At 42.0% G+C, this 57,671-nt stretch carries 50 protein-coding genes (1 of these 50 running past the window's edge); 20 read left to right on the top strand and 30 right to left on the bottom strand.

Annotation, left to right across the window (positions count from 1 at the left end):
* The first annotated feature begins 2 nt into the window (after positions 1–2).
* From AC570H_RS16070 to AC570H_RS16060, 3 genes are read left to right on the top strand one after another with little or no spacing between them, the layout of a single operon-like run.
* On the top strand, positions 3–581 hold the full coding sequence (locus AC570H_RS16070) for an RNA polymerase sigma factor (RefSeq protein ID WP_497356621.1): 579 nt from the start codon (positions 3–5) through the stop codon (positions 579–581).
* The gene (locus tag AC570H_RS16065) at positions 571–1,860 is read left to right on the top strand and encodes a carboxypeptidase-like regulatory domain-containing protein (protein ID WP_497356619.1); all 1,290 of its coding nucleotides are present in this window, start codon (positions 571–573) and stop codon (positions 1,858–1,860) included. Before AC570H_RS16070 ends, AC570H_RS16065 begins: the two co-directional genes overlap by 11 nt.
* A 49-nt stretch (positions 1,861–1,909) precedes the next feature.
* Positions 1,910–2,524 carry an FMN-binding negative transcriptional regulator gene (locus AC570H_RS16060; RefSeq protein WP_497356617.1) on the top strand — a complete coding sequence of 205 codons (615 nt, stop codon included), beginning with the start codon at positions 1,910–1,912 and terminating at the stop codon, positions 2,522–2,524.
* A 24-nt stretch (positions 2,525–2,548) separates the two neighbouring features.
* Here the strand turns inward: AC570H_RS16060 and AC570H_RS16055 are convergent, their stop codons facing one another.
* The 8 genes from AC570H_RS16055 to AC570H_RS16020 form a co-directional block, all read right to left on the bottom strand.
* Positions 2,549–3,850 carry an inorganic phosphate transporter gene (locus tag AC570H_RS16055; RefSeq protein WP_497356616.1) on the bottom strand — a complete coding sequence of 434 codons (1,302 nt, stop codon included), beginning with the start codon at positions 3,848–3,850 and terminating at the stop codon, positions 2,549–2,551.
* Between the two features lie 8 nt (positions 3,851–3,858).
* A complete protein-coding gene (locus AC570H_RS16050; protein ID WP_497356615.1) occupies positions 3,859–4,500 on the bottom strand; it encodes a DUF47 domain-containing protein in 642 nt (213 codons plus the stop codon).
* Positions 4,501–4,560: 60 nt separating this feature from the next.
* Positions 4,561–5,604 (bottom strand): sensor histidine kinase, encoded by a 1,044-nt coding sequence (locus AC570H_RS16045; protein ID WP_497356614.1) that lies wholly within the window; start codon positions 5,602–5,604, stop codon positions 4,561–4,563.
* A 65-nt stretch (positions 5,605–5,669) separates the two neighbouring features.
* On the bottom strand, positions 5,670–6,428 hold the full coding sequence (locus AC570H_RS16040) for a TIGR03915 family putative DNA repair protein (RefSeq protein WP_497356613.1): 759 nt from the start codon (positions 6,426–6,428) through the stop codon (positions 5,670–5,672).
* Between the two features lies 1 nt (position 6,429).
* Entirely contained in the window at positions 6,430–7,686 is a 1,257-nt protein-coding gene (locus tag AC570H_RS16035; protein ID WP_497356612.1) for a putative DNA modification/repair radical SAM protein, read from the bottom strand.
* Positions 7,687–7,906: 220 nt separating this feature from the next.
* Positions 7,907–8,554 carry an HD domain-containing protein gene (locus AC570H_RS16030; protein WP_497356610.1) on the bottom strand — a complete coding sequence of 216 codons (648 nt, stop codon included), beginning with the start codon at positions 8,552–8,554 and terminating at the stop codon, positions 7,907–7,909.
* A gap of 64 nt (positions 8,555–8,618) precedes the next feature.
* Positions 8,619–8,870 (bottom strand): helix-turn-helix domain-containing protein, encoded by a 252-nt coding sequence (locus AC570H_RS16025; RefSeq protein ID WP_497356608.1) that lies wholly within the window; start codon positions 8,868–8,870, stop codon positions 8,619–8,621.
* A gap of 78 nt (positions 8,871–8,948) precedes the next feature.
* On the bottom strand, positions 8,949–10,142 hold the full coding sequence (locus AC570H_RS16020; protein ID WP_497359162.1) for a THUMP domain-containing class I SAM-dependent RNA methyltransferase: 1,194 nt from the start codon (positions 10,140–10,142) through the stop codon (positions 8,949–8,951).
* Positions 10,143–10,212: 70 nt separating this feature from the next.
* Here AC570H_RS16020 and AC570H_RS16015 point away from each other — a divergent pair, with 70 nt between their 5' ends.
* The 4 genes from AC570H_RS16015 (at position 10,213) to AC570H_RS16000 (ending at position 13,899) form a co-directional block, all read left to right on the top strand.
* Complete coding sequence (locus tag AC570H_RS16015) at positions 10,213–10,587, top strand: DUF3127 domain-containing protein (protein WP_497356606.1); 375 nt, start codon at positions 10,213–10,215, stop codon at positions 10,585–10,587.
* 152 nt (positions 10,588–10,739) lie between these two features.
* Entirely contained in the window at positions 10,740–12,584 is a 1,845-nt protein-coding gene (locus AC570H_RS16010) for a sensor histidine kinase (RefSeq protein WP_497356605.1), read from the top strand.
* Positions 12,585–12,589: 5 nt separating this feature from the next.
* Positions 12,590–13,285 carry a response regulator transcription factor gene (locus AC570H_RS16005; protein ID WP_497356604.1) on the top strand — a complete coding sequence of 232 codons (696 nt, stop codon included), beginning with the start codon at positions 12,590–12,592 and terminating at the stop codon, positions 13,283–13,285.
* A gap of 92 nt (positions 13,286–13,377) precedes the next feature.
* Entirely contained in the window at positions 13,378–13,899 is a 522-nt protein-coding gene (locus AC570H_RS16000; RefSeq protein WP_497356602.1) for a hypothetical protein, read from the top strand.
* Between the two features lie 33 nt (positions 13,900–13,932).
* Here AC570H_RS16000 and AC570H_RS15995 read toward each other — a convergent pair whose 3' ends face one another.
* Entirely contained in the window at positions 13,933–14,709 is a 777-nt protein-coding gene (locus AC570H_RS15995) for a GLPGLI family protein (RefSeq protein WP_497356601.1), read from the bottom strand.
* 8 nt (positions 14,710–14,717) lie between these two features.
* Complete coding sequence (locus tag AC570H_RS15990) at positions 14,718–17,504, bottom strand: outer membrane beta-barrel protein (RefSeq protein WP_497356599.1); 2,787 nt, start codon at positions 17,502–17,504, stop codon at positions 14,718–14,720.
* 145 nt (positions 17,505–17,649) lie between these two features.
* Here AC570H_RS15990 and AC570H_RS15985 point away from each other — a divergent pair, with 145 nt between their 5' ends.
* Positions 17,650–19,473, top strand: coding sequence for a DUF4153 domain-containing protein (locus AC570H_RS15985; RefSeq protein WP_497356597.1), 1,824 nt, complete (start codon positions 17,650–17,652; stop codon positions 19,471–19,473).
* 29 nt (positions 19,474–19,502) lie between these two features.
* Positions 19,503–21,794 (top strand): helix-turn-helix domain-containing protein, encoded by a 2,292-nt coding sequence (locus AC570H_RS15980; protein ID WP_497356595.1) that lies wholly within the window; start codon positions 19,503–19,505, stop codon positions 21,792–21,794.
* A 334-nt stretch (positions 21,795–22,128) separates the two neighbouring features.
* On the opposite strand, the gene dapF is transcribed toward AC570H_RS15980, so the two are convergent.
* On the bottom strand, positions 22,129–22,914 hold the full coding sequence (gene dapF, locus AC570H_RS15975) for a diaminopimelate epimerase (RefSeq protein WP_497356593.1): 786 nt from the start codon (positions 22,912–22,914) through the stop codon (positions 22,129–22,131).
* A gap of 274 nt (positions 22,915–23,188) precedes the next feature.
* Here dapF and AC570H_RS15970 point away from each other — a divergent pair, with 274 nt between their 5' ends.
* From AC570H_RS15970 to AC570H_RS15955, 4 genes are all read left to right on the top strand, one after another.
* Entirely contained in the window at positions 23,189–24,745 is a 1,557-nt protein-coding gene (locus tag AC570H_RS15970) for a trypsin-like peptidase domain-containing protein (protein ID WP_497356591.1), read from the top strand.
* A 221-nt stretch (positions 24,746–24,966) separates the two neighbouring features.
* Positions 24,967–25,665 (top strand): succinate dehydrogenase cytochrome b subunit, encoded by a 699-nt coding sequence (locus AC570H_RS15965; protein WP_497356589.1) that lies wholly within the window; start codon positions 24,967–24,969, stop codon positions 25,663–25,665.
* 30 nt (positions 25,666–25,695) lie between these two features.
* Entirely contained in the window at positions 25,696–27,675 is a 1,980-nt protein-coding gene (locus AC570H_RS15960) for a fumarate reductase/succinate dehydrogenase flavoprotein subunit (RefSeq protein WP_497356587.1), read from the top strand.
* A gap of 83 nt (positions 27,676–27,758) precedes the next feature.
* Positions 27,759–28,529, top strand: coding sequence for a succinate dehydrogenase/fumarate reductase iron-sulfur subunit (locus AC570H_RS15955; RefSeq protein ID WP_497356585.1), 771 nt, complete (start codon positions 27,759–27,761; stop codon positions 28,527–28,529).
* A gap of 172 nt (positions 28,530–28,701) precedes the next feature.
* Here the strand turns inward: AC570H_RS15955 and AC570H_RS15950 are convergent, their stop codons facing one another.
* From AC570H_RS15950 to AC570H_RS15930, 5 genes are all read right to left on the bottom strand, one after another.
* Positions 28,702–29,193 carry a hypothetical protein gene (locus tag AC570H_RS15950; protein WP_497356583.1) on the bottom strand — a complete coding sequence of 164 codons (492 nt, stop codon included), beginning with the start codon at positions 29,191–29,193 and terminating at the stop codon, positions 28,702–28,704.
* Entirely contained in the window at positions 29,193–30,017 is an 825-nt protein-coding gene (locus AC570H_RS15945; RefSeq protein ID WP_497356581.1) for an energy transducer TonB, read from the bottom strand. The genes AC570H_RS15950 and AC570H_RS15945 overlap by 1 nt, the downstream gene beginning before the upstream one ends.
* A 15-nt stretch (positions 30,018–30,032) precedes the next feature.
* Positions 30,033–30,749 carry a TonB-dependent receptor plug domain-containing protein gene (locus tag AC570H_RS15940; RefSeq protein WP_497356579.1) on the bottom strand — a complete coding sequence of 239 codons (717 nt, stop codon included), beginning with the start codon at positions 30,747–30,749 and terminating at the stop codon, positions 30,033–30,035.
* Between the two features lie 89 nt (positions 30,750–30,838).
* A complete protein-coding gene (locus AC570H_RS15935) occupies positions 30,839–32,833 on the bottom strand; it encodes a TonB family protein (RefSeq protein ID WP_497356577.1) in 1,995 nt (664 codons plus the stop codon).
* Positions 32,830–33,207: a BlaI/MecI/CopY family transcriptional regulator gene (locus tag AC570H_RS15930; RefSeq protein ID WP_199136183.1), complete on the bottom strand. Its 378-nt coding sequence runs from the start codon at positions 33,205–33,207 to the stop codon at positions 32,830–32,832. Before AC570H_RS15930 ends, AC570H_RS15935 begins: the two co-directional genes overlap by 4 nt.
* Positions 33,208–33,450: 243 nt before the next feature.
* On the opposite strand from AC570H_RS15930, the gene AC570H_RS15925 reads away from it, so the two are divergent.
* The gene (locus AC570H_RS15925) at positions 33,451–34,854 is read left to right on the top strand and encodes an MBL fold metallo-hydrolase RNA specificity domain-containing protein (RefSeq protein WP_497356575.1); all 1,404 of its coding nucleotides are present in this window, start codon (positions 33,451–33,453) and stop codon (positions 34,852–34,854) included.
* A 104-nt stretch (positions 34,855–34,958) separates the two neighbouring features.
* On the opposite strand, the gene AC570H_RS15920 is transcribed toward AC570H_RS15925, so the two are convergent.
* The 3 genes from AC570H_RS15920 to AC570H_RS15910 form a co-directional block, all read right to left on the bottom strand.
* Positions 34,959–35,597, bottom strand: a complete 639-nt coding sequence (locus AC570H_RS15920; RefSeq protein WP_497356573.1) for a response regulator — start codon at positions 35,595–35,597, stop codon at positions 34,959–34,961.
* A gap of 3 nt (positions 35,598–35,600) precedes the next feature.
* Positions 35,601–36,254 (bottom strand): sensor histidine kinase, encoded by a 654-nt coding sequence (locus AC570H_RS15915; RefSeq protein WP_497356571.1) that lies wholly within the window; start codon positions 36,252–36,254, stop codon positions 35,601–35,603.
* A gap of 768 nt (positions 36,255–37,022) precedes the next feature.
* Positions 37,023–37,568: a hypothetical protein gene (locus AC570H_RS15910; RefSeq protein ID WP_497356569.1), complete on the bottom strand. Its 546-nt coding sequence runs from the start codon at positions 37,566–37,568 to the stop codon at positions 37,023–37,025.
* A gap of 155 nt (positions 37,569–37,723) precedes the next feature.
* Here AC570H_RS15910 and AC570H_RS15905 point away from each other — a divergent pair, with 155 nt between their 5' ends.
* Together AC570H_RS15905 and AC570H_RS15900 are read left to right on the top strand one after the other, a co-directional pair.
* On the top strand, positions 37,724–38,722 hold the full coding sequence (locus tag AC570H_RS15905; RefSeq protein ID WP_497356567.1) for a hypothetical protein: 999 nt from the start codon (positions 37,724–37,726) through the stop codon (positions 38,720–38,722).
* A 58-nt stretch (positions 38,723–38,780) separates the two neighbouring features.
* Positions 38,781–39,011, top strand: a complete 231-nt coding sequence (locus tag AC570H_RS15900; RefSeq protein ID WP_497356565.1) for a response regulator transcription factor — start codon at positions 38,781–38,783, stop codon at positions 39,009–39,011.
* 42 nt (positions 39,012–39,053) lie between these two features.
* On the opposite strand, the gene AC570H_RS15895 is transcribed toward AC570H_RS15900, so the two are convergent.
* The gene (locus AC570H_RS15895) at positions 39,054–40,640 is read right to left on the bottom strand and encodes a M28 family metallopeptidase (RefSeq protein WP_497356563.1); all 1,587 of its coding nucleotides are present in this window, start codon (positions 40,638–40,640) and stop codon (positions 39,054–39,056) included.
* Positions 40,641–41,150: 510 nt separating this feature from the next.
* Here AC570H_RS15895 and AC570H_RS15890 point away from each other — a divergent pair.
* Positions 41,151–42,509 (top strand): M20/M25/M40 family metallo-hydrolase, encoded by a 1,359-nt coding sequence (locus AC570H_RS15890; protein WP_497356561.1) that lies wholly within the window; start codon positions 41,151–41,153, stop codon positions 42,507–42,509.
* A 135-nt stretch (positions 42,510–42,644) separates the two neighbouring features.
* On the opposite strand, the gene AC570H_RS15885 is transcribed toward AC570H_RS15890, so the two are convergent.
* The 4 genes from AC570H_RS15885 to AC570H_RS15870 form a co-directional block, all read right to left on the bottom strand.
* Positions 42,645–44,879, bottom strand: coding sequence for a S41 family peptidase (locus AC570H_RS15885; RefSeq protein ID WP_497356559.1), 2,235 nt, complete (start codon positions 44,877–44,879; stop codon positions 42,645–42,647).
* Positions 44,880–45,075: 196 nt separating this feature from the next.
* Positions 45,076–45,864: an ABC transporter permease gene (locus AC570H_RS15880; RefSeq protein WP_497356557.1), complete on the bottom strand. Its 789-nt coding sequence runs from the start codon at positions 45,862–45,864 to the stop codon at positions 45,076–45,078.
* A gap of 4 nt (positions 45,865–45,868) precedes the next feature.
* Positions 45,869–46,777, bottom strand: a complete 909-nt coding sequence (locus AC570H_RS15875) for an ABC transporter ATP-binding protein (protein WP_497356555.1) — start codon at positions 46,775–46,777, stop codon at positions 45,869–45,871.
* A 1-nt stretch (position 46,778) separates the two neighbouring features.
* The gene (locus tag AC570H_RS15870) at positions 46,779–46,955 is read right to left on the bottom strand and encodes a hypothetical protein (protein ID WP_497356553.1); all 177 of its coding nucleotides are present in this window, start codon (positions 46,953–46,955) and stop codon (positions 46,779–46,781) included.
* Positions 46,956–47,264: 309 nt separating this feature from the next.
* On the opposite strand from AC570H_RS15870, the gene AC570H_RS15865 reads away from it, so the two are divergent.
* Together AC570H_RS15865 and AC570H_RS15860 are read left to right on the top strand one after the other, a co-directional pair.
* Entirely contained in the window at positions 47,265–48,299 is a 1,035-nt protein-coding gene (locus AC570H_RS15865; protein WP_497356551.1) for a sensor histidine kinase, read from the top strand.
* A complete protein-coding gene (locus AC570H_RS15860; RefSeq protein WP_497356549.1) occupies positions 48,296–49,045 on the top strand; it encodes a LytR/AlgR family response regulator transcription factor in 750 nt (249 codons plus the stop codon). The genes AC570H_RS15865 and AC570H_RS15860 overlap by 4 nt, the downstream gene beginning before the upstream one ends.
* Before the next feature lie 192 nt (positions 49,046–49,237).
* Here the strand turns inward: AC570H_RS15860 and AC570H_RS15855 are convergent, their stop codons facing one another.
* The 5 genes from AC570H_RS15855 to AC570H_RS15835 form a co-directional block, all read right to left on the bottom strand.
* Complete coding sequence (locus AC570H_RS15855) at positions 49,238–50,119, bottom strand: TraB/GumN family protein (RefSeq protein ID WP_497356547.1); 882 nt, start codon at positions 50,117–50,119, stop codon at positions 49,238–49,240.
* Complete coding sequence (locus AC570H_RS15850; protein ID WP_497356545.1) at positions 50,116–50,859, bottom strand: lysophospholipid acyltransferase family protein; 744 nt, start codon at positions 50,857–50,859, stop codon at positions 50,116–50,118. Before AC570H_RS15850 ends, AC570H_RS15855 begins: the two co-directional genes overlap by 4 nt.
* Before the next feature lie 2 nt (positions 50,860–50,861).
* Complete coding sequence (locus tag AC570H_RS15845) at positions 50,862–51,416, bottom strand: NUDIX domain-containing protein (protein WP_497356543.1); 555 nt, start codon at positions 51,414–51,416, stop codon at positions 50,862–50,864.
* Positions 51,417–51,683: 267 nt separating this feature from the next.
* The gene (locus tag AC570H_RS15840) at positions 51,684–54,098 is read right to left on the bottom strand and encodes a TonB-dependent receptor (protein WP_497356541.1); all 2,415 of its coding nucleotides are present in this window, start codon (positions 54,096–54,098) and stop codon (positions 51,684–51,686) included.
* A gap of 21 nt (positions 54,099–54,119) precedes the next feature.
* Positions 54,120–56,612: a TonB-dependent receptor gene (locus AC570H_RS15835; RefSeq protein ID WP_497356539.1), complete on the bottom strand. Its 2,493-nt coding sequence runs from the start codon at positions 56,610–56,612 to the stop codon at positions 54,120–54,122.
* Positions 56,613–56,712: 100 nt separating this feature from the next.
* On the opposite strand from AC570H_RS15835, the gene AC570H_RS15830 reads away from it, so the two are divergent.
* Entirely contained in the window at positions 56,713–57,315 is a 603-nt protein-coding gene (locus AC570H_RS15830; protein WP_497356537.1) for a thioredoxin family protein, read from the top strand.
* Between the two features lie 250 nt (positions 57,316–57,565).
* Here the strand turns inward: AC570H_RS15830 and AC570H_RS15825 are convergent, their stop codons facing one another.
* Positions 57,566–57,671, bottom strand: partial view of an ATP-dependent Clp protease adaptor ClpS gene (locus AC570H_RS15825; RefSeq protein WP_372816074.1) — the final stretch only. 176 nt of this gene lie beyond the right edge of the window; the window shows 106 of its 282 coding nt (coding positions 177–282); its start codon lies off the right edge, out of view — the gene reads right to left on this strand; its stop codon occupies positions 57,566–57,568.

Genomic DNA, 57,671 nt, shown 5'->3' with positions numbered 1-57,671 from the left:
CATTGAAGTTTATAAAAAATACCGCCAAAATTAATCAACAAGACGATTCTGAGCTGATTGCAGCTTATCAGAAAAATGGCGATTTGGAGGCCTTGGGTACGCTTTACAATAAATACATGCACTTGGTTTTTGGGGTTTGTTTCAACTACTTTAAAGACGAAGAGCAGAGCAAGGACGCCGTTATGCAGATTTTTGAAGAACTGGTACAGAAGCTGAAGCTGCATCAGGTACAGAACTTTAAAAGTTGGTTGCATGTGCTAACCCGAAACCATTGCCTAATGGCCTTGCGCAAGTCCGCAAAAAATCCTACCGTAACTTTGGAAGATAACTTTGTGGAAAATGACGACTTTGTGCATCTAGATATTGACGATGCAAAAGAGACGCAGCTAACCGTAATGGAAAAGTGCATGGAAACCTTGTCAGAAGAGCAGAGAAAGAGTGTTGAACTGTTTTACCTGCAGGAAAAATGCTATAAGGAAGTTGCCGATATCACCGGATACGATATGCTCAAAGTGAAGAGCTATATCCAAAACGGGAAAAGGAATTTGAAAATTTGCATAGAAAAGAACAGTGAGCTATAACGAGTGGATAGATATTGAAGTATTGGAAGATTACCTTGACGGTAAGCTCGATGCGAAAACGATGCATCAGGTGGAGAAACTTTCGCTTGAGGATCCTTTCGTGGCCGAAGCTTTGGCTGGTTTGAGCCAATCGCCAAGACGCAGCCAATCTTTGTCGCTGCTTCAAAAACAGCTGCAGGAGCGCATTGCCCAAAAGCCCGTTGAACAAAAAAGATGGCGCTTAACTTCGCAACGCCTAAGCATTGCTGCCGCTGCGGCGGTACTTTTTGTTGTGGCAAGCCTCTTGTTTTGGATGAGGGAAACCAATAACCGCGAGCAGTTGGCTAAACAAAGCAAAAAGATAGAAGTGAACGTAGCGCCACAGGTGGCCGAAAAGAAAACAGTCGAACCTGTCCCTGACAAGCCTGCTGCAGACGCCCTGGTAACAAGCGAGGTAGACAAGGCGCTGGCCAATGCCAAAACCAACAGCTACTCCAAGCTCAACAGAAAAGAAAAGCCAGTTCCTAGCGCAACTCCTGATGTTGTACCGGCAAATAAACAAGCAGCAGCAGTGAGCGATAATGCAGCGGTTGCCCCAGTTGTGGCTGCGGCGCCTGCACCAGTGGCCATGAGGGCAAAGGCACTTCAATACGATAGCCTGAGCGAAGTAACCGTTGCCAAAAGAGAAGCAAGGCCTTTAAATCAGGTCTTAAGCAGCAAAACATCAGGCATTACCTTTACACCGGATGTTTTTAGTGGCAAGGTCATTTCTAAAATTGATGGCTTGCCTATTCCGGGTGCCAATGTAAAGCTTTTAAACAGCGACATCAGAACCATTACCAACAGCAGGGGAGAATTTAGCCTGAAGTTGGATAGCGGCAACAGCCAAAGCTTAACGGTTAATTATTTGGGCTTCAATTCTAAAGAAGTAAGCATCAAAAACAACAAAGCTGTTATTGAGCTAGAGCCAAATAGCAAGGCCCTCAGTGAAGTGGTAGTAAGTGGTTATGGCAATGCCAAAAGAATAGTGAATGTAAATCCCCCTACGCCTGTAGAAAGCTGGGCCAAATACAGGGAATACCTCAACAGCAACAATAGGCTGTATAAAGGCGATGGAGCGAATAAAGCAGTATTGCTCAGCTTTGAAGTAAATGCCAAAGGCAAACCAGGCAATATTAAAGTAGTAAAGGGTTTAACCAAGGCCGAAAACGATGAGGCCATCCGTTTGGTTAAAGAAGGACCTAATTGGGTCCGGCACAGTCCTTCAAATTCCAAAGTAGAGTTGAGCGTTGAATTTTAGGTTCGCGCCACGCTAAGTTATTTGATTACTGTGTTTATAATCCCTTAAAATGTACAAAAGTTCTAAATTCGAAGAAAAAGATGCCGACAAAGTATTGGCATTTATGCAGGCACATTCCTTTATTACCTTGATCGGTTTTGATGGTGTTTATCCCGTAGCAACACAAGTTCCAGTTCATATTGAGCAGGATGAGCAAGGCATGCGCATTGTGGGGCATGTCATGAAAAAAACCGATCACTGCGAGGCTTATGCCAAAAACGAAAATGTTCTGGCCTTGTTTACAGGCGCCCATACCTATATCAGTGCTTCGGTATACGAAAACCCAGCCGTTGCCTCTACCTGGAACTACAGCTCGGTACAGGCCAAAGGCAAGCTGAGGCTAATGGACGAAGCCGAAACCAGGGAAGTGATCAGGCATTTGACCAATAGCTTTGAGAACCCGGCAACGAGCAAGGCAGCTTTTCACCACATGAGCGACGATTACATCGACAAAAACCTAAAGGCAATCAGTGGTTTCGAAATCAGGGTAGAAAGCTTGGCAAATGTATTCAAGCTGAGCCAGAACCATCCTGAAGCAAACCGTAGAAATATAATCGAAGACTTGGAGCAGCGAAAGGATGCAGATTCGCAAAATGTAGCCCAAGAAATGAAAAAAAGGCTTTAAGATTATCTTAAAGCCTTTGCTATGTTAGTGGATAAATAAACTCAGTAGGTAGTAAACCAAGGCAGCCAGTACTGCCGAAACAGGGATGGTGAGTATCCAAGCCCAGATCAGCTTTACGGTTACGCCCCATTTTACCGCAGATACGCCCTTGGTTAGCCCAGAACCAATAATAGATCCAGTGATGGTGTGGGTAGTACTTACCGGAATTTTTAAATGTTCTGTAAAATACAAGGTTAAGGCACCTGCAGTTTCAGAAGTTACGCCTTCAAATGGAGTTACCTTGGTGATTTTAGAACCCATGGTTTTTACAATTTTCCAGCCGCCGCTTAAAGTACCCGCTGCAATGGCACTGTAACAGGCCAATGGAATCCAGTCTGGCATGTGCCCGGCAATTTCATCGCCATTGGCTGCTTTTGATGGCAGGATTACGTGTAGCCAAGATGGCAAGCTTTCCATAGAAACACCGCTGGTGTGGATGTAAACGACTACCGCTGCCGCAATGATACCCATTACCTTTTGCGAGTCGTTACCACCATGGCCCAAGCTAAACGAAGCCGACGACAGCAATTGCATTTTACGTAGCCAAGCGGTAGATTGGGTTTGGTTCAGGCTGCTGAAAATAAGGCAGAAGAAACTCACCGACATGATGATGAAAGCTACCAATAACCACTTGATGTTATGCGATTCGAGTACGACGCTCCAAAAATGGGAATCGAACCTTGGATGTTTGATTTCGTTGTAAAACTTGATTTGGGTATAGATATAAATGCCCACAACCAACATTAAGGTGAGGGTAAATATTTTGGGCCAAATGCTCTTTTTGGAGGAGTGGAGAAACCAGATGGAAATAAAATAGGAAATAAAGGCGCCGATAACGGGAGCCAATACAATGAAGCCCAGAATAACCAAAACGCCTGTTGGCATTTCGCCTGCCTTGCCTTCTTTATACCAAAGTACTACGTTAAAGCCCGCATGTGCAATCGCTGCACCGGCAAAGCCCCCAATTAAAGTATGTGATGAACTGGAAGGAATGCCCAGCCACCAGGTTAATAAATTCCAGATAATGGCGGCTATTACACCGGCAAGGATCACCACGAGGTTAATCTCCATGGTGTTGGCGGTTTTGGCCACCGTATCGGCCACACCAAAACCAAATACCCAATAAGCCAAAAAGTTAAAAAAAGCGGCCCAAAGTACGGCTTGGAAAGGCGTTAATACCTTTGTAGCTACAATGGTGGCTATGGCATTGGCGGCATCATGAAAGCCATTGATATAGTCGAAAATTAAGGCTAATACAATGATGACAAAAAGTAGGGTTAAAGTCATATGTTTTTTTAGGCGTTTTTAACCAAAATAGATTCAAGCACGTTTGCTGCATCCTCACATTTGTCGGTTGCGATTTCAAGCGTTTGCAAGATCTCTTTCTGTTTAATCAATTCTATGGCGTTGGTCTCAAACTCAAATAAACGGGCAATGGCCAGGTTGCATACATAGTCTGCCTGGTTTTCGGCACTGTTGATCCTTACACAGGCATCAGCAATCACCCTGATGTTCTTAAAGCTCCTTAGCTCTTTGATCGCTTTTTCTAAATCGCCACACATTTCTACCAATAGCTCGGCCAGTTTTACCATGGCATCGCCGATGTTAGACATGTTGTAAAGTTCGATATTTCCAGCAGAAGCATGGATATAATCGGCAATATCATCAATGGCACTGGCCAAAGAGTGGATATCTTCGCGGTCGAAAGGGGTAATGAAATTCTTGCTTAGTTCGATAAAGATCGTGTGGGTAATGTCATCGCCCACGTGCTCAAGGCGTTCTACTTCCTTGATGGCTTCTTTTCTTTTCTCTAAGTCTGTAGTGGTTACTACGACCAATAATGCTTCTGCAATCTTTAAAACGTTGCTTCCGGCTTGTTCAAATAAAGGTTGGAATTTTTTATCCTTAGGGGTAAAGAAGCTAAAAATGCTATTCATACTCATTAAATATGGTGCAAAACTAAGCTTGCTATGTTAAGTTAATGTTAACTCTCGTAACTATTTTAATAAATCGTTCTGATTGGCCTTTTCAAGCGTAAATGCAAAAGTAGTTCCGATGTTAGGCGTGCTGCGTACAGAAATGGTCTGTTGGTGGGCTTCCAGGATATGCTTAACAATAGCCAAGCCCAAGCCGGTGCCTCCTTCTTTTCTCGAGCGGTGCGAATCGATTCGGTAAAAACGTTCAAACAATCGGGGTAGGTGCTTCTCCTCGATGCCGATGCCGTTGTCGGTTACTTCGATTAAAAACTGATCGTGCAATTCGAAAATCTTAATCGCCGTAGCTCCGTTTTCGTTGCCATATTTGATAGAATTCTGGATCAGGTTGATCATCACCTGCCTGATTTTCTCCTTATCGGCAAAAACCAGGGTTGGTCCAGTATATTTGTCTTTAAAGTGGAGCTTGATTTTATTGGTCATCGCCCTATCCTCCAAACTGTCCATCACCTCTTTGGCCAATGCCACAAAATCGAATTTTTGGAAATTGATCGGCACCTCTCCTGATTCCAGCTTAGAGATAGAATCCAAGTCATTTATGAGGTAACTTAACCGTTCTACGTTGTTTTCGGCCTTTTTCAAAAACTTCATGGCGGTTTCAGGATCGTCGGCCAAGCAGTCTTGCAGCGTTTCTATATAACCCTGAATGGCAAACAAGGGAGTTTTAAACTCATGCGATACATTGGAAAGAAATTCCCTTCTAAACTGCTCCTGTTTTTTTAAAAGCTCGATTTCGCGCTTTTTGGCGCCGGCCCATTCTTTTACTTCTTGTTCTACATCGTTAATCGGATCAGAACTTACATATTCGCCCAAGGCCTCTTTAAGGTCTTTGCCCAGTTTAAGGTTGTGGATGAGCTTATAAATTAATTTGATTTTGCCGTAAATGTATTTTTCTAAAAGATAGTAGAATACCAAAAAGCTGGTTACAAATGAAATTCCGAAAGAAATCAATAAATAATACCAGCTGCCTTGAAAGTGGAAATTGACCAAGCCAATAGAAAGGCCAACTGCCAGTGCTGTAATGAGAACAAGTACGCTTAACTTCATAAAGGCTAATTTACGACTAATAAGTTAAGCCAATGTTAAGTAAAGTGTTAAAAGCAGCAGGAGCTTTACTCGGGCTGTTTTTCGGTGAGGTATTTCCAGTAGCGTTTGGGCACGTGTTTAACGTGCAGCTTGGTGTTTTTGCGCGATTCGATATTGGTGCTCTTAAAATAGTCTTTCCACAGATTGGCGTACAGCTTTTCTTTTTGGTCTTGCGGTATTTTTTCTTTTTGGCTTAAAGCCTGCAAGCCATCTTCTAAAAATACCTCTTCTGTTTTCTGGAGATCGTAATACACCCCATAGTTTCGCTTGATATCGTTGATCATCCATCGCTGATCGGCATAGCGTTTGGTAAAATGCCCTACAATTAAAGGAATCACGTTAAAATCAGGATCGATGCCACAGTAAAACAAACCATCCTCAGCCTGCTCAAACCTGATAAAAGCTTCCATTCTATGCTTTTCGCGCTCTACTTTTCTAGCAACTTGAGCGACCATTAACACCGCTGGATGACCATAGTTTTGTTCGGCACCTTTCTGCTGAAAAATATAGCAGCAGAAATTAAAAATGGCTGTGAAAGCTTCGGGAAGTTCAGAAAGATAGCAACAATACACTTGGCGCTGCCAGGCTTTATCGAGGTTTTGCTGCAGGCCTTTCCAAACCCTATCGGCTTTGGTACGGTCGCTCACTACCATTAAGGCTTCGTTAAAAGCATCTGGTTGATACCTATCGGCACTGATGAGGTTTGCAGAGTTGGGTTTTCTTTCAAACCATTCAAATACTGCGGTTAACAGGCCCTCGTAGCTGCCATCAAAAACAAAATCCATATCAGAAAAGCATAATTTGGTTGCTGGCCGTTTTAAGGTATTTGCTTTGGCTTTCGGCCAAGATGAACGATTTGATCTGTGTAGCCTGATAGTCTTTGAGCTGAAAGGGACTATCTGCGCAGGTGATGAAATATTTGGCGCGGTTATAGGAAACGCCGATTTTCTGCAACTGATAAATATGCAATTGGCCAAACTGACGCGCCTTCACGATTTTTTGTGCCGAGCTCACACCAATGCCCGGAATGCGCAAAATCATTTTGTACGAAGCTTTATTGATATCAACCGGGAAGTGTTGCAGGTTGCGCAGGGCCCAGCTGAGTTTAGGATCGATGTCTACATCCAGGTTTGGATTGGCCTGGTTCAATATTTCGCGTACGTTGAAGCCGTAAAAACGCATTAGCCAATCGGTTTGGTAAAGCCTGTTCTCTCGTAGTAAAGGTGGCTGTGTACCTAAAACAGGCATTCTGGTGTCGTTGCTAATGGGCACATAGCCCGAGTAATACACCCGTTTTAAAGAGAAATTCTGGTAAAAGGTAGCTGCGGTATACATGATGTCCATGTCGGTTTCGGGCGTTGCGCCAACCACCATTTGCGTGCTTTGCCCAGCAGGTACAAACTGGGGCACATGTTTGATCAGTTTCTTTTCTTCGGTAAACTGAACGATCTGGTTTTTTACGAAATCTAAAGGCTTGATGACATCTTGATGGCTTTTTTCGGGGGCCAATAGCTTGAGTCCGCTTTCGGTAGGCATTTCTAGATTGATGCTCATCCTATCGGCATAAAGTCCGGCCTCCTTCACCAATTCGTCGCTGGCACCTGGAATGGTTTTAAGGTGGATATAGCCATTGTATTTTTCTTCAAGGCGAAGTTTTTTAACTACCCTCAAGAGACGTTCCATGGTGAAATCGGCATTTTTGAAGATGCCAGAACTCAGGAAAAGCCCTTCAATATAGTTGCGCCTGTAAAAGTTCATGGTCAGTTCAACCACTTCTTCTACTGTAAAGGCAGCGCGCTCTATGTCGTTGCTTTTACGGCTTACGCAATAGGCGCAATCGAATATGCAATGGTTGGTCAGCAAAATCTTTAGCAACGAAACGCAACGGCCGTCTTCGGTGTAGGTATGACAGATACCCGATATATGTCCATTGCCAACACCTTTGTTGTCATTTTTCCGATCGCTCCCGCTCGACGAGCAGGAAACGTCGTATTTTGCCGCATCCGCTAGGATACTTAGTTTTTTTCTCAAACGCTCAGACATTCCAACATTATTTAAACCAAAGTTACTAAATAATGCTAAAAATATTAGTAAAATGTTAGCGCTTTTAGGGGTAGACTTGACAGTCCTTAGTCTGAAGAGGGGAGTCTGGATTAATGGCCTATGGCCAATAGTCCATAGTTAATAGCACACAGTCTGAAATTGGATGTAATCTTTAAAGATTTGACTTTTCACCTATGTGCTTCGGACTCCCGACTAACCGCTAGGCGCGTCCTTCCCATTCGGCATAGAAATGATCCAGGTATTCCAGCATAAACTGGTGGCGTTTTTCGGCCATGGCCCTGCCTGTTTGGGTTTTCATCAGGTCTTTGAGCAGCAAAAGCTTTTCGTAAAAGTGATTGATGGTTGGGGCAGTAGTGTTTTTATATTCCTCTTTGCTCATGTTCAGGTTAGGCTTGATTTCAGGATTGTATAACACCCTGTTTTTATAGCCGCCGTAGGTAAATGCCCTCGCTATGCCAATGGCGCCGATGGCGTCGAGCCTGTCGGCATCCTGCACAATGTCTAGTTCCTTTGAGCTGAAAGTCAGTGTGCCTAAACTTGCCTTGTAAGATAGATTTCTGATAATCTGTTTCACCTCTTCGATTATTTGATCGTCTACTTGGATGCTTTTTAGGAAATCGCCGGCTTTCTGCGGACCGATTTCTTCATCGCCATTGTTGAATTTGCTGTCGGCAATGTCATGCAACAGTGCGGCCAGTGCAACAATAAGCTCATCGCCTTTTTCTACGGCATTAATGGTTTGAGCGGTTTTGTAAACGCGCTCAATATGAAACCAATCATGGCCGGCTTCGGCATTGGCTAAAGTAACTTGAACAAATTCGATGGTTTTTGAAATGATATCCTGCATGGCTAAATATGAGGCTGCAAGTTATCCCGAATTTCTCTGTAAAATGAGCACTGTTGAAAAGTCGTTAGGCAAACGGCCCTAGGTTGCTTACTTTTTCTGGGTAAAGCAGTTCCATTACTTCCACTTCTAAAATGACGGCAATTTGGAAAAGCCTATCGAGTGTAATTTTGCTGTAGCCCAGCTCTATTTTGCTATAGGCGTTTTGCGATATATCGAGTTTGGCGGCCAGGTAATCTTGAGTATAGTTTTTATGCTCCCTTATTTTTCTAATATTGGAAGCTACTTCATGCATCTGCTGTTTTGCCTTATCTTTCATGGGGATATAAAGGGTTGATCTGAATGATAAACAAAAAAAAGCGGCTGCGGTTTTGAAATAAAATAAATGAATAAGATTTTACGTCGATTTTGGTTTTGGCCTTTCTTCGTCAGGTCTCCTAGAACCATCGTAGAGTTCGTATTCCAATAGCCTACAGTCTAGCTTGCCATTGTAAAATTCTACTTTTTTATCGGCTTTCAGTCCTATCTTTTTGGCCAGATCTGGATTTCCGGTAAAGATATAGCCAAAATATCCCTTGCATTGCTTCTTCATGAAATCGCCCATACGCTTATAAGTCGCTTCCAACTGGCTGTGCACCCCAAGCCGTTCGCCGTATTCGGGATTAAACATGACCACGCCCTTGCCTGTTTGTGGTACCTGGGTGCGTTCAAAATCGCAAACTTCAAAGGTAATCAGGGTATCAACGCCTGCTGTTTTGGCATTTCTGCGGCTTACATCAACGGCATCTTCAGAAAGATCCGTAGCCACGATTTGAAGATCGATATTTTTAATTACCTGGTCTTTTAAAATTCTTCTTTCGGCAAAAAATACTTCCTCGTCATAGCCCATAATATGCATAAAGCCATAATTCATGCGGTATAGTCCCGGCCTGCGGTTTGTAGCCAACAAAGCTGCTTCAATAGCCAAGGTTCCCGAACCGCACATGGGGTTTACGAAAGGCGATTTTTGATCCCATTGAGTAGCGAGGATCACGCTAGTGGCCAAGGCCTCGAGCATGGGCGCTTTGCCCGGAATCTTGCGATAGCTGTGCTTGGCCAAGGTTTCGCCACTGGTGTCTAAAAAAACATCAACATCGTTGTCTTTCCAGTAAAGGTGCACTACGGTTTTATTGGCATCGGAGCCAGAATTGGGGCGGATGCCTTTTTTATCTTTTATGCGATCCACAATGGCGTCTTTTACCTTTAGGTTGGCAAAAAGCGGCGTAGTGATCGTAGGGTTGTCTACATTAGAAGTAACGGAAAAATAGCCCGAAAAATCGATCAGTTCTTCCCATTCCATGGCCACCAAGGCTTGGTAAAGTTCATCGGGATTGCTGGCCTTAAAGCTATTGATGCAGTAAAGGATTTGGCTGGCGCACCTCAAATTGAGGTTGAGCTTAATGCATTCGGTTAGGGTAATGTTGAGCTCAACACCGGTTGGAAATTCTCTTGTAATGGTGTAACCCAGTGCTGCAACTTCTTTTTGCAGGTAGGGAGAAAGTCTTTTGTTACAGGTTATGATAACCTTGCTCTTGTTGTGGAAAACTTGCATCATATAGATTGCGAAGTTATCAATAAAAATATAGAGATTTGGTTTGCGAGGATAATAATATAGAATTGAAATGGAAATTAAAGGAAAAGTGCACGAAATTGGTGCGTTACAACAAGTGAGCGAAACGTTTAAAAAACGTGATTTGATTATAGAATATGCAGAAAACCCTACTTATCCTGAATACATCAGGTTTGAGGCTTTACAAGATAAAACAGCTTTGTTCGACAGCTTAAAACCTGGCGACGAAGTAGAAGTTTCGTTTAATTTGCGTGGCCGTCCTTGGACCAACAAAGAAGGCGTAACCTCTTATTTTAACAGTTTAGTGGTTTGGCGCTTAACTGCCTTGACCAATACGGCCGGTGCCGCACCAGCAGCAGCGCCACAATATGCCGCGCCAGCTGATCTAAATGCATCGGCAGGTGAGGAAGACGATCTTCCTTTCTAAAAGATCTTTTTTAAGCAAACAAATTTAAATGCCAGGCCGTCTTGATTTTCGAGACGGCTTTTTTTGTTTAAGCAATTGGCAATTACTGTGTTAAAAAGTGTTAAAACCTAGGCTTATGGGTTAATACTTCGCTATTTTTGAATAACTAAAAGATGAAGAAGAGAAGTCTCTGGATAATTACGGCCCTCATGACCCTGGCCTTGCTGGGCGTTTTTGTGATGCAGGTGTATTACATCAGGGAATCCTATAAGCTCAATTCGAGGCTTTTCGAAGAGAATGTAAACCAGGCACTCAATGCTGTAGTGAACAAAATCCAAAAGACAAACGCCGTTACGCACATTAACCGAAAAGACGGTGAAGTCCGCGAACTGCGCGAGCAAGACCTTCAGAACAAAACTGACAGCATCGTTTCCTTTAAAGTTCGCTTTAAGGATAGTGAAAGCCAAAGAAAATATAGGCAGCAGCAGCAAATTCTTAATTATATTCTTTTTCAAGACAGTACCATTAAGGCTAATTTTCTTTCGCCTTTTATGATCACAGAAGAAGAGTACAAGATTTATACTAGTCCAAGTTCTAATGCAAACAATAAGTTGGGCTTGGAAATAGAAGATATTAAAGATGTAAACGGCAACCTGATCAGCAGGCGTGTCCATCCAAGGTTTTTGCATTTGCGACAAGATCTGCAACAAGGCAAATTGCCAGATACGATCAGGTACATTGCCTTTAGTCCACAAAACTGGTTGCCAAACGTAATTTCATTTCCAAGCAAGGATCCCGATCTGATGGCCAAGTTTAAGGTTGAAGATGCTAAAACGGAGCGTAAATACAAAATGGAACTGGACCGTTTATATGCGGATACAGCCAATCTGTTTAGTACGGAAAACTTTAATCTGGTACAAGATGTAGCGAAGGAATTGGAGAATAAAGATGTACCGCTCGAAGACCGGATTCCGCCTAAGAGGATATTGGATACTTTGATCAAACGGGAACTATTGAGCAAGAATATCAAGCTCGATTACAACTATTGGCTTACGCCAGCCAAAGACAAGAGCAAAATTATTTATCAGAACATTACGCATATAACGGCGGAGGCGCTGCCTAAGAATACATTCGAGCATGTGGTGTTTAGCAATGATGTAGCCATTAAAGATCCGGGAATGCTGTATGTGAGCTTCCCAAACATCAGCTCGCTCATCTTTAGCAATATGTTTGCTACACTGGCTTCGTCGGTGGGTTTGCTTTTGGTGCTGATCTTCATCTTTACCTATACCATTTTGGCCATCATCAGGCAGAAAAAACTCTCGGAGATGAAAACGGATTTCATTAACAACATGACGCATGAGTTTAAAACGCCAGTAGCTACCATTATGATTGCCAGCGAGGCGTTGAGAGATCCGGAGGTGGTGGAGGACAAAAGCCGAATTAGCCGATTGGCTAACATTATCTATGACGAGAACGTACGTTTAGGCAATCATATTGAGCGCGTATTGAGCGTAGCCAGGTTAGAAAAGAAAGAAATCAAATTAGAATATGCTCCTGTAAATGTAAACGATCTGATTACAGCAGTGGTAGATAGTATGGGCCTGCAGCTGCAAAAGCGCAATGCCAAGGTAACTTTAAACCTCAGTACCACCTATGATTTGGTAATGAGCGATGAACTGCACCTTTCTAACGTGATTTACAATTTGGTAGACAATGCCAATAAATACAGCTTGGATGCACCCAACATTACCATTAGCACGCGAAACACCATAAAAAATGTATATGTGCAGGTAACTGATGAGGGTATTGGGATGACCAAGGAACAAACCAAACGCATATTTGATCAGTTTTATAGGGTACATACCGGCAACCTGCACGATGTGAAGGGCTTTGGCCTGGGGCTTAATTATGTGCAGGATATTTTGGGACAGATGGGGGCTAGTATCAAAGTGCAGAGCGAAAAGGACAAAGGAACAACGTTCGAAATTATTATACCATTTAAACATAGCAATTAATCATCATGAAGAAAATCCTATTGGTAGAAGACGATCCAAATTTGGGCCTATTGTTGCAAGACTACTTACAGCTAAAAGGCAAATTCGACGTGGTGCTATGCGTTGATGGCGAAGAAGGCCTAAAAGCGTTTTCGAAACAGCAGTTTGACCTTTGTATCCTGGATGTGATGATGCCTAAAAAAGACGGATTTACATTGGGTAAGGAAATTAGAAAGGCCAATCAGCATATCCCAATCATTTTTGCCACTGCCAAAGCCATGATGGAAGACAAGGCATCTGCCTATGATTTAGGTGGCGACGATTACATTACCAAGCCTTTCCGTATAGAAGAATTGCTATTGCGCATCAATGCCCTGCTCAAACGCGTGGCCAGCAAAGAAGGCGCTAGCAACGAACCCGTGCAAACCCAATTCCAAATTGGAAAATATACTTTCGATTATACCACGCAACTGATCCATTTTAACGGACAGCAACAAAAACTCTCTACCAAGGAAGCCGAATTGCTACAATTGCTTTGCCTCAAGAAAAATACGGTATTGACCCGAGAAGAAGCATTATTAAGCATTTGGCATGATGACAACTATTTTAACGGCCGGAGCATGGATGTTTTCTTGAGCAAGCTGCGCAAGTACCTGAAAGAAGACCCTAAGGTAGAAATCTTAAACGTACACGGCAAAGGCTATAAATTGTTGGTGAACTAATTTCTTTTATTGGCGTCCTCGTCAACAAAAAACTTATCAAGTGGGGTACCAGCAAGGGATTTTTTTATACCTTTCCTCCTCAATTTGATCCAATGACTTTAGAAGAAGCAAAAATATTTGGCAGAAACCAAGCCTTAATAAAGACGGCAATTGTAACGCTCGTACTGTTGCTATTTTATTTATATCAAGAAACCAGTGGCGATTTTGCAAATGGGCTGGTCTTCTTTTTAGATGCTATTCTTAGTGCAAGGTTTATCGGTATTCTTATGATCCTATTTGGTCTGACCTACATCTTCGGCAAAAGGGCAGGCAAAGCCATTATTTTCGAGCAGAAACATTTTGCCCCTGTTGCCATCAAGTATGCTGTAATTATTGTACTAACCATTACCATACCGGCCTTTATGCTCACCATTATAAGTGGTCTGGCCTCCGAAAGCCTTCAAGAATTTGCTCTGGCATTTATTCTAGGTACGTTGTTATGGACAGTGCCCTTGTTGCTGATCTGGTTTTGGGCCACCAATAAAATGCGCCTGCTGAGCAAGCAAGTTCAGTTGGAAAACCCCAAGTCAGAAAGTTTAGAGCCAGGAAGCTCAAAGACCGAAAGCTTGAAGTAATGGTGTCAAATCGAGAAGTTCAGAAGCCAAAAGCTATAAGCTAACGGCTCTTAAAATATCGAAGGCATAGTCTCCCCAATCTTTCAAGGCGTCTTTTAAAATAATAGCAAGTTTTTTGTTGTCTGTTGGCTTGCCTTTGGTTGGCTCTTTCAATTGGGCATCGGTTACGGGCTGGTCTGTTACCGAGGTGGCAAACCAGGTAATGTGTTCTTTAGGCAAAGCCAGTCCAAGTATCATTCCCGGGAGGCCATTAAAAGATTCAGGGCCACCAGAAACGGCGATTTCATCGGTATAAAAAGCAACTACGTAAATCGAATCCATAATTACGGCATTGGCTCTACGGCAATCGTAACCGGCAATGTTTCTGATCTCATCCGTTAGCTTCCAGTTGATTTTGCGTGTACTGTCTTTTACCAGATAAGTTTCGTCGAAGATTTTCTTCTGCGTAACGCTTGTGCCCTCTAAGGTATTGGTCAATATGATATTGTTTTGCTTGGCTGTTTCAAAATCAAACCAGCTGTTTTCCAATATTTCTTCTTCTACCGGAGTAAACAAGGTTTTGCCTTTCGAAAATGTGAGATTGCTTTTTAACAGCTTAAACTGAGGCTTGTTCTTCTTGTAATCTTCCAGAATTTTTTGCCCCCAGCTATCGTCTTTGTTTTTCTTCACCCGCTCGGTCATCAGGGCCAATATGTTTACTTTTTTCTCGTACTCAATTGTACCCTGTGTTACAAAACGTACATTTTGGGCAAATAAAGTCTGGCTGGTTACAGCCATAATAACGATGATGAATATATGTCTGATTTTCATGGTCTTAATTATTTTTGAGGTGCGCCACCCATTTTGCTAAAATCCCAAACGAGCGAGAACATAAAGTACCTGTTGATATTATTGTAACTGGTTTGTACAATCGAGTTTGCCGAAGCATTGCGGCTAAAGCCCCTGTTTTGGTTCAGCAAATCGTTGCCCTTAAGCATCAGCTTCAGGTCTTCTTTTTTGAAGAAGCTCTTCGAAAGTGAAGCGTTGATGATCATTTGCTCGAAGCTGCTGTTAAATGATGATGAGCTTGGCGTATAATTGTAATCGGCATCAGCCTGCAAAGTAATCTTTTTAGGTAAAACAACTTTGAGGTAGCTATAGCCACTGGTACCCCAGCCTTTATTGCTGCGCTGTGGTTGTAGCGATGATTCCTGCGAATTATAACTTGGCCCGAAGCCTATGCTGATCTCAAATTTTTCGCTGTAACGGCTCAGATCGGCCCTTGGACTGAACCTGGTGCTGGTGCTTTTGTTAAATTGATTGTTGATGTAGCTATAACCGGTACTGCCACCAGCGCTAATGTTGAGTCCGGCATCCATCCCAATAAATTTCAGTTTCCTGCGGAAGCCCCCATAAATATTATAGTTGATTGGCGTCTTACCGTTGAGGTTAACTGATTGGAAAATAGATTTTCCTGCGGTATCAGTTACGGTATTGTTTACAATGGCGTTATTGGTAAAAGAAAAGTAGCCATTTACATAAATAGACTGGTTGCTAATTACCTTATACGAATTATAGCCCATGTTAATGCTGTTGCTAAAAGATGGCTTTAGGTCAGGATTACCCAATGGCTGGTTCAATGGATCGGTATTTACACGTACTGGTTGCAATTGGTCTACTGTAGGTTGCTGCATATAGCCATTATAGCTGAACCTGAACGATTTTTGAGCCGAGAACTTGTATTGGTAGTTTAATTGGGGTAACCAGTTAAAAAAGCTTCTTTTATACCTCGAGTTGGAAAGTGCTTCGTATTGGTCGAAGTTAACTGAATTTACCTTGGTTCCGAAAGCCAATACCGTTTTGCCTTTTTTGTAATTGAATACGGCGCCACCTTGATTGGTGTATTGGGTAGCTTCAAAATCGTTGCTGAATTCTGGGTCGAGCAGGTTATAATTGCCAGGCGATGATTGATTGAACGACTTTCTGTCTGAAGTACTGTTGTTTACGCTGAAACCATAGTTTAGCACCAAAGAAAAGAACTTGGTGATGGGCTCGTTATAAGTAAAATTAGAAGTGAATACCGATATATTGGTATTGTTGCTTTTAAACTGATCTACAACCTCACTGCTCTTAAACACACCTTTGTCGTCAAAAAATTCATTGTCTGATTTGATATAACCTTCGTTGTCTTTTTTGTTTAACCTTTGGCTTAGGCTTACCGAGAAGTTTCTGCCGGCTTTCTTCAGCTTTTTATTATAGAAAGCAGAGATATTGAACAACTGTTCCTTGCCATCAACATCATTGCTTCTTTTGCTGGTATTAAGTTTAGTATTGTCTTCTCTCGTGGTAATGCTGCCAAACTCGCTTTCGTTGCTGCTCTTTTTCAAGGTGCCATCTATCGATACCTTTAAATTGGAGGTGGTATCGAGTTTAATGGTGTAGGTCGCATCTAGCTTCTGGCGGAAAATGCTCTTTTCAGAAGCTTCGTCGCTATTGCTAAAGTTAATCCCGCTAGGCAGGTTGCTTTGGTTCAGGGTGTTCTTTTTTAGTTTCACATCCATCTGTCCAATTTTGTAATTGGTGTTTAGGCTTTCTTTGTCTTCGCGCCATTTGGTATCGTAATGTATACCGCCATTATTGGCTCTTGGAATACCCTCGCCATAATATTGGCCTTCCCAACCATCAATATCATCCTCGCTGCCACTAAAGAAAATCATATCGCCAGATATTTCCATGTTACTGTTGCCACCTCCATATTTGTTGGCATCGTCCCAGTTGAGGCCGGTTTTGCCGTTGTTGCCAGAAGTCCCGTAAACAGCAAGCTTCTGTTTGGCTTTAAACAAGTTGAACATCAACTGGGCCTGGTAAAAATCATCCGTTCCGTAGCCTGCATCTACCTTGCCGAAATAACCTTTCTTCATATCTTCTTTCAGCTTGATGTTAATGGTGGGCGTTTTTTGCCCATCGTCAACACCCGTAAAAGCCGCTTGGTCGCTGGCCTTGTCAAAAAGCTGTACCTTATCCACCATATCAGCCCGCAGGTTTTTGGTTACCAAGGTAGGATCGTCGCCAAAAAACTCTTCGCCATCTACCAGTACTTTGGGTACGGCTTTGCCCTGTGCGGTTATCTTGCCGTCTTTGTCAATCTGTATGCCCGGCAATTTTTTAAGGAGGTCTTCCACTTTATCGTTTGGCTGTATGGAGTAGCTGGCCGCATTAAATTCGGTGGTATCGCCCTTGATTTTAATCGCTGCAGCTTGCCCCCTGATAATTACCTCGTTCAATAATTTAGCCTTCGATTTCATGTTGATCAACTTAAAATCAAAGGTGGTTTTGCTCGAATCCAAACTAAAAGGACTTACGTAATCGGCATACTCGGGGTAGGTCAGCAAAAGGATGAAATCGCCCTTTTTCATGTTGTTTATGGCAAAAGATCCAGCAGCATCGACCCTGGTAAATTTGTAAAGCGTAGAGTCCTTAGCATTGAGAATGCTGATTGTTGCATTCTGCATCTTGCTTTTGCTGGCGGTATCGGCTACACTGCCTTTTATATTGAATGGGTTTTGCGCATAAGCTGCGCCACTATAGCACATTATGAGAAGAATGGCTAAACGGAGTAATTTCATGAGTATGTTTTGTTTGGCTGATGCTAAATTATAACTAAAAATTTAATACTAAAAAATTAGTTGACTTTATTTAACATTTGATAACATTTTTTAACATTTGTTACCTGCCAAAAACATTTGTGTATATTTAATTACATTTAACTTTATGAAACTACCATCAATACAAACACTGTGGCGTGGCGCCGCTGGAGTGTTTATGCGCTTTCCCCTGCAATTGCTGCTTGCTATCTCCTCTACCATTGTTTGGTGCTGGATTACCCAGTTTAATTATTATGAAAATCAGGCTTTACAAAACAGTTTGATCAAGTTGCTGGCGGTTTCTAACCTGGCGTTAACCTTATTGCTGGCCGTTGATTTATTTGCGGAATCCCATTACTATAGCCAAGTTAAAAAATGGTTCCTGAGGCTAGCTGTCTTGGCCATTTGTACCGGTTTGTATTTCCTGTTGGATCCATGGACTTACCTGGCGGATGGATTTAGGATCGGCCTTCTTGCTTTTGCCTTTCATTTGTTGGTAGCTTTTGCACCTTTTATCGGCAAGGGCAGCCTTAAAGGGTTTTGGCAATACAATGAACAGCTGTTTTTGCGCATTTTAATTTCGGGTTTTTATGCTGCGGTGCTCTTTGCGGGTTTGGCTATCGCGCTGTTTGCCATTAATGGTTTGTTTAATGTCGACATTAAAGACAAAGCCTATATGGAGCTGTTTGCCCTAACGGGTATTGGCTTTACCACCATTTTCTTTTTGGCTGGCGTTCCTTCGGATTTCGAAGGCCTCGAAAAAGAGCAGGATTACCCAAAGGGGCTAAAGATTTTTACGCAATATGTACTCATTCCCTTAATGACGATTTACCTCGCCATTTTATTGGTGTACGAAATCAAGATCGCCTTTTTATGGGAACTGCCTAAAGGTTTGGTATCGACCCTTATTTTGGGCTATTCGGTTTTTGGCATTTTATCTTTGCTGCTTATTTATCCCATCAAAGACAAAGAAGGCAATGGCTGGATCAGGCTGTTTTCGCGCTTCTTTTACCTGATGATTGTTCCTTTGATCGTACTCTTGGTTTTGGCCATTATAAAAAGGGTGGGCAATTATGGTATTACCGAATCGAGATACGTGTTAATTGTGCTGGCACTTTGGCTAAGCGTAATAACCGTATACTTTCTGCTTAGTAAAAAACAGAACATCAAGGTTATCCCCATTAGCTTGTGCATATTGGCCTTGTTGGCTGCCTACGGACCGCAAAGTGCATTTTCTGTTTCTAGGTATTCGCAAATAGCCAGGCTCAAAAAGCTTATGCAAAGCCAAGACAAAAAAGACATGAACGAACGTCCGGCAATTGTTCGCTACCTCATTGAGAGCCATGGCTTAACTTCGCTGCAAAATTTTACGAAAGTCGATTTGAAGTCGATTGAACAGAATATAGACGAGAAACTGGATAAAGGCAAGGTTAGCAGATACGAAGTCAAAAACGAAAAGATAGATACAGCCTTTGCCTTGCTCAAGGTAAAATACGTTGAAGACGATAGCAAAAGACAGTTTAGTTTTGAAAATGAAAGCGGTAATATGATTGCCGTAACCGGTTATGATGCTTATTTTCCATCTGCATTTTATGGCGCAGCAAAAGAAAGGAATTTTGCCGGATCAAAATTCAAGATCGAGTATCAGTATCAAAGCAATGCGAAGAATCCAAAAAATGATGACAAATTGCGCATCACGGTCGACAAGGAAGCGACTTTGGTATTCGATATGCTTACACTGGCCAAAAAGCTGTATAAAAAATATGAGCACGCTAGCCAGAACAACCTGAGCATAGAAACAATCCCTGTGCAAGAGATGCAATTGACCCAAGAAACAAAAGGCTTTACGCTAACGCTACAGTTGACCTATATAAATGGCACTTACGATAAAACGAATGGAAGTTTTTCTTGGATGGAATTTCAAGGTGGGGTACTCGTTAAAAAGCGTTAGGTTTGCAGCCTAAATAAGGGAGGATATTGATGATGTTGCAGGTACCAGAAGAACTTCAGCCGGCAGAATTGGCTGCCAAATTTATCAATTTAACATCGAGGCATATTTTCCTTACCGGCAAGGCTGGTACAGGGAAAACCACTTTTTTGCGTAACCTGGTTTCGCTTACCCATAAAAAAACAGTAATCGTGGCGCCAACAGGCATTGCAGCCATCAATGCGGCTGGGGTAACCATCCATTCCCTGTTTCAGTTGCCTTTTGGCACTTTCTTGCCGAGGGTGGTTCCAGAGCAGCAATTAGGAGCCTATCAGCATTACCATACGCCAAAATCTATCATCAAGCATTTGAACATGAATGCCACCAAACGACGCATTCTGTTAGATTTGGAACTGTTGATCATAGATGAAGTAAGCATGTTGCGCGCCGACCTGCTCGATGCCATCGACATGGTATTGCGTTATATCAGGAAGAACAATGCGGGTTTTGGTGGTGTGCAGGTGTTGTTTATTGGCGATTTGCACCAATTGCCACCCGTAGTTAAAAATACAGAATGGGAGCTTTTGGGTTCTTTTTACAAGAGTGCCTTTTTTTTCGATGCCTTGGTTCTAGAAAAAGACCCTCCCGTTTATATCGAACTCGAAAAGATCTATCGGCAAGCCGATCAGGTTTTTATTCAACTGCTCAATAACCTGCGCAACAATCAGGTAAGCGCGGCCGATGTAGCTTTGCTCAAATCTTATTATCGTCAAAATTACCAGCCCGATTTAAAAGACAACTACATTACCCTCACTACCCACAACAGCAAGGCCGACACTTTAAACAAGAACAGCCTTAATGAACTGGAAGGCAAATCGCATTTCTACAAGGCGATCATCGAAGACGATTTTAGCGAGAGCGCTTTTCCGGCAGAACGGCAATTGGAACTCAAGGTCGGCGCGCAGGTCATGTTCATTAAAAATGATCCAACTGGCGAACAACGGTTCTTTAACGGAAAGATCGCTATCATTACCAAATTGGGCGATGATTCGGTAGAAGTTAAGTTTGAAGATTCGCGATTGAGGCTGAGCATCGAAAAATATACCTGGAAAAATGTTCGCTATACCGTAAATAAAACCACCAACGAAATCGAAGAAGAAATTGCAGGCACTTTTACGCAGTTTCCCCTCAAATTGGCTTGGGCAATTACCGTACACAAAAGTCAAGGGCTTACCTTTGATAAGGCCATTATCGACATTGGCGATGCTTTTGCGCCAGGTCAAATCTATGTGGCACTTTCCAGGCTTCGTTCTTTGGATGGTTTGGTCCTGACCTCGCTTATTTCAGATCGTGGCATTCGTCAAGACCAAAATGTAACCTTTTTTGCCAGAACAAAGGAGCAACAGGAAGACCTGTCTGTACAGATCAAAAGAGAGAGTTTTGCCTTTTTGCGCAGCTCGTTGCTGCAAGCCTTCAACCTGAGCGCTCTGGATAATTTTGTTTTTGAGCATGTGTTCAGCTATACCAAAGATGAGCGACGATCGACAAAGCAAACGCATTTGAACTGGGCCGTAAAGTTGCAGCAAGAGCTGATTGCCCTAAAGGCACATGCCGATAAATTTTTAAAACAGCTCGAGCGTCTCTGCGCTGGTGCCCTAAGCGATGAGGGTTTTCAGTTGCTGTTAACCCGTACAGAAGCCGCCGAAAACTATTTTACACCACAACTGGTACAAATGAGCGATTCGATTTTTGAACTGATCGAAAAGGTAAAAACCGAAAAGCAAAGCAAAGAATACTTGTTCGAACTGCTCGAAATGGAGCTGATGTTTTATGAACAGTACAGGAAAATCAAAAAAGCCAAGGCAATGCTGGTGGCCACTGGCGAAAACAAGGAACTGACCAAGGACGACATTGTGGCTTTGCATCGCAACGAAAAGCGCAATGAGCAGGTGAAACAGGCTTATTCGGGAACCAAGGAAGACTTTAATTCAGAAGACGGATACACCAAGCTCAAAAGCAAAAAGAAGAGCAAAACACCGGCCTTGCCTAAACCTGATACCAAAGAACTTACCTTGGCTTTGTTTAAAGAAGGAAAAACTCCAGAAGAGATTGCCCAGGAGCGTAAAATGAGTTTAGGGACCATAGAAGGGCATCTGGCACATTTTGTAGCCAAGCACGAAATCAAAGGAAGCGATTTGGTAGAGCAAAAAAGGCTCGATCGGATTCTGGAGGCCATCAATGTGCTCAAGTCTATCAGGCTCAATGACCTGCGCGAACACCTGGGTAAATCATACGGTTTCGGAGAGCTCAAAATAGCGATAGCCGTTTACCTGGCGGATAGTTAGGGGGGAAGATGGAAAAGGGAAGATGGATCAGTTTTCAATGGGCAGTTTTCAATTTCCAACAAATCGTCATTGCGAAGAACGGAGCAATCTCTTCAATAAGTTAGGAGGAAGATGGGAGAAGGAAAATGTAAGATGTAAGATGGAAAAGGGAAGATGGATCCAGTTTTCAATCGGCAGTTTTCAATTTCCAACAAATCGTCATTGCGAGGAACGGAGCAATCTCTTTCAGTAAAGTAATTCAACTAATTGGTAGCGATTCACGATCAGGTCTGACATGACGAGTTATTACAGGAAAGATCAAACGCCTTTCTCCAGACGCTTAGCGCAATACGCTCTAAATATCCAGTTCGCCCTCAAAAACCTTTTCGGCGGGGCCACATAAAAATACATCGGTAAATTTTTGGCCATCGTAATTGAAGTTGATCTGGAGCTTGCCACCTAAAACCTCAATTGGGGTTTCTATCTTGCCAATTTGCTGTTGATGTTTAGCCATCGCCATGGCTACTGCGGTTACGCCAGTGCCACAGGCATAGGTTTCGTCTTCTACGCCACGCTCAAAAGTGCGCACAAACAAATGATCGGCTTTTGGCTCTACAAAGTTTACGTTAATGCCATTGGCTTTATAAGTCTCGTTGTTGCGGATGGCTTTCCCTTGGCTAAAAACATCTAAGTCGGCCAAATTCTCTACCTGCTTTACATAATGAGGCGAACCAGTGTTGAGTACAAAGGCCTCTCCGTCTTTTTCAATCTGTTCAACATCAATCATTTGTAGCTCTACCCAATTGCCTTCGGCTGTAATTTTGGCATAGTGCGGACCATCTACTGCCAGAAAATTGGTTTCGCTGTCAAAAATGCCAAGGTGTTTGGCAAATGCCACGATGCAGCGGCCACCATTGCCGCACATGCTGCCAACCCTGCCATCCGAATTGTAGTAAACCATTTCGAAATCGTAGTCTTCGTGGCTGAGCAAGAACATCAATCCATCGGCACCAATGCCAAACCTGCGGTGACAAAGTTGCGCTACCAGCTCATTATCGATGTTTTTGAGCGGACTCATGCGATGATCGATCAAAATAAAATCGTTGCCGGCGCCTTGGTATTTGGAGAATTTGATGTTCATGTTTTCTTCATTTAGGAATAAAATATTTGCTATAGAAAAATGCAAAATCTAAGCTTAAATTTGATTTAACATTTTTTAACACAAATTTGGATGTCCGAATGATACAAATATCGTTTATATGGTATTAATTTTGAGTAAAACATTAGTAAAAAGATAAATATAACATAGCAAATAAAAAGCAAATGAAACCATCAGGAGCATTTAGACTCTATGTAGCAACTAAAAATGCGCTTCTGATAGCTTCATTACCATTAAAAGACAAAATAAAAAGCAAATGAAAAAAATAGGGTTAATAGTGTTGGCTGCTTTTTTAGGAGGAGCAGTTGCAATAGGCGCTTATAAACTATTGGAGCGCAGGAACGATAGCTATTCATTAACTGAAAAGCAGAACATGATGTTTGCTAACAATCCAATCAAAATCGGTTCATCAGGATCGGTTGATTTTGTTCAGGCAGCTGCGGCGGTTTCTCCGGCAGTAGTACATATCAGAACTACTTATGGCAACAATGCCAATTCTGATGAACAAGCCAATGGTGGCAGCATGGAAGATATGTTCGAGCAGTTTTTTGGTGGTGGCGGCAGAAGAATGCAACGCGTGCCAAGAGCAGCTTCGGGCTCAGGAGTAATTTTAACGCCCGATGGCTATATCGTAACCAACAACCACGTGGTTGACAATGCCGATAAAATCGAGGTGGTGCTATCAAACAGGAAAAAAGTAATGGCCAAAGTAATCGGCAAAGATGCCAACACAGATTTGGCTTTGATCAAAGTAGAAGCATCAGACCTTCCTTTTGTGAAAATGGGCAACTCTGACAACGTGCAGGTAGGCGAGTGGGTATTGGCCGTAGGCTTCCCATTGGATTTGCAAACTACTGTTACTGCGGGTATCGTAAGTGCAAAAGCCCGTAATATTGGTATCTTAAACAGAGAGCAGCGTCAGCCAACTCGTGAGCAATACGAAGAATACCAAAGAACTGGTAAAATGCCAGAAATTCCAGCTAACAATGCCATCGAATCGTATATTCAGACCGATGCGGCCATCAACCCTGGAAACAGTGGCGGTGCCTTGGTTAATGCCAGTGGCGAATTGATCGGTATCAATGCCGCTATTGCTTCAGAAACCGGAAGAAACGAAGGTTATGGTTTTGCCATCCCGATTAACCTGGCCAAAAAGATCTTAGAAGACTTTAAAGAATTTGGTACAGTAAAACGTGGTTATATCGGTGTAACTTTCCAAGCCTTGGATGCAGATGTAGCCGAGCGTTTAAAAGTGAAAGACATCAATGGTTTATATGTGAGTGGCGTAGTACCTAACGGCGGTGCAGCAGCGGCAGGCATTAAAGAAGGCGATATCATCAAAAAAGTAAACGGTACCGATATCTATGACTCTCCAGATCTGCAAGAAAAAGTAGGTCGTATGCGTCCGGGCGATAAAGTTTCATTAGCGGTTTTAAAAGCAGATGGTTCTTTGAAAAATGTAACCGTAACCCTAAAACCTGAAAGCAACGTAACTTTAGCTTCTACAAAAGCGCCTGCCGAAAAACCAACCGGTGCTACCGTAAGTAAATTGGGTGCTAGTTTTGCCCCTGCTTCGGCCGCTGTTAAAGCCAAGTTCAATCTGAAAAACGGTGTAGTGGTTACCGATGTAAAACAAGGCCAGTTATTTGATTATTACGATGTGCCAAAAGGTGCCGTAATTACCAAAGTGAATGGTGTTGCCGTAAACAGCGTAGCCGATATCGAAAAAGCATTGCCAACTTCTCGCGATGGACAAATCACGATCTCAGGCATCAGCGATAACCGTATGTTTACCATTTCGTTCAACAATTAAGTTTAAGAATTAATAATTTTGAAAAGGGACAGCCAAAAGCTGTCCTTTTTTTATGCGCTATTAAAGTCCTAACTGCTTCTGCGAATGCGAATTTCCTCACCAATGAAGTTCTTTTTTTAGAATGTTTCTAAATTGTTGATTTGTCAGCATTTTATCATTTGCAATCTTATTTTAAATCATATTTTAAATACTTTTGCACTCAGAATATAAATTAAAAGCTAATGGGTAGTATCGCAAATGCTTTTTCCTCTTCTATAGGAAAAAAACTAATAATGGGCATCACAGGCCTGTTCTTAATCTCTTTTTTAGTGGTTCACTGTTTCTTAAACGCTTTTGTGTTTTTCGACAATACAGGTGTGCTGTTTAACCAAGGGGCACATTTTATGGCAACCAATTGGATTATCAGGGCAATGGAAGTTGTTTTGATGGCAGGATTGTTATTGCATATTGTACAAGGCGCAAGATTAACGTTCGAAAATCAGGCGGCAAGGCCAGAAAAATATGCCTATAACAATGGCAATGCCAACAGCAAATGGTACTCTCGCTCGATGGGTCTTTTGGGAACTTTGTTGCTCATGTTCTTGATTGTGCATTTGTCAGACTTTTGGATTGTTTCACGTTTTACTGGCATAGAACATTTTAATGGTGGCACGCCGGTAGATGCGGCTGGCAACGAAGATTTATATGCGGTAATGCATGCTAAATTTAGCGAGCCTTGGCGTGTAGTGCTATATGTACTGGCGATGGTATCGTTATCTTATCACTTATTGCATGGTTTCGCTTCTGCTTTTCAAACCTTGGGCTGGAACCATAAAAAATATACGCCGATCATTAAAGCCCTCGGGGTTTGGTTTTCGATCCTCGTTCCATTGATTTTTGCGCTAATGCCAATTGCAATTTACTTTGGGTGGGGTTTTTAAAATAATTTTGAACGAATAAAGCTAAATATAATGTCAGCATTAAATTCAAATATACCTGAAGGAGAATTAACCAGTAAATGGACGAAATTCAAATCGTCTGTAGCTTTGGTTAACCCTTCTAACAAAAGAAGTTTAGAGGTAATCGTAGTAGGTTCGGGTTTGGCGGGTGCTTCGGCAGCGGCAACTTTGGCCGAGATGGGCTATAAGGTAAAATGCTTCTGTTTTCAGGATTCGCCTCGTAGAGCACACTCGATTGCAGCTCAAGGCGGTATCAATGCAGCAAAGAACTATCAGAACGATGGTGATAGCACGTATCGTTTGTTTTATGATACCATTAAAGGTGGCGATTACCGTGCACGCGAAGCCAACGTTCACCGTTTGGCCGAGGTGAGTGCAAACATCATCGACCAATGTGTAGCCCAAGGTGTTCCTTTGGCTAGAGAATATGGCGGTTTGTTAGATAACCGTTCTTTTGGTGGTACACAGGTACAAAGAACTTTCTATGCAGCCGGTCAAACTGGCCAGCAATTGCTTTTAGGTGCTTACAGTGCTTTAGAACGCCAAATTGGGATGGGTAAAGTAGAAATGTTTACCCGTCACGAAATGTTGGAAGTGGTTAAAATTGATGGCAAAGCTCGTGGGATTATTGCTCGTAATTTAATTACGGGTGAGTTGGAACGTCACTTTGGCCATGCGGTGGTTTTAGGAACCGGAGGTTATGGAAACGTATTCTTCCTTTCTACCAACGCCATGGGAAGCAACGTTACTGCAGCTTGGAAAGCTAACAAACAAGGAGCATTTTTTGCCAACCCATGTTACACGCAAATTCACCCAACTTGTATCCCGGTTTCTGGCGATCACCAATCTAAATTAACCCTAATGTCTGAGTCGTTACGTAACGATGGAAGAATTTGGGTGCCTAAAAAGAAAGACGACCCTCGTAAAGCTTCAGAAATTCCTGAAGATGAAAGAGATTATTACCTAGAACGTCGTTACCCTGCTTTTGGTAACTTGGTACCTCGTGATGTGGCTTCGCGAGCGGCTAAGGAGCGTTGTGATGCCGGTTATGGCGTAGGTGCTTCTAAATTGGCAGTTTATCTAGATTTCAAAGCCAATACAGAACGTTATGGCAGAATAGAAGCTTCTAAAGCTGGTAACCATAATCCTGATCAAGAGACTTGTTTCCGTTTAGGTACAGAAGTGATCAAAGAAAAATATGGTAACCTATTCGATATGTATGCGCAGATTACGGGAGAAAATCCTTACGAAATGCCAATGCGTATTTATCCAGCTGTTCACTATACAATGGGTGGTTTATGGGTAGATTATAACTTGATGACTACCGTACCTGGTCTATATTGTACTGGTGAGGCTAACTTCTCAGATCATGGAGCCAACCGTTTAGGTGCATCTGCATTGATGCAGGGTTTGGCAGACGGCTATTTCGTTCTTCCTTATACCATAGGTGCCTATTTGTCAAAAGAGATTTCTGTAAAAGCAATTCCAACAGACCATCCTGCATTTGCAGAAGCAGAAGCTAAGGCAAAAGGAATTTTAGATACATTAATAGGGATCAAAGGCACTAAATCTGTAGATTATTTCCATAAAAAATTGGGATTGATCATGTGGGATAAATGTGGCATGGCTCGTAATGCTGAGGGATTGAAATCGGCAATTGCGGAAATTCAACAGTTGAAAAAGGATTTCTGGGCCGATGTACGCGTTCCCGGCGATGTAAACGAATACAATCCAGAGCTAGAGAAAGCTGGTCGTGTGGCCGATTTTATCGAGCTTGGCGAGTTGATGTGTATAGATGCCCTTAACCGTAACGAAAGCTGCGGTGGCCACTTTAGAGAAGAATACCAAACTGAAGAGGGAGAGGCTTTGCGCGACGACGAAAATTATGCCTACGTAGCCGCCTGGGAAAATAAAGGTGATGGAACTTTCGAATTGCACAAAGAAGAGCTGAAATTCGAAAATATTAAGATAGCACAAAGAAGTTATAAATAGTAGCAAGATTGGAGTATCAAGTAGCAAGAAAGAGTTAGTCTTGATACTTGATACTTGTTGCTCGATACTTAAATCTCAAGAAAATGAGTACAGGAAATATGAACTTAACGCTAAAGGTTTGGCGTCAGAAAAACAACAAAACTAAAGGACAATTAGTCGACTATAAAGTGGGCGATATCTCTCCAGATATGTCTTTTTTAGAGATGTTTGATGTTTTGAACGAGAATCTGATCAATAAAGGCGAAGAGCCTATTGTATTTGATCACGACTGTCGCGAGGGCATTTGTGGCATGTGTTCTATGTTTATTAATGGCAGGCCACATGGACCAAAAGAAGGCATTACCACTTGCCAGTTGCACATGCGTTCTTTTAAAGATGGCGATACCATTGTAGTTGAACCTTGGAGAGCGAAGGCATTTCCGGTAATTAAAGATTTAACCGTAGATAGATCAGCATTCGACCGCGTTATTGCGGCAGGCGGCTTTATTTCGGTAAACACGGGCAACGCACAAGATGCCAACAACCTGCCTATTCCAAAGGCACAGGCAGATGCCGCTTTCGAAGCCGCCGCTTGTATTGGTTGCGGTGCCTGCGTAGCTACGTGTAAAAATGCATCGGCTATGCTTTTCGTATCGGCTAAAATATCTCAATTGGCTTTATTGCCACAAGGCCAGCCAGAGCGTTACAAACGTGTACAAGGCATGGTGGCACAAATGGATGCCGAAGGTTTTGGTAACTGTACCAACACTGGAGCCTGCGAGGCCGAATGCCCTAAAGGAATTTCTTTAGAGAACATCGCCCGCATGAACAGAGATTTTTATAGTGCTAAATTCATCAGCGAAGAAGAAGGATAATCCAATCGGCAGTTAATGGTTGATGCACTTGTCAATTGAAAACTATTAACTGAGATTTGCTTTTTTGTAAAAAAATAGTTAAGTTTAGTTGTCCGAGACAAAGGAGATTATATGAAAACGAGAAACCCCAACCATACGGCCGGGGTTTTTTGTTGATTTATTATCCGCCACTTTAAATGTCGTTGTACTTGATTGGACTACATTGTGCAAATTTTTCATTTGCCGTTAAAACAATTCCATGGGTTTTGATAAACTGGTTGAGCAGGTGCCCAAATTGCTGTTCTTTTTGGGCAGAGAGTTCATCTTTTGGAAAGCTGTATAAAAAATAATCGATCTTGCCCTCCGGCGTAAAATAAATTCGATTAAAGCATCGGGTTTGTTTCTCCCACTTAAAATTTTTCGATTGAAGAAAAGTACCAAGCTCCTTAATGAGCTTGGCGTAGGTCTGTTGCAACTTGACCTGTTCTTCATTGGTTTTAAATACGGCAAGCTTGGGCTCGCTATGTACTGCACTTTTGTATAAGCTGTCGAGGTGTTGATAAGAAAACCCAGCCTTGGCTGCCTGCTCAAAAGTGAGCGCTTGGCTTTGGCCTAATGCATCTATTGTGTTGAACACCATCAAAAGCAGCGCGACAATGGGTATTAAATAGCGTTTGATGTTCATTATTTGTCCATTGTAAATTTAATAGGGATGTTATAGGCTACTGTAACCGCTTTTCCGTTCTCAGATCCCGGATTCCATCTTTTCATCAGCTTTGCTACCCTAATAGCCTCTTCATCTGTACCGCCACCAAGTCTTCTTTCTACTTTGATATTAGAAACCAAGCCGTCTTTATCTACTATAAAAGAGACAAATACATTGCCTTGTATGTTCTTTTCGGCAGCTTGTTTAGGGTATTGGATGTTTTTGGCGAAGAACTGATAAAGTGCATTCAGACCTCCAGGATAAGTTGGCGGGTTTTTCATGTTTACGAAATTATGCACTTTATTATCCTCGCTATGTGGAAGCTTAGGCAGGTTTTTAGCTGGAGCAGTGCCAGTGGCGGCTACATTTGAAGCCTTACCTGCACCTGTGCCTTTATTTAAGGTAAATTTAACGGGCATGGTGTACATCGTTCTTACAGGTTTGCCCTTATTAACCCCAGGGTTCCATTTTTTCATTAGCTTGAGTACTCGGATAGCTTCTTCGTCTGTACCCGAGCCTAAACGCTTTGTGTTTTCGTCTGTTTTAAGCGAAGAGATGGAACCATCAGCCTCCACTATAAAAGATAAGAATACATTTCCCTGTACATTGTTTTTAACGGCCAAGGTTGGGTATTTGATGTTTTGACCCAGGAATTTATAGAGTGATTCTATCCCGCCAGGATAAGTAGGTGGCTGGTCTAGCGAGGTGAATTTGTACACCTTGTTGTCTTGTGCCTGCATTTGGTTTTGACATAAGACGAGCAGTAACACCGCAAATAGCGATGAGAAAATCAGTTTTTTCATGTGATTTGTTTTAAGTTAGTTTGATGTTTTTTTGTTTTTTTCTGAAGCGTATTTTTTAGTGGTGATCACGATGACGCCGTTTTGTGCTTCTTTGCCGTAGAGAGCAATGGCCGAAAGGCTTCGCAATACTTGGATGCTATCAATGCTTTCTGGAGCAAGCGTACTGCTGTCGAAATCTTCTATTGTTTTGCCGTCGACAACATACAAGGGTTGATTGCTGGCCAGGCCATTCGATCCGCGTAAGAAGATAGACGAACCCATCCCTTTGATTTTGATGGACCCTTGTTCTTGGCCAGAAACAGTTGCATTGATTGGAGCCATTGCATTAATGGTGATGGTATTGAGGGCTGTAAAACCAGTCGGCAGTTGCGCGTCTCCATTTACAATTGTTGTGTTGGCGCCTTGTAGCCTAAAAGAAATGCGTATGGCATAGTTTCCGTTTTTGACTGCTTTAAAATCTGGATAAGCCAAGATGAGGTTTACTACTCCGATATCAGTTTTGGTGCTAAGTTCGTTCTGTACATTTATGTTTTTTACTGCGCCCTTGTCCAAGCTAAAAGTAATAATGTTATCACCCTGCAATAGGTTCAGCCTTGCTTCGGCAGGATAGCTCGTTTTGGTAGAAAGGTAGCGGTAAAAAGCATCCCACTCTGACCTGGCTTGTATTGCCCAATTTTGAAATGAGCATAGCATTAGCACCGCAAATAGCGATGAGAAAACAATTTTTTTCATATGGTTATAATTTATTTTATTGGTGATTAAACTACCATGATTATTTATTCGGGATTGGTAAAATCATGATGGTTTAATCTGTTTAAGATTTAATTCCTATTGGTTAAGGTTGCGGTTACTTTTGGTATTTTCTGTTGCTTAGAAGTAATGAGGAGTACCCCGTTCTCTGCTGCCTTTCCGTACAATGCCACTCCACTGGCTGATTTAAGTACATCTATGCTGCTGATATTCTTGGCATCCATATCTTGAAGCGCGGCATATTCTTTGATTTCGCCGTCAATGACAACTAATGGTGCCTCTTTTTCTGATACGCCTCTTAAACGGACGGCCAAACTCTTAGGCGATAGTTTTTCTCTTCTGCCCGACTCCAAAGAAAACTTGATCGGGATGTTGTATTTTACCCTTACCGGTTTGCCGTTTTGCGTGCCTGGGTTCCAGCCCCTGGTTAATTTAAGTACGCGGATGGCTTCTTCGTCTGTTCCAAATCCCAACCTGCGGTCCACTTTGATATCACTCAAGGTTCCATCCCTTTCTACTGTGAAAGAAACAAAAACATTGCCTTGTATATCATTTTCGATAGCCATAGTAGGGTATTTGATGTTTTTGCCTAAAAACTCATAGAACTTGGTTACACCGCCTGGATAAGTCGGCGGATTTTCCATGCTTACGAAATTGTATATGTTTTTATCGTCAAACTTAACTTCTTCCGGCTCTTTGTCTTTAGGGACAAAACCTTGGATAACCAAGTTTAGAGGCGTATAATCAGTCGGAGTACTTGCATCATCGTTAATCAGTTTGGTATTGGCGCCATCTAGTTTAAAAGCTACGTTTAAGCTGTATTTGCCATCTTTCTGAAGGATGCTTTCTGTGTTGAGCAGGGTTTGCATAACTTCCTCTTCGCAACCTTCGCCAAGTCCATCTTGTACGGCTACATTTTGCAGCTTGCCATTGTTTACGCTAAAATTAACCACTACGCTGCCTTGGATTTTCTTTTGGACTGCACCAGCAGGATATTTGATATGTTCGCCTAAGTACCTATAAAATGTGCTTAGCGAAGTATTTACATCGTCTGTATTTGCTGGCTGTACAGTTGATTCATTCATGGGATCGCCTAAGATCGTTGCGGTTGAATTAATCCGTTCTTGCGGAGGTGGAGGCGCAAGGTTAACCACGCTCAAAGGCGCTTGGATCAATTGGCCTACAACAGATTTGGCGTCGTTTAAGGGAATCTGCTCCGCTACGGCCAAAATTTTATTGTTTTTTCGGATGGTTGCCGATGATAGTACTAAGGTAAGCGCAAACAGTGGCACAAACATGCCATATTTAAGGATGGCTGTTTTTTTAGAACGCTCCTTGTGCAACATGAAAATGCGCTTTTTAATCAGCGATTTAGTGAAAAAGCCGTTGGTCAGCGTATTTGGTCTTACGCCAAAAGCCTGGCTGAGCAAGAGCAGCGAATAGGTCTCCTTGTCGCCCTGAAACTTGGCAGCGGCTTCATCAGCTAAAAATTCGTGTATGTTTTTAACGGTATGTTTATAGGCGTAAATAATAGGATTGAACCAGGTAAAGATTCCTAAAAATTCAAAGAACAATACATCTACAGTGTGGAGTTGTTTAATGTGGATGTCTTCGTGAAGGCTTACCGTGGCTACTTCTGGCAAATCGCCAGCAATTACTTTTTTTCTGAAGAAGGAGAAGGCGGCGCCATTGCTAATGGTGCGGAGCAACTTGCGGACAGCCAGTAGCTGAAAAACAAATCGGCCTATAAAGAACAAAATCCCCAGCAAATAAACAGATACTATAAAAGTACCCCAGTTAAATTTGGCGGCCTGATCATCTACAATAGTTACCTGGGCTACCAAGCTGTTCAGCTGGTCTACGCCTACATAGATGTGTCGGCTTACTTCTTGCTTGCTGAACCATTCGAAACGCATAAAAGGAATGCCCAGCGAAAGGATGCCAGATCCAATCAAATAGATGCGGTTCAGGATAAAGTAAGTCTCCTTATCTAGCAGCAGCCTATAGAAGCCATAAAATATAACCAGGTAAATGTTTACCTGCAAGAGGTAATGTGCCCAACTCATTTTGGCCTATTTTTAAATTTGTTGATCATTTTTAGGATCTCGTCAACATCGCTCAGGTCTAGTTTTTCTTCTTTTACGAAGAAAGAGAACATGCTTTCTACAGAATTCTCAAAATAGTTGCCCAATAGTTTCTCCGTAGCATGGCGCTTATATTCTTCCCTGCTGATTAAAGGATAGTACTTGTGTGCTTTGCCAAAGGCTTCGTGGCCAATAAAGCCCTTTACCTCTAGGATACGAATAATGGTAGAGACGGTGTTGTAGGCTGGTTTGGGCTCTGGCAAATAATCCATCACCTCTTTTACAAACGCCTTGTCCAATTGCCATACAATTTGCATGATCTGTTCCTCTGCCTTCGTTAAATCTTTTATTTCCATGATAATTGTTGTGTTTTGATGGTTGTTTACAATAGGGAGCTAAGTCAATCTAAACAACATCTATACTAATTTTACCTAAACTTAAAACTAATATCTTAGTTTACAAAATTTTTTATTGATTATTTTCTAATATTGGAAAAATAATTTACAAATCGGATGAAACCATCATGAGCAGGTTGCTCAAAAACAGTAAAAAATAAGCTCATGATAGCTTCATAACCATTAAAAAATAATTATATCCTGATGAAAATAGCTTTTCATGGTGCCGCCCGAAACGTAACGGGAAGCAAGCACTTGGTTACCCTTAACAACGGAATAAAAATATTGTTAGACTGCGGCATGTTTCAGGGGATGGGCCATGAAACGGAAGAACTCAATGAGCATTTTGGCTTTGATGCTTCTACGGTTGATTTTTTGATCCTTTCGCATGCCCATATCGATCATAGCGGTTTGGTGCCTCGCCTAATTGCACAAGGTTTTAAAGGCATTATTTTTGGAACCCAGGCAACTAAAGAACTGAGCAAGATCTTATTGCTCGATTCGGCAAAAATACAGGCTGGCGATCTCAAATATAAAAACAAGAAGCTGCAGCAAAGAGGCTTGCCGCTCGAACAGCCGCTTTATGATGAGGATGATGTGCTCAAGGCGATAGACTTTTTTGTTGCCGTTGATTACCTGAACGAAACCCGCCTAACTAACGATGTGAGCGTGCAATTTATTGATGCAGGTCATATTATCGGCAGTGCTTCGGTGCATTTGACCATTAAAGAAGATGGCAAAACCACAAGGTTAAGCTTTAGCGGAGATGTTGGGCAATATGGCGACCTATTGCTTAAATCGCCACAGGACTTTCCGCAGGCCGATTATATTTTGCTCGAATCTACCTACGGCGATAGGCTGCACAAAGATGCCCAACCTACCAAAGAAGCCTTGCTGAAAGTAATTGTAGAAACCTGTGTGCAGAAACGTGGCAAGGTAATTATTCCGGCGTTTAGCGTAGGCCGAACCCAAGAATTGCTTTATATATTAAACAACCTCGACCTTGAGGGCAAGCTGCCAAATGTAAAGGTTTATGTAGATAGTCCTTTATCGGCCAAGGCCACCCAAATTGTAGAGAACCATGCCGAGGGCTATAACCAGGATGTGCTCAATGTACTGAAAATAGACGATGAACCTTTTGACTTTAAAAACCTGCATTATGTAGAGGATGCCGACGAATCAAAGGCGCTTAATTCCAATCCTGATCCTTGCATCATTATTTCGGCATCAGGCATGGCCGAGGCAGGACGTGTAAAGCACCATATCAAGAATAACATCAGCGATCAAAAAAATACCATTTTGATGGTAGGCTACTGCGAACCCAATTCTTTGGGAGGCCGATTAAAAAACGGGGCACAAGAAGTTAGCATTTATGGCGAGCAATTTAAAGTAATTGCAGATGTAAGGAGCATCCAATCCATGAGTGCGCATGGCGATTATGAAGACTTGCTCAAATTTATCTCAAAGCAAGACCCACAAAAAGTAAAACAGATCTTCTTAGTGCATGGCGATTATGATGTACAGCAAATATTTAGAGAGAAGCTATTAGCCAAAGGCTATCGGAACGTAGAAATTCCGGATCGCCATCAAGAGTTTGTGCTCAGTTAGCATAGTGAGATGGAAGATACAGATGTAAAATGGAAGATGTAAAATGGAAAATGGAAGGAAGTTTTCGGTTCCAAATCACTGACAACGGGCTATCGAGTTTGGACTTAAATCGAAATTAATTCATGCTTAATACCATAAACTACTAAACCGGTTCTCGATTTGATATTGAGTTTGGCGAAAAGTGCTTCGCGGTAGTTGTCAACCGTGCGTGGACTTACGTTCATGAGGTTGGCAATTTCTTTGTAGGTAAGTTCCGTACTGCAAAATTGTAGGAAGCTCAATTCGCGTTCGGTAAAAGTAGGTTTTGGCGCATCTTGCTTAAGCGAAACCAATAAGCGTCCAGAAACCAAGTCGTTGATGTAAAATCCTTTTTCAGTGATGGTTTTAATCGCTAACAGCAAATCACTGGGCTTTGATTCTTTGACCATGTAGCCACCGGCGCCAGCTTTCAGCATGCCAATGATTTCCTTTTCTTCGTCGAACATGCTGAGTGCCAATACATGGAGGGCAGGGTAATGTTCCTTGAGCCATTTGGTACTGGCATAGCCATCCATTTGAGGCATGTTGATGTCCATCAGTACCAGTTGAACTTCAGGGTGGTTTTTGATTTTCTCTTGCAGATCGATGCCATTGGTGGCTTCAAAAGCAACCTCTATTTCTTCAAACTCGGTGAGCAGGCTGGCCAAGCCAGAACGGAATAAGGTATGGTCATCAACAATGGCAATAGAAATGGTGTTTTGCATGGCTTAGGGATAAGGGATTTCGATGGTGATGGCGGTGCCTTTTTGTGGTATAGAATTGATTTGAATACTTCCATTGATCATGGCGATGCGTTTTTGCAGGGAAGCGAGGCCCATGCCCATCTTTTCTTTTTTAATCGTTTCGTAATCGAAGCCAATACCGTCTTCTTTCACCTCTATCTGCAATAAACCGTTGCTTAACTGCGCATCAATAGAGATGTGTTTGGCCTGCGCATGTTTGATAATATTGTTGAAGATTTCTTGCAGCAGACGCAATACGATCAGGTCTTTCTGAGGAGAATTGATCTTTAAATCGGTTAGTTGGTTGTTGAACTGCAATTGGTAAGCTTCTGTTTTTTTGAGCCAGTTGAATTCCTGTTGCAGAGCATGGCCAAGTCCCAGCTCAATGATCTGCTCGCCATGTAAAACCTTGGCCAGTTCGCGTAGCTCTTGAATAGATTTATTGACCAAGGCTAAGGAATCGCCAATTTTTTTCTCGGCTTTTTTATGATGAGCTAGGTCAATAGAGCCCAAGGTAAGTGTGGTTAAGCTGAGCAATTGGCCAATATTATCATGCAGATCGGCGGCTATGGTTTGCATGGTTTGCTCCTGCACTTCGATTTGGGTTTTGAGGAGCTCAGCTTCGAATTTTTGATTCATCGAGAGCTTTTCTTTTGTATGGAGCTTTTTTCGCTGGTTATGGATAATTACCAAGAAAATCAATCCAACGGCAACAAGAAAGAAAACAAGGGATATTAATATAATTGCTTTGAAAAAGTCCGACCCTTGTAAAGACATAGAAATGATTTGATCCAGCATCCGTACATAATAATATTCAAAAAATTCATAATAACGTACCTTAAAGGAAAATTATTTTTCTTGCTATAGGCAACTATTTCATCGAAAAATGCACTTACGCAGGTACTTGTGGCATAAAAAACAAGACAGCCGGTAACAAACCAAAAAGCAGGCTCTTTTAGAATATCTCGTGGTTCTTCTTCTTGAAACAAACTATAAAAATACAAGATCGACAATACGATCATCACTCCATTAAATAAGGTGTTTGCTGTAGAAAAAGAAACATCAAAGCCTTTGCTGTTCCAATCCCAAATATAACAGCCGATTAAAAGTAGTAAACATACTCTGCATACATTTTTAATAAAAGGCAGCTCTATTATTTTATAGAAAATATAAACATGGAATACCATATAGATCAAAAAAAACAGGTTGTACAGCCATTGGGTATACAGCCCTAAAAGCAGAATCCTGTTTACGAAGAAGCTAAAGCTTTCAACGGCAACGGTTATTGCAAGATAAGGGATAAACCACCTCCAAAATTTGGGAGATGCCTGCCTAATCAACAAAATGGATGTGATGAAACACATCCATTCTGCGATTATAGAAAAAGGTATTTTAGCTAACCACATTTTATGGCTTAGGATTGTTATCTATATCATAAATTTCCTCCTCTGCAGCATTAAATGGAGGTGCAATTTCAGCTTGGTCTAGTCCGTCTCCTGGCTCCGTTGTTGTAGTAGACCTTTCTGCACCTAATAATAAAAATTGGTTATCTTTTAGCATATCTTTGAAACCCTTAAACGGCCCAGATAAAACGGTGCTTTCTTTGAGGTTGGTGTTGCAGAGTATGGTAGTAACTTTGTTTAAATAATCTTCTGGCTTTGCTTGTCCATCAGTTGGGCATGTTGTTTTTATTTTATGTTTGCCCAGATAGATTTTTAATCCATATTTCTTAATGTGAGATTTGACTTCATCATCATTATTGATGAGATCAATGATTTTTTTTGGCAAGACTTCATTCTTTACAAATAATTCGAGCACATCTTCTAATCTAAAATGGGCGTATTTCATTTTTCTATTTGAGGTATTGACACCTCTATAGTACCTCACCATTTGTTTGATGTCGTCTTTTTTGATTCCGCCAAGAATCGGGTTTTCGAATACTTCTACTAACATAGTTTTAAGGGTTAAATAGGTGGTTTGAGTTTTTTCTAAAATTCACTAATTGTCAGCGGATTAGCAACCGTAAAATGTTCTTTCTTTTTACCGTAAAAATACCCTTTTAATTGGGGCTTATTAACCGTAAAATCAGGTGCATAATGGTTCTAAATTTGAAAAATAAAGTTGTCGATGAAGAAATGGGCAACCAAATCCAACCAAAACTAAATCAGATGGAAACAACATTTTTACCTTTTTATGCTACTTCAAATAAAGGAGTGGGTGAAGCAAACACAATTTCTCTTGGGCCGGATAATGGAGCAAATAATAACATGAGAGCTCTTTTTTGGCAAGCAATGAGCCATTCAACAAGTGAGCAGGCGGTGAATAACTGGCTAAGTAGGCTTCCGGCCTTGCGAGAAGAAATAGAGAGCATCTCTGCCATTAATATTGGAGGACATGGAAATGAAGGCTTTTTAACAACTGGTTGCGGACAAACTGGTTCGCAAGATTACCGAACGAATACAATAGCTACATGGAACAGGTTCTATTGGGCGCCGTTCTTTCAAAGGTTAAAGCCTAAGAATTATTCAATATTATCAATTTATTCATGTCATACTGGAGCTGGTGTTGCAGGAGCCGATCTGCTTTTTGCCATGGCGCAAGAAACCGGACACCCTTGTCAAGCTAGAACCGGATTTACCTATTCAAATAATCAAAGATTATGGTTTGAAAACAATTCTGTTTGGCAAGTTGCTACACCTACAAATAGGCCTAACCCAATTAATGCACCAAACCCTCATTTAAATAATGTAGACTTGCTTATGCTCTTAGAAATCGATGGGAACATTGAAGATGTAAATGTAAATAACCTCAAGTCGATTAAGTTGACAAAGGTTGGATTTATCGGTACCCGTAGTCAAAAAATGATTGGCGTAGATAAAAACGAATTACCAGATATTTCAAACTTGATCTTTGGCTCACTTCCTTTCAAGATAGATGGAGAGCCTCTTGCAGAGGTTACTGGAATAGTTGAAATGGAGTTGCAAATTGGCAAAAAAGAAGAAAATAGAGTGTTTGAAATATATAATGATCGAATAATGATCGATAAGAAGACCAAGCAGAGCTATTACGTTAATCCAGCGCTTATCAACTACATGAATAATCAATAATAAGATAATAGCTTAAAACTGGCTAAATGTATCTTATTGGATAATAATTTATTGATAGATGAATATTCTCATTTCTTATAGTCAAAACAAACAAAACATCAGCCAGCGCGAACTCGAAATCCTGCACCTGCTTTGCATGGGCTATAACAGCAGGCAGATTGGCGACCGGCTTTTCATTAGCGAATATACGGTGCAAACCCACCGTCGCAACATGATCAAAAAGCTGGGCTTAAGAAACTCGCATCAAATGGTAGTTTGGGCATTTAAAGAAAGAATGTTCTCCATATAAACAAAAAAGCCCCGAATTAATCGGGGCTTTTTTTAGTCTTAATTATTGACGTGGAGGAGTTGGTTTAGGCATTTCCTTGCGTGGCAATTTCTCTGCACGCTCAGAAGTATGGTAAACAAACGAAGCTACAATGGTCGCCGATTTTTTCAAATCATCCTCTACCAAACGGTCAAATACATCTTGGTTAGAGTGGTGGGTACGGGTGTTGTAGTCCATCGGATCTTGAATGAACTGGAAGCCCGGTAAACCTACGCCATCAAATGCCTGGTGATCGGTACCGCCAGTATTGTTAATGGTGATGGTTTTTGCACCTAAGTCGGCAAACGGAGTTAACCAGCTTTGGAAAATGTCTTTTACTGCAGCATTTCCTTGCAAATAAACCCCTCTGATGGTTCCGGTTCCATTATCTAAGTTATAATAGGCGCTTAGCTTAGCATGCTCGGCTTTTGGAGTCATATTGGTAGGATCTGCAAAATGTTCTTTTACATAGCCTCTTGAACCAAATAAGCCCTGCTCTTCAGAGCTCCACAAAGCAATACGGATGGTACGTTTTGGTTTAAAATCGATAGCTTTCAAGATACGCATCGCTTCGATCATCACGGTAGAACCCGCTGCATTGTCGGTAGCGCCAGTGCCTGAGTGCCACGAATCATAGTGGCCGCCAAGCATTACGATTTCATCTTTCAATGTAGGGTCTGTTCCCGGAATTTCGCCGATTACGTTGTAGCCTTTAGGATCTTTGTCATAGAACGAAGTTTTAACTTCAGCCTCTATTTCTACTTTTTCGCCACCGCGCAACAAACGCAAAATGTGCAGGTAATCTTCGCTGCTTACTTCCAATTCTGGAGATACCGGTTTCGCATCCAATTTGTAAGAAGCACCATTGCTGGTAAAGAAAGTACCGTAGCTGCCACGGGCATAAGTTAGTTTCAAACCAATTTTTTCGGCCAATAACATGCTGTCGATCGCAACTCTTGTCGCCATCATTCTCATCATCATGGCTCTTTGGTTGTTGCCGCCTGCTTGGCCCGGTCTGCCGCCACCCTGACGGCCAGCACCTGCATCTTGTGGAGTTGCTGCAGCCATTTTATCCAAAGCCTCATCGGTATAGCGAACTACATCTGGCGTATAAGAATTTTTTAGAGGCTGTACCAAGGCCGATTCGATCATTACGATTTTGCCTTTCAGTTTGCCTTTGTATTTAGCCAAATCGGTTACGGTATCGGCTTTGATCAAAATTACCTCAGATTTGATTGGGCCATTGGTTCCCGGAGTCCAGGCTTTTGGCGAAGCAATAATCGGACGGTAGAAAGGCAGAGTGGTAGCCGCATAGTATTTGTCTACCTGCCAGCCCTTGCCAAAATCGCCCCAAGCCTCAAGGTGAACGTTTTTAAGGCCAATTTCATTGAAATATTTAACTGCCCAATCCTGTGCCCTTTTCAATCCTGGAGAGTTTGATAAACGTGGTCCAGATACATCGGTAATATGGTAGGCAATGTCCATCGCCTTAGATTTATCCAAGCCTTCGGCTCTGATTTTTTGCACAGCAGCCGAGTTTACTGGCTCTTGCGCAAAAGCTGAAAAGCAAAGGCCTAGGGCCAATGCGCTCATCGTAAAATTTTTCATCATAATGTTAGTTTAAGTTAACAATGTGAATTTACAGCTAAAGCGAAATAGATGAGACTACCTATTCAGATTTTTACATGGATAGCGGTGATTGTTGAATTGTTATATTGTTAATTGAAAACTGTCAACTGTTTACTGATTGGAAGCGCTTTGTCCGTAGGTGGGTTTAAGGTTAGTCCAGCTTTCCGCTGTATCTTTTTTGGCCTTGGGCAGAAAAAAGGATGCCGCTTCAATCTGGGCTATTGTACTTAAGCTTGTGCAAAGTACCCTGGCAGAGGAGGCCTTAGTTTCTAAACCCGATTGGAGCGAGCACGGAGCCGAAGCCTGAGGCGCAGCAAAGCGAAAAGCGGGAATAACGTTCCAATAAAAAACAGCCTTTGCTTTTCTAAACAGGTTTATTAGACATTGGCTTGGTTGTAATTGTTAACTTATATTAAGTATCATTATTGTTGATGGAGAACAGCTAAACAGAAATAATTGTAACTTCCAGTTTAAGATTTAAAAACACTTAACATGACAAAAAGATACCTAAGCCCATTACTCTTCATCGCCTTGCTTTTTGCAGGCAAACTACAGGCTCAAAAAACAGAAAATCGAGATCCGGCCATTAGTGCTATGCTCACCGAGGTTTCTTCGGCCAATTTAGAGCAACTGATCAAAAAATTGGTTTCCTTTCAAACCCGACATACGCTGAGCGATACCACCAGCAAAACCACAGGTATTGGGGCAGCCAGGGCATGGATCAAAAGCGAGTTCGAAAAGTATGGTGCGGCCAGCGGGGGCAGGTTGCAGGTAAGCTACGACAGTTTTGTGCAGGCCGCCGATGGACGCAGGATCAAGGAGCCAACGATACTGAAGAACGTGGTGGCCATTTTGCCTGGAACGGATCCAAATGATAAACGCATGCTTATGGTTTCGGGCCATTACGATTCGCGGGTAACCGATGTGATGAACATCAAGGATTTTGCCCCTGGCGCCAACGACGATGCCTCGGGTACGGCCGCTGTAATGGAAATGTGCCGTGTACTAAGCAAGCAGAAATTTAGCGCCACTTTAGTTTTTGTAGCTATGGTAGGTGAAGAACAAGGCTTGTATGGTGCTACCAATCTGGCCAAAAGAGCCAAAGAAGAAGGCTGGAATGTGCACTTGTTGATGAACAACGATATTGTAGGCAATTCTTATGGCATGGAAACCGATATTAAGGATAACAAAAGCGTACGTGTGTTTAGCGAAGGTGTTTCGCCGGTAGAAACCAAGGAACAAGCTGCTGCCCGTCAGTCGGCAGGTACAGAAAACGATGGCAAGGCCCGCCAGGCCGCGAGGTATATTAAAGAGGTGGCCGAAAGGTATGTAGATCAGTTAGACGTAAAGCTGATTTACCGTAGAGACAGGTTTTTACGTGGGGGAGATCATACACCTTTTTCTCAGCAAGGCTTTACAGCCGTTCGCATTACCGAGATGAACGAAGACTTTAACCGCCAGCATCAGGATGTAAGAACCGAGAATGGCTTTAAATATGGCGATTTGCCTGAGTATGTAGATTATACCTATTTGCAAAAAGTTACCCGCATGAATATGTCGGTAATGGCCAATTTGGCTTTGGCAACCCAAGACCCAGAAAATGTAGTGGTTTTAACTTCGGGGCTCACCAATAAAACAGCCTTGAAATGGGAAGCGCCAAAAGGAAAAGTACCGGCAGGCTATTATGTGCTCATGCGTGAAACTACAAGTCCGTTTTGGGAGCGAAAATTCTTTGTAAAAGAAACTTCGGCCAACTTGGCCTACTCAAAAGACAATTACTTTTTTGGGGTTCAATCGGTAGATGAAGCTGGACACGAAAGTTTGGTGGTTACACCAAGACCAGGCAGATAAAAATGTGCTCTAGTTGGCGTCCACGCCAACAATAAGAATATAGGTTTGGCCACAGATTAACAGATTTTTGATTCATCAATCAGTTGATCTGTGGCTTTAATTTTTTTGGTGTTCTTCGCCAACTATAGCGTTGGCTTACCAGCCCTTTTCCAAAAGAGAAACAGCTTTTTCCAACAGCTCGTCCCTACCTTCGCTTATGCCTTTTACCGTTGGCTTAATCGGGTAATCTATTTTAACGCCCACTCTTTGTGTAGGTTTGCCATCTGGATAGAAAACGCCTATTCCAGAAATCCATGAAGAAATTCCGCCAGGCAAAATAATGGTAGAAACATTACCATCGGCTCCAGCAGTTTGGCTGCCAACTACCTTAACATTAGGCGAGCTTTGAAAGGCAATGGTGGTATACTCGGCTTGGCTTTGGCTTTCTGCATTTACAATTACAATTATTTTGCCTTTGTAGGCATCTTTATTTCCGCCGTTCATCAGGTTTTCGCCCATAACAAAAGTGCCCGGATGAGCAACACTTCCAGTAGTAAACTTTACAAAAGGTGTTTTGTCTTGCTTGATATATTCGCCAAAAGTAAAAGGCATAAATTCTGACGGATAGCAGCGCATATCAACAACTATTCCCTTCGTGTTTTCGAAAAGCTTTTTGATGGTCGGCAAATCGGCATTTTTATATTTCCCAGGATAAGCGTAGCCAATTTTATCATTTAACAAATGGAAGCCCGTTGCTTTGGTATAATCTATATTTTTATAAGAAAAACGGACACCTATCATGGGTACATCGAAATTAAAAGTGCCCTTTTCATTTTTGAATCCCAAGGTCATAGACGCACTATTTGTTCGCAGCAAGAAAGTGTTTGGCAAATCTCTCAGTTGCGTATCGTAATTAGAAGCTGCGGTAATAGGCAAGAACTGCTTAACCAGATCGGCCACTTTTTTGCCGTTGATGGTCAAAATTTCATCTCCAACCTTTACCTTGTTTTTAACGTTCAAAGTATCCACATAAAAGCCAGAAACAATTAATTTGTTTTCTATAAATTTAGCTTTAAAAGGAGCGGTATTGATGCCTTTATATTTATCTAAAACTCCATTACTATTCCACAGATTGGCGTGTGTGTCACTTATTTTTGCAATTAATTTCAATGCGGTCAAGTTATAGGCCAGTTCATTTTCTGCAGCGATAAACTGGGGAACAAAATCATAGAGTACTTTATTCCAATCTTCATCAATTTGGTATTTATAAGGGAAAAAATAATTGATCATGTTCCAGTACCTGTATAAACTTAAAATGCGGTAGCCGGCATCGGGATATTTCATGGACGCATAGGCCATTTCGTTCTGGAACTTTGGATGGCCAACACCTTCGTTCATGGCAATGTAATAGCTCTCCTTGATATTGGCATTTTTTAGGATAAAATCGATCTTCTTGGTTAGCGATGGGCTCAATATTTTGCCGGTTAACAGCTCGCCATAATTTGGTTTGGAAGTGCTTGCCTTATTATTGTTGCTGCAAGATGTACAAGCCTCAACCTGAGGCAATTTGTCTAGCTGCTTTTCTAACGCAGTGCTCAGCGCTGCATTGTTATTGGCTGCAATCACCGAGGGCAGAAACCTGAACAGTTCGGCATCCCAATTGTAATCGCCCTTGGCTACAGCAGGATGGTGGTATTTTAAAAAGCCCCAAAACTGGGCGGCAACTGCAATATTTGTGACCTGTTGTTTGGTTGGAACAAATGGCTGGATGGCTGAACCTTTGTTAAATTCATTGTCTTTTTCTGCAAGTGTAAGAGCTTTGGGCGATAAGGTTTCAATCTTTTTTTCGTCAATATATACCTGGAGGTCATCAAACCAGACCTTGCCATCTCCAACCAATAAGCCACCGATTGCAATGCTTTTCACTTCGTCGCCATACGCCAGCCTGATATGGTATTGCTTCCAGTCGTTGGTTCCCTTTATACCCTGCTTCTCCATGTTGTCTATTTTGATGATCGACCCGTCTTCGCCATCTAATCTCATCCATAAGCCTGCATAGCCATTGGCCACGTTTTCGGTTTTCATGGAGCCGACCAGGTCAATTGTACTGCCCTTGAATTTTTTGGCAATCGTATAGCCAATTACGCCATATTCAGAGCCAGCTTCCTTTTTTTCGAGCAAAACACTATATTTTCCTTCCTTTTTAATAACGCTGTCTAATTTGGCAGGGTAGGCCTTCTCCATTGCCTGGCCGAACCCAAAAGTCCAGCCAACAGGCCTATTTGTTTTTAGATCGATTTTCTCAAAACTTCCATTAAACTCAGTCTGCGCATTACAGCTGTAAATCAACGTTAAAAGGAATACTGTCAAAAGTAGGAATTGTCTGTGCATCTATAGTTAGGTTTGTTGTTACGAAACTAATCGTTTTCTTTAAAAGAAGTTGTTAAATATTGTTAACCAAGATTTTGGACTGCTTGGCTAAGTAGATTCCAAAAAAGAAAGAAGGCAACATCCATCGCCTTCTTTCTAAACTAAAAACTAAACTAAACTAAAATCTTGATGTGGCAGGTTCGTGCACCTGCCTATTTTATTTGATGGTTTTTTTGGCCACCATGAAATATCCTATAATAAATACTGCTACTCCGCAAATCAAACTGTTGTAAATCGCCTGGTCAAAAATGGCTACCTTATCTATTCCTCCCTTCGAATTCATAATGTTGGAAACAGTAAGGTTAGGGTAGGCATAAGGGAAGAAATTCACATAATCCCATTTCAGCTGAGAAGTGATGATCCCTAAAATGGTCAGTACAAAGCCTATTCCGAAAGGCTTCAAGAAATCGTTCCACATCAGGTTCATTAAAAACTGGATAGAAATGATACCAATTGAAGAAAGGAACAGTTTGGTGAAAAACTTAAAGATATATTCGCTTGGATTGAAAGCGCTAAACTTCAATTGAGGCTTTAACAGCTCAATGCCATGTCCGGTTGCAATAATGAGCAAACTGAACAGCGCCATGGTTAAGAAAGTTAGAAAAACAATATAAAGGTATTTACTGGCATAAATAGACAATTTGGGTAAGGGCAAAGAAAATAAACTTTTCCAAGTATCGCCCTTGTATTCCATGTTGGTAATGGCATAGGTGTTGTAAATAACCAACACCGGCAAAAGCAATACGCCCATTACGCCAATAATAGCCGAGATATACCTGAACCAAAGTATTGGGGCAGGATTGTTGGCCAAGGTATCTGCTTTGGAGATAAAGCCCCAACTGATCAATACGCAGATGAGCAGCGGCAATAAAACCGCACTCCAAAAAGCAAGCGTTTTTCTCGATTTATAAAATTCTGATGATAAGGATACAAAAAATGAGCGCATAAGGTTAGTTTTTTGAGGTGATGTCTAAGAATAAATGTTCGAGATCTTTTCGCTCTTTGGCCAAGCTGTAAACGGTTAATCCGTTTTGTACCAACAAAGTGTTGATTTGGCCCATGTTTTCCCTGTCTTTAAAAGTTAAGCTAATGCCTTGCTCGTCTTGCTGTACAATTTCTGCACCGGCATTGCTCAAAACAGCGGCTGCTTTTTCTTGGTCGTTGGTTTCTATCTTAACAGAAACCTTGCTCAGGTTCTGCAGTTCGCCAATGGTGCCTTGAAAAAGGAGTTCGCCTTTATTGATGATCCCCACGTGGGTAGCTGTTCTTTCTATTTCGGCCAATAAGTGGCTCGATACCAAAATGGTTTTGTGGTGTTTGGTTACCAATTCGATCATCAGGTTCCTGATTTCGATAATCCCATTAGGATCTAAGCCATTGGTAGGCTCATCTAGCAACAAAAGTTCAGGATCTGAAACCAAGGCCAAGGCAATGCCCAAGCGTTGTTTCATCCCTAACGAATATTTTCCGGCTTTTTTATGGGCGGCATCGCTTAGTCCAACCAATTTGAGCATCTCATCGCATTTGCTTTTTTTGATACCCAAAAGCAAGCAACGGTTCACGAGGTTTTCCTTGCCGCTCAAGTGGCCGTAAATGGCAGGCTGCTCTACCAATGCACCCATGCGTTTGAGGCTGGCTATGCGGTTGGTATTGATTTCCTTGCCAAAAATAAATACCTGGTCGGCCGGAGATTTAAGCAGGTTCAGCAGAATTTTTATGGTTGTGGTCTTTCCTGCGCCGTTTGGACCCAAGAAACCATAAATGCTTCCTTTCGGAACCTGCAGCGACAAATCTTTAACTACGGTTTGTGTGCCGAAGTTATAGGTGAGGCCAACTGTTTCTATAGCGAAGTTGCTCATCTTATTTTACGATTGCAGTTGCAGCTTTGATGATGTTACCTGTAGTGCTTGTAGTTTTTGTAGCAAGCTCTTCGTTTTGGTTAGCACCCATGTTGCTGGTTGCAAAAGCCAATACCATCATAAAGAAAACTGGTACTAATAAAAGTAAGAATGGCGATACGTTTGATAACTTTTTCATGTTCGTTTTGTTTTGTTGAAACAAATAGAATAATTAAAAAACTGCTGCTAAAATGTTTTAGACCAAGCACAAATTATTCTCGATAAACGCCCAAAAAGGATAGTTTTGCAGGTAATTGGTTATTTTAGCCTATTGGTAGAAAAAAAATGCCAGTTCGTCGAAAGTAAGGCCCCAAAATAAATGAAATGGCTACTTTGGATATACATTAAAAGCGTAAAATCGCATAAAGCCATTAAGGGCATACAGCCTAAAAACTGTAATAATATGTTCATGATAGCTTCATAACCATTAAAGAACAATTATATTCTGATGAAAAGTAAAAGTGCAATTATCATTAATACCATATTCTGGTCGTGTGTAATCGGACTCACTGCGCTTAATTTATACGGAAGCAGAGATAAGCTTACACTTCATGAGTTTCTGGTCGATCACCTTGCGTTCCTCATTATCCATATCTCGCTCTACTTTATCAATTACCTGATACTGATACCGAGCTTTACCAAGCGCAAGCAGAGAGCTTGGTTGTATGTACTGGCGGTTTTAGGCCTTTTGCTGGTAACCATCATCATCAAGTTTGGACTCGCCTTGATGTATTCCGAAGAAATCCTGAAGTATTTTAATAGCAATATTAAGAAATACGAATACCAGTCATACGATCATTTTATTATTCAGGCCGTTTTTACCAGCGGATTTTTCTTGGTCATGAGCTCGCTGCTCAAATTTGCGGCCGATTGGTTTTCGAGCCAACGCATCCAAATGAACCTCGAAAGCGAAAAGAAAAATATGGAACTGCAGTTTCTCAAATCGCAGCTTAACCCGCATTTTTTGTTCAACTCCCTAAATAATATCTATTCGCTGGCCTACCAGAAATCAGATAAGACCGCCGATGCCATTTTAAAGCTTTCGGAAATTATGCGCTACATGATTTATGAAAGCAACGACAGCTGGGTGAGCCTTAATAAGGAGGTGGAATATGTACAGAGTTTTGTAGAACTGCAGAAGCTGCGGTTTAAAGATGGTGCTGCGGTAGAAATCACAATCAATGGTGAAATTGACGGACAGAAGATCGTGCCCCTTATTTTAATCTCTTTTGTAGAGAATGCCTTTAAGCATGGAGTGGCCAATGATCCGGAAGATCCGATCAAAATCAATATCATTGCCAACCAGAAAATTTTGCACTTTAGCGTGAGCAACAAAAAGAGCAAAACCAATAAAGATGCCATGGGAGGCGTTGGCCTTAACAATGTGGAGCGAAGGCTGCAGCTACTTTATCCTGAAAGGTATAAATTAAATATTGTAAATTCGGCTACCCATTACACAACCGAACTGATGCTAGACTTATGATTTTAAAATGTATTGCTGTTGACGACGAGCCATTAGCGCTTGATATTATTGAAGATTACGTTTCTAAAGTTCCCTTTTTGGAACTGGTTAAGCGTACCGAAAATGCCATCGAAGCTTTACAGTTGGTACAGGCAGGAGGCATAGACCTGGTATTTTTGGATATCCAGATGCCAGATTTAACGGGTATCCAGTTTTTGAAGATAGCTGGCGAAAAATCTAATTTCATCCTTACCACCGCCTATTCGCAATATGCATTGGAAAGTTATGACCTGAATGTATCGGATTATTTGCTCAAGCCAATTGCTTTCGACCGTTTTTACAAGGCAGTAGAAAAAGTACATAAAACCTTACAGCGTGCCGAACCTGCAGCTGCACCTAAGCCAGAACCTGTGGCCGCGCCTGTAACAAACAATAATAACCACGCCGCACAGGATTTTATCTTTGTGAAAACAGAACATAAAATCCAAAAAATCCAGTTGGATGATATTTTGTACATTGAAGGGCTAAAAGATTACATTTCCATCTTTACCAAAACAGAGCGTGTAATTACCCTACAAAACATGAAAAAGATGGAGGAGACTTTGCCGAAGGGCGAGTTTATCCGCGTGCATAAATCTTATATCATCTCTTTGGATAAAATAGAAAGTATCGAACGGAGCCGTATTTCCATCGCTTCTAAAATTATTCCAATTGGAGATACCTATCGGGATGAGTTTTTCAAACTGATCGACGGAAGGAATATTTAGCTTGGTGAGTCTTTAGTCTTAAGTCAATAGTCTGGTAGCTACAAATTCTAAACTTATCGAAAGAGATTGCTTCGCGGGCTCGCAATGACGTTTGCTAAGCACATATTCTTTGCAGAAATCTTCGCGTATTTTGTAGTTAGGAACTGAAAGCTGAAAACTGGCAACTGTTAACTGGAAACTGTGAACTGAAAACTAATTAGTCGCCACCGGCGTAACCGTATAGCCCAAAGCTTTCAGGCCTTTGATCAAGCCATCCTTGCCAATTAAATGTCCGGCACCAACTGCAATAAACAGGCTTTGTCCTTGCATCAATGTTGGAAGCTGGACTAGCCATTTTTGGTTTCTGTTTTTGAGCAGCTTGTCCATTTCTTCTTGGGTATAATCCTCATGCTTGCTAAACAGCTTTTCAAATTGATCTAGGTCTTGCGCAATATAGTTGTCATAAATCTTTTGGCTTTCTGCTCTTGTTTTTTCTTCATTGATGATACTTTTGAGTAAGAGCTCTTTTTGGCGTTCTAAAGTGGCTCCAAATAAAACATTAGCCTGTTCTTCTACCGTTTCCAGTCCCAATACTTTCTTTCCTCGTTTCTTGGCATCGTCTTGAAAATACTGGTCGATTGCCGGGTTGGTTGGACTAAAGGTAACAGGCGATGTAAACGACATCAGCATTACCTGGATGGAAACCGGTTTCATCGAATTGAACATTTTAAGGTCGTAGCCACCAGAAACTTTTTTAAGGTAATCGGCTACCGTTTTGTATTCTGCAGGTGTGAGCAACTTGTCTAAAAAGTTGTTTTTCATGAGCATGTAAGGCACCAATTTGGTTGCCATAGTACTGTCCATTAATAGCTCGCCCACTATGGCATCGGCACTGTTCAGCTTTTGGTTCAATACCTTCATGGTATCGATAAAGCTCTTTCCTGCAAAATGGTAGGTTCCAAAAAGATAAGATGGCTTTTCTAGGCCTTTGCCAGAAATTTCCCACAATAAGGTATTGTTCGCTTTTTTGTTTTGTGCACTTGCACTTAAGCCAATGCATAAAAAGCAGAGGAGGATGTACTTTAAAATCTTCATGAACCTATTTGATTAAGTTTGGTTTTAATGGCAACTTCTGCAGCCAAGGTAATGTCTTCTGCTGGCTTTTCTTCTGGCTCGATTGGATCCAATACCGTCCATTTAATGGCTTGGCCCGGACTTAACGGAAACATGCCGTAGCGTACGATTTTCCAAGAATTTTCTATCGCCACTGGCACAACCAATGCATTAGGGGCTCTTTTGAGCAAAGTAGCAATACCTCCAACATGGAAGGTTTTTACCTTGCCGTCTTTGGCGCGCGTGCCTTCTGCAAAAATTACGGCCGACCAGTTGTTTTCTTTCATGCGCTTGCCCAGTTTTCCTATTTCGAGTACAGATTGCTTGCCATCTTTGCGATCGATATTTGCACCGCCGCCATATTTCAGGTTGTAAGAAATAGAGGGTATGCCTTTGGTAAGCTCTATCTTAGAAATGAATTTGGGATGATACTTGCGCAAAAACCAAATGAGACCTGGAATATCGTACATGCTTTGGTGGTTGGCCACAAAAATGATAGGCCTATCGGTTGGCAGGTTTTGCTGGTTGACAAAGGTAACCGAGTTGAGCAAAAACCAATTACAATAGGTGAGGAAAAAGTTGAGGCAATCAACCGATTTTTTGTGTGCCTTATAGCCAAAAAACTTATAACAGACCCATTGGATGGGATGGAAAATGCAAAGCATCAAGCCAAAAGAAATGTAGAATATTGGCGAAAGGATATAGCCGAACAGCTTATTCATAATTAAATTTTACCTTCTTGTATCAATAATTTGGTTCTTAAAATGCCTGCCACGCTCATGCTGTCGGTAATGCTGCCGTCTAACACCATTTGATAGGCTTCTTCAAAAGGCAGTTTGCGAATCACCAGCTCTTCGGTTTCTTCTGGCGATGCCATACCCATCTGTAGGTCTTGTGCGACGTAGATGATGGCCAGTTCATCGCTCACTGAATTGGAAAGATGCATGCGTTGCACTTCGGTCAATCGCCCTGCGCTTAGTCCAGTTTCTTCTGCCAGCTCACGGCGGGCACCCTCTTCTGGATGAACTCCCAATGGACCGCCGCCTTCCGGAATCTCCCAACTGTAGGCTTTGATCGGAAAACGATATTGTCCAACCAGCCAGGTATTGTATTCGAAATCTAATGGAATAATACCAATTGCGATGTTTTTGAAATGGACTTCGCCATAAATGCCTTTTCCGCCAGTAGGATTAATAACCTGATGTTCGGTGAGCGAAATCCAATTGTTATCGTAAATTTTTTGGCTTTCCAGTACTTTCCAAGGGTTATCCGTGTTCATGGCTGCAAGATACGATTTTAGTCTGTTAGTCAGGAAATCCACAGTCTTTCATCAGGGGCAGATGGAAGACGGAAGATGTAAGATGGAGTTTGAAGTTGCTGTTGACAGTTTACAATTGTCGGTTAGCAATAAGCCAATAACTAATCCTCCAATTTGTTAATGAACCTATGTAAGATGTAAAATGGAATTTGAGTTTACGGCTGGCAGTTTACAATTCTCAGTTAGCAATAAACCAATGACTAATTAGCTAATGAACCAATGAACTGATTACTGCTTAGCCGGTACAGGCGGAGGTGGGATGGTTACCTTGTTTACTTTTACCTTGGTAAAGCGATAGTTTAAACTAAAGCTCACATTGCTCGAGTTGTTGGTAGAATAGCTCTGCGACGTGAAATTAGTGCCCTGGTTAAACGAATTGTTGTTGCGGCGTCCAAATGGGTCGCTGGTACTGATGCGTGCGCTTAATGTGTTTTTAAAAAAGGTTTTTCGTGCACCAAAACTGCTGTTGATCGATCCTTTGTTTCGGCCCTGCGCATTGATGTTGTTGGCGTAGTTTACATAAGATTCGAAAGCGGTTTTAAGAGGCAGCTGCATAGAGAAACCCAAGGATGCCCTTAAGCTCAAGCCATCGCGGTTGAGCGAAGAATTTAACTTAGAGCTATACCTGCTTTGGATTACGCTAAAATTGCCATTGGTAGAAATCTTGCTGGTCGGCCTAAAATTGCCAATCAACATGAGGGCAATGGAGTGGTTGGTGCCCACATTGTCAAAAGTGCTTTCCGATACGCCGTTTGGCTTCACCATGCGGTATCTTTCTATCACGCCTCTGCTAGTTGAATAAGAAATACGTGGCGTGAACGACCATTTTTGTCCGAATGCACCAAAACTGAAATCCATTTGGTGGGTATAGGCCGGAGAAAGATCGGGATTGCCATAAGAAATATTCAATGTATCGGCATTGTTTACCTGTGGGTTCAGCGTATTTTCTCGTGGCCTGTTGATCCGTACGCTGTATGTAGCTCCAAAATTATAGCGCTTTTTGAAAAAATGATTTACCGAAACATTAGGGAACAGGCTCAGGTACGGACTAACATGGTAGCTGGTGCCTGTAGAAAGATCGAAGTTTACATCGGTATACTCGGCCCTGACTCCTCCTTTAAAACCCCAGCCATTTAACCTCAAGTTATAAGAGGCATAGCCTGAAAGAATATTTTCGTTGTAAAAGAACTTATTGGTAAGGCCTTGATTGGTTACATAGGCTGCTGTTTGGTAATTGAAGTTCTGGACCAAAAGATCATTGTCGTTTTTACGATAGTTATAAGCCATTCCAAACTCTAGCTGGTCTCTTTTGTTAAAGACAGGTTTATCGTAATCGACATTAAAATTTAGGCCTTGGTTGCTGATCTCATTGTCGTTTTGCTGCAAACTTGGATTTAAATTAGTTGGAAATGCATAGGTACGGTTGTAGGAGCGCAAATCGTTGTTGGCGTTGGTGTTTACGGTAATTCCCATGCTGAGCTTGCCCCCAACGGTATCGGTTTGCAGGTTGTAGTCGGCATTAAAAACAAAGTTATGGCTATCGCCTTCGCCCAGGTTTTGCTGGTTGCGCAAGCGAGTAGCGATCTGCTCTTCGTTCAGGTAGTAAAAATCGTTGCCCGACCGGCTATTGCTGTTGTTGATATTGTAATTGGTAGAGAGGCGCAGGCTTTGTTTAGGCGTGATATCCCAGTCGAAACCCAACCTAAAATTGCCACCATCGCTTTTGTTGCGGTTGTTGTTAAACTGGTTGTAGTAAAAAGTAGTATCGGGAAAGAAATTGGTGCGGTAGCTCTCGCTATTGCCCTTTCCAATATTTTGCCTGTAGGCTGCACTGCCGTTCAGGTTATAGTTTTTGCCACGGTAAGAAGCATTGGCATTGGTGTTGGTATTGCCTTGTAAACCAGCGGTAATCCCAATATTGCCATTAAAGCCTACTTTAAAGCCCTTTTTCATGACAATGTTCAGGATGCCTTCGCCATCGCCAGAATATTTGGAGGGCGGATTGGTCATCACTTCTATTTTCTCGATGGCATCAGAAGGGAGGACGTTTAGCAGATCGGTAATGTTAGAAGTCATGTAGTCCGAAGGCTTGCCATCTATAAAAACGCGCGTGCTTCTTTTGCCGGCTATGGTTGCATTTCCATCGATATCAACCTGTACCATGGGCACATTTTTAAGGATATCTGTTGCGGTACTTCCTTCGGCCATTAGGGAAGAGCCTACATTATAGGTAATTACATCGGCGCCAAATTCTACCAAGGGCTTAGGTGCGGTAATCACTACTTCATTCAAGTTGCTCTGCTCGTTGCTGAGCTTTAGGTTGCCGAGGTTTTTGTCAAAATCCTTTTCGGTAATGATGATTTCGTTCACCAAAAGATTGGCAAAGCCCACATAGCTTACCTTTATCCTGTAAGTGGTCGGTTTGAGGTTGGTGAATTTAAATACTCCATTTTCATCGCTTTGGATGGTAGACAAGGGCTGTTCTGCTGCGCCTTCAAAAATCGCCACTACGGCAAACGGAATGGGTAAAGCGCCTACCTCCTCAACTACCTTTCCCCTAATAATGCCTTTCTCAGCAGCGTTGGCGCTGGAAGCAACCATCAACAGGGCAAGGGCAAAAAAAAGGGAGGTCAGTATTTTCAAGATAGGCGCTAATATAAAAAATTAAAAGGTTTCTTCATTCGGCCTTCCGCCTTCATCATCGTTCTTTTTGGTTTTCTTAAAGCCGAAATCGGTTTTGCCAAAACGATAAGAGAAAGTAAGATTGCCCATGGTACCTTGCATGTAACGGCTAAAATCAATTAACGAAGTGTTACCAGTCTGGGTCATCTGCCATTTTCTGGTAGAGAATACGTCTCTGATGTTTAGGCTCAAACTGGCTTTCTTGTTTTTGAAATCGTATTTCGCACCAGCATCTACGCCGTACATTGCTTTTCTTACTCCTTGGGCCATCACTTCGCGAGAACGGTAATCGCCCTTAACCTGCAAGGTGATGCTGTAAGGCAGTACAAAGTTGTTGGTCAAATTGGCATTATAGCTAAAACCAGAGTTTTCTACCACGCCAAATGCAGGTACACCCACAATTTTGCTTTGGTAAAGGTTAACGTTGGTGGTAAAGTTCCAGGTTTTAAACAAATCGAATTTTCCGATCAGTTCTACGCCACTGGCCAAATTGCGGGTCAAGTTTTGAGGGGTGCTGATGGTAATGCCTTCTTCGTTAGGCTCTGTCCTGATTCTTTGGATCACATCATTGGTTTGACGGAAATAGGCCGACGACACCAAAGAGAATTTTTTCCAAAACTTGCTGTAGCTCAACTCAAAGGCGTGTACATCTTCTGGTTTCAGGTTTACGTTACCTTGGCGATAGTTTAAAGGATCCGATACATCAAGAAATGGATTGGTATCCCAACCTCTCGGCCTGTTTACCCTACGACTGTAGCTGAGCTGCAATTGTTGTTCGCCCTTAAATTTCTGCGTTAAGAAAATACTTGGGTACAAACGGGTATAGGCTACCCTGCCCGGTGTATAATTCAGGTCCGAGTTAATATTGTAAGCGCCCAAACGAGTATCTAAACTCGCATCTTCGCCCCTTAAACCCAACTGGTAGCCAAAGTTGTTGATTTGGTTTTGGTAGTTTAAATAAAGGGCGTGTACCTGATCCTTGCTGTTAAATTCGTTGCTCAATGCGTAGTTGAAGTTAAAATTGCCATCAACCGGATTTAACACATCGGCATAGGTTGAGCTTTCGGCAATGCGGATCTGGCTGCGGTAACCGGCCTCGATTTTTCCGTTCTTTCCAACTGGCAAAGTGTAATCTACCTGTGCATTGTAGTTGCGGTTCAATCCGTCTCTATCGTTGCGTTGGATATCTGGCGCACCGCTAACCGGATTGCCGTTTATGTTGTAGATATTGGTATTGTAGGTCTGGAAATTATCATTGGTGCCTTCAGAGAAACTAACGTTTGCCGTTAGCTCTTCGCGGGGCTTTTTAAATTTTTGCGAAAAATCAAGATTCAGGTCGTAGCTGTTGCCTTTGCCGTTGTTATCGTTAGACCGGTGGCTTAAAGCCAAGGGGTTAAAGGCAGAGCCTAATTGGTCAATAGACAAAAACTCGTTCTGGTCATTATTTCTGATGTTTAAACCGGTAGAGAAACTTACCACGCTTTTTTCGGCCAGGTAATAATCTAGTCCGGCCTTTAAGTTGTGGCCTTTTTCCAGGTTTTTCGAATCGGTGTTCTGATTGGCATATCCAGTTGGAACGGTTCCATCGAAATAGGAGATGTTGTTGTAGCCGCCACCTAAACGATTGCCATAACGATAGCTGTAATTGCCGTAAAGGTTTATTCTCTTGTTTTGGAAACTCATGCTGGTGTTGGCATTATAGTTGTCGCGGTTGCCAGCAGTTAAAGCCACAGAGCCATTAAAGCCTAGTTTTTTATTTCTTTTGAGAACAATATTGATAATGCCCGATTGTCCCTCGGCATCGTATTTAGCCGATGGATTGGTGATCAGTTCTACACTTTCGATAGAGCTGGCCGGAATGGATTTTAGGATCTGGGCCACATCGCCCCCGGCAATTAACGAAGGCTTGCCATCGATAAGTACCTTTACGCCAGATGAACCACGCAGGCTTACGTTGCCATCGATATCTGTTTGCACCGACGGTACGTTTTGCAAAAGATCAGATGCAGAACCACCCTCGCTCACCAAGCTTTGGTCAACAGAAAACACTTTTTTATCGATGCCCAATTGCATGGTTGTTTTTGGTGCAGTAACCGTTACCTCGTTTAAGAGGTTGCCTTTGGCAGTTTTCATTTTAATGCTGCCCAGGTTGATTTCCTTTACCTGATCTGAAATGGAAATAGAATCGCGAACCATGGTTTGGTAGCCTACATAGCTGGCCTTAAAGGTGAAAACGCCTTTCGGGATATTGGTAATGGCGAAAAGCCCATCGATATCTGTTTGTACCAGTTTGATGGTGATTTTGGTTTTCTTATCGATTAACAGCGCAGAAGCAAAAGGAATGGTTTCGTTGGTTTGGGCATCAACGATTTTTCCGGTTATTTTTCCGGTATTGGTAGTTTGTGCAGAAAGTTTTACAGTTACAATACAAATAGCTAAAGCCAATAATAGAACTTTGCGGATACTATTTTTCATCTAAATCTTATACTTTTTTTAGTTTTTCCTAAATTGGAAGACAAAGGTCGGGTGAGAAGGTTTAAAAAACGAGGCGTAACTATTTTATTACAGCTAAAACATGATAAATTACGGTAATATTTTTGATAACGAAGGTTTAAGTTATACCAGCTATCGCGAATTGGTCAACCAGCTTTTGGCCGAAGGCAAAACCACTGGTCCCGATCATTCAGATGCCATGTTGCATTATACCAAAATGAATGTGCAGAGGATGAACAGGGTAGAGAAGACGGCAGTTTTGGGCGATGCGCTTTTGCAGGCGGCTGAAAAGCTGCAAGACAAGTATCATTTTTTAGTGATTAGCGAAGGCTGGTGTGGCGATGCGGCGCAGATTGTGCCGGTAATCAATAAACTGGTGGAGCAATTTCCCGAAAAGTTTGATCTTAAATTGGTGTTGCGCGATCAACACTTGGAACTGATCGATGCACACCTAACCAACAATGGCAGGGCTATTCCTGTACTGTTGGTGCTCAATGAGCAAAAAGAATTGGTTTTGCCTAAATGGGGACCAAGACCGCATGTATTGCAGGTTTTGTTGGCGCAATGGAAAAAAGACAGTAGCGATATGGGCCTCATTGCCGAACAATTGCATGGCTGGTACGCCAAAGACAAAACGCAAAGCACGCAAGAAGAACTGACAAAGCTGTTGGGAAAATTGAAGTAAGCCTTGTTTTGCCACCCTTGTTTTACCACCTAAGAAGGCTTAGCACTGCTTAGTTTTTTGAATGACTAAAGTGGTGATTTCAAGTCATCATAAATCCTAGTCGACATACTGTCCCCCTTTGGAGGGGGTAGGGGGAGGAAAGTGCGAGTACTTAAAACTATGTGCCTATGTGGTGGATTCCTATAACGCCTTTCAAGAGCTATAGGATCGGTGTTTGGCACGACGATTTTGCTATGCGTGGTAGCCTTGCTTAGTCAACCGTAACGGTTAACCCTTCTTGTTGCAGAATTTTGCGATAAACCTCCATTTCGGTGAAAGAACCTTCCAAAACGGCACATTTTCCTTTGTTATGTACT

Source organism: Pedobacter sp. B4419, from assembly GCF_059693725.1.
This window is presented reverse-complemented; position numbering and strand designations above follow the sequence as displayed.

Coding starts and splice junctions, on each gene's coding strand:
- AC570H_RS15865 (WP_497356551.1), top strand. CDS start 47,265: ATGAAAAGTAAAAGTGCAATTATCATTAATACCATATTCTGGTCGTGT.
- AC570H_RS16000 (WP_497356602.1), top strand. CDS start 13,378: ATGACTTTAGAAGAAGCAAAAATATTTGGCAGAAACCAAGCCTTAATA.
- AC570H_RS15950 (WP_497356583.1), bottom strand. CDS start 29,193: ATGAACATCAAACGCTATTTAATACCCATTGTCGCGCTGCTTTTGATG.
- AC570H_RS15835 (WP_497356539.1), bottom strand. CDS start 56,612: ATGAAAAATAGTATCCGCAAAGTTCTATTATTGGCTTTAGCTATTTGT.
- AC570H_RS15880 (WP_497356557.1), bottom strand. CDS start 45,864: ATGCGCTCATTTTTTGTATCCTTATCATCAGAATTTTATAAATCGAGA.
- AC570H_RS15900 (WP_497356565.1), top strand. CDS start 38,781: ATGAATATTCTCATTTCTTATAGTCAAAACAAACAAAACATCAGCCAG.
- AC570H_RS15935 (WP_497356577.1), bottom strand. CDS start 32,833: ATGAGTTGGGCACATTACCTCTTGCAGGTAAACATTTACCTGGTTATA.
- AC570H_RS15970 (WP_497356591.1), top strand. CDS start 23,189: ATGAAAAAAATAGGGTTAATAGTGTTGGCTGCTTTTTTAGGAGGAGCA.
- AC570H_RS15965 (WP_497356589.1), top strand. CDS start 24,967: ATGGGTAGTATCGCAAATGCTTTTTCCTCTTCTATAGGAAAAAAACTA.
- AC570H_RS16015 (WP_497356606.1), top strand. CDS start 10,213: ATGGAAATTAAAGGAAAAGTGCACGAAATTGGTGCGTTACAACAAGTG.
- AC570H_RS15985 (WP_497356597.1), top strand. CDS start 17,650: ATGAAACTACCATCAATACAAACACTGTGGCGTGGCGCCGCTGGAGTG.
- AC570H_RS16060 (WP_497356617.1), top strand. CDS start 1,910: ATGTACAAAAGTTCTAAATTCGAAGAAAAAGATGCCGACAAAGTATTG.
- AC570H_RS16050 (WP_497356615.1), bottom strand. CDS start 4,500: ATGAATAGCATTTTTAGCTTCTTTACCCCTAAGGATAAAAAATTCCAA.
- AC570H_RS16020 (WP_497359162.1), bottom strand. CDS start 10,142: ATGCAAGTTTTCCACAACAAGAGCAAGGTTATCATAACCTGTAACAAA.
- AC570H_RS16035 (WP_497356612.1), bottom strand. CDS start 7,686: ATGTCTGAGCGTTTGAGAAAAAAACTAAGTATCCTAGCGGATGCGGCA.
- AC570H_RS15855 (WP_497356547.1), bottom strand. CDS start 50,119: ATGAAGATTTTAAAGTACATCCTCCTCTGCTTTTTATGCATTGGCTTA.
- AC570H_RS16045 (WP_497356614.1), bottom strand. CDS start 5,604: ATGAAGTTAAGCGTACTTGTTCTCATTACAGCACTGGCAGTTGGCCTT.
- AC570H_RS16010 (WP_497356605.1), top strand. CDS start 10,740: ATGAAGAAGAGAAGTCTCTGGATAATTACGGCCCTCATGACCCTGGCC.
- AC570H_RS16040 (WP_497356613.1), bottom strand. CDS start 6,428: ATGGATTTTGTTTTTGATGGCAGCTACGAGGGCCTGTTAACCGCAGTA.
- dapF (WP_497356593.1), bottom strand. CDS start 22,914: ATGAACATCAAATTCTCCAAATACCAAGGCGCCGGCAACGATTTTATT.
- AC570H_RS15850 (WP_497356545.1), bottom strand. CDS start 50,859: ATGAATAAGCTGTTCGGCTATATCCTTTCGCCAATATTCTACATTTCT.
- AC570H_RS15875 (WP_497356555.1), bottom strand. CDS start 46,777: ATGAGCAACTTCGCTATAGAAACAGTTGGCCTCACCTATAACTTCGGC.
- AC570H_RS15930 (WP_199136183.1), bottom strand. CDS start 33,207: ATGGAAATAAAAGATTTAACGAAGGCAGAGGAACAGATCATGCAAATT.
- AC570H_RS15910 (WP_497356569.1), bottom strand. CDS start 37,568: ATGTTAGTAGAAGTATTCGAAAACCCGATTCTTGGCGGAATCAAAAAA.
- AC570H_RS15870 (WP_497356553.1), bottom strand. CDS start 46,955: ATGAAAAAGTTATCAAACGTATCGCCATTCTTACTTTTATTAGTACCA.
- AC570H_RS15885 (WP_497356559.1), bottom strand. CDS start 44,879: ATGCACAGACAATTCCTACTTTTGACAGTATTCCTTTTAACGTTGATT.
- AC570H_RS16025 (WP_497356608.1), bottom strand. CDS start 8,870: ATGAAAGATAAGGCAAAACAGCAGATGCATGAAGTAGCTTCCAATATT.
- AC570H_RS15960 (WP_497356587.1), top strand. CDS start 25,696: ATGTCAGCATTAAATTCAAATATACCTGAAGGAGAATTAACCAGTAAA.
- AC570H_RS16055 (WP_497356616.1), bottom strand. CDS start 3,850: ATGACTTTAACCCTACTTTTTGTCATCATTGTATTAGCCTTAATTTTC.
- AC570H_RS15920 (WP_497356573.1), bottom strand. CDS start 35,597: ATGCAAAACACCATTTCTATTGCCATTGTTGATGACCATACCTTATTC.
- AC570H_RS15845 (WP_497356543.1), bottom strand. CDS start 51,416: ATGAACACGGATAACCCTTGGAAAGTACTGGAAAGCCAAAAAATTTAC.
- AC570H_RS15955 (WP_497356585.1), top strand. CDS start 27,759: ATGAGTACAGGAAATATGAACTTAACGCTAAAGGTTTGGCGTCAGAAA.
- AC570H_RS15945 (WP_497356581.1), bottom strand. CDS start 30,017: ATGAAAAAACTGATTTTCTCATCGCTATTTGCGGTGTTACTGCTCGTC.
- AC570H_RS15980 (WP_497356595.1), top strand. CDS start 19,503: ATGATGTTGCAGGTACCAGAAGAACTTCAGCCGGCAGAATTGGCTGCC.
- AC570H_RS15990 (WP_497356599.1), bottom strand. CDS start 17,504: ATGAAATTACTCCGTTTAGCCATTCTTCTCATAATGTGCTATAGTGGC.
- AC570H_RS15830 (WP_497356537.1), top strand. CDS start 56,713: ATGATAAATTACGGTAATATTTTTGATAACGAAGGTTTAAGTTATACC.
- AC570H_RS15915 (WP_497356571.1), bottom strand. CDS start 36,254: ATGAATCAAAAATTCGAAGCTGAGCTCCTCAAAACCCAAATCGAAGTG.
- AC570H_RS16005 (WP_497356604.1), top strand. CDS start 12,590: ATGAAGAAAATCCTATTGGTAGAAGACGATCCAAATTTGGGCCTATTG.
- AC570H_RS15940 (WP_497356579.1), bottom strand. CDS start 30,749: ATGAAAAAAATTGTTTTCTCATCGCTATTTGCGGTGCTAATGCTATGC.
- AC570H_RS15995 (WP_497356601.1), bottom strand. CDS start 14,709: ATGAAAATCAGACATATATTCATCATCGTTATTATGGCTGTAACCAGC.
- AC570H_RS15890 (WP_497356561.1), top strand. CDS start 41,151: ATGACAAAAAGATACCTAAGCCCATTACTCTTCATCGCCTTGCTTTTT.
- AC570H_RS15860 (WP_497356549.1), top strand. CDS start 48,296: ATGATTTTAAAATGTATTGCTGTTGACGACGAGCCATTAGCGCTTGAT.
- AC570H_RS16030 (WP_497356610.1), bottom strand. CDS start 8,554: ATGCAGGATATCATTTCAAAAACCATCGAATTTGTTCAAGTTACTTTA.
- AC570H_RS15895 (WP_497356563.1), bottom strand. CDS start 40,640: ATGATGAAAAATTTTACGATGAGCGCATTGGCCCTAGGCCTTTGCTTT.
- AC570H_RS15925 (WP_497356575.1), top strand. CDS start 33,451: ATGAAAATAGCTTTTCATGGTGCCGCCCGAAACGTAACGGGAAGCAAG.